Below are 57,671 nucleotides of genomic sequence, written 5' to 3'. Positions count from 1 at the left end.
CTATTGGTGTTGGGAGTCGGGTTTCTTTTACAACTCTATTATAGTGAAAATAGAAAAGTAGAGAAAGAGTGGAAGAGCTTGCTTGTTGAATATCGTCTGTTGAAGCGGCAGGTTATGGAAAGTGAAGAAGGTGCGAGAGTCGAGGAGCGTAATCGGATAGCGAGGGATATCCATGACTCAGTTGGGCATCAGCTGACAGCATTAATGATGCAGTTGGCTATAGCGGAGCAGTCCGTGCAAGAGAAGAAAGTGAAGGCTATTCTTGCACAGTCCAAGCAATTGGCACGCGAGAGTCTGGATGGCATGAGAAAAGCGGTGAAGGCATTGCAGGGAGAAGAGGAAAAGGGAATCTCATCTGTGATTCACTTGATACGGAAGCTGGAAGCAGAAAGCCAGATGCGTGTCCAATTGACAACAAAAACAGGTGTACTGTCTGTTGGGTTAACGAATAAACAAAATATCGCCATCTACCGCTTTGTGCAAGAAGGCTTGACGAATGCGATGAGGCATGGAAGTTCAAGGGAGATTGCGGTAACAGTGGAAATGGTGGGCGAGCATAGTCTACAGATTACCGTAGTGAATAAAATAGAAGGACCGGTAATGACAACAGAAGGGTTTGGAATGGTAAACATGCGAAAAAGGCTAGAGGCATTGCATGGGAGAATGGATAGGATTGTTACGGAAAATCACTTTACAATTAAAGGAGTTTTTCCTCTGAAAGGGGATAGGTAGATGATACATATTTTGCTGGCAGAAGATCAGGCACTTGTCAGGCAGGGAATCAGGATGATGATTGAGCAGAACCCGAATTTCAAGGTGGCAGCTGAGGCAGTGAACGGGAAAGAAGCCATCGATGCCTATGAGAAACACGCGATTGATATTGTGCTCATGGATGTGCGAATGCCCGTGATGACTGGTCTTGAGGCGACAAAAATATTAAAAAGCAGAGATCCGGCAGCAAAGATTCTTATTCTCACCACATTTGCAGACGATGAATATGCAATGGAAGCTTTGAGGCTCGGTGCAGTCGGTTATTTATTAAAGGATGCTGATGCTGCGAGTTTGATTTCCTCTATTGAAAGTGGGATGAACGGAGGAATTTCCATCGATAGCTCTGTAGCAGGAAAAGTGGTTCCAAAGCTCATCAACCCAACTGTCCCGCAAGAACCAATACATAGGTTAACTAGTAGAGAACAGTCCATTTTACAGTTGGTCGCTGACGGTAAGAATAATCAAGAAATGGCGGAGGTTCTTCATTTATCCATCGGTACGGTGAAAAATCATGTAACGGTCATTTTGCAAAAACTTGGCTTGAGAGACCGAACCCAGCTTGCAATATATGCGATTCGAAATGGGATGGTATGAGGGGGGCTGACACAGAAGGCAACTATTTAGAGGCTTTCTGTTTTTTTGTTGGAAAAAATGACTAAAGTAACTCTCTTTCGCTTTAATTGATGACTTTATACAGGTTAGATTACTTAAAAAGGATAGTAAGATAAGAGTAGCAAAGGGGGTCATGGAATGTTAGAAGCAATTAATTTAACAAAAACTTATAAAAGTACACCGGCGGTCAAAGGGGTTAATTTATATTTGGAAAAAGGAGAAACGGTCGGCCTGCTTGGACCAAATGGAGCGGGAAAGTCTACGACAATCTCGATGCTGTCATCTCTGATCCATCCAACAGCAGGAGAGGTGCTATTAAAAGGAGAAAGCATCAAGGGTCAACCGCAGCATCTTCGTGCCATTCTTGGCGTGGTTCCGCAGGATATAGCTGTATTCCCGGACCTAACAGCAAGAGAAAACATGTTGTTTTTTGGAAAAGTCTATAAACTTCCGAAAAAAGACCTCAAGAATCGAATAGAAGAGGTGCTAAAATTAGTCGGTCTAGAACAACAGCACAAAAAGCAAGTAAAGACCTTTTCTGGAGGAATGAAGAGAAGACTGAATATCGCGGTAGCGCTCTTGCATGAGCCGGAGATACTCATTATGGATGAACCAACGGTAGGTATTGACCCCCAATCTCGGAGCTATATTTTAGAAACAGTGAAAAAGCTTAATGAAGAAAAGGGAGTAACAGTTCTTTATACAAGCCACTACATGGAAGAAGTGGAGTTTTTGTGCAAGCGGCTGTATATTATGGACCGCGGGGAAGTGATTGCTTCTGGAACAAAGGAGGAAGTGAAGAATATCCTTTCCTCGGAGCATACAATTGAGGTGGAGATGGAAGTGGCGAAGGATGAATTTCTGCAGCGGCTTCAGACTCACCCAGCAATTTCCACAGCTACTATCCTTGATAAAAAAGTGGTGCTGATGGCCCCAAAAGAGATTAACCTTCTAGAAGATGTTTTTGCAGCAGCAAAGCAAAGTGGCACAGTGCTAAAAGGAATTCAAATTATGGCTCCTTCACTCGAAGATGTGTTTCTCCATTTAACGGGCCGAACTTTAAGAGATTAGGAGGGAGCGGCGATGTTATTAGCTTTTATGAAAAAAGACATTCTCCACCTCCTTCGTGATAAAAAAGAAGTAATCCTTTTAATTGCCATGCCATTTATTTTAATAACCATCCTCGGATTTGCGCTTGGTACAACGATGAAGGAAGAAAGTGGACTCAATATCGCGGTAGGAACTGTAGATCACGGAGACCTTTTTGAGCAGGTAGATTTATTTAAAGAGTGGATGAGAAATCATAATATACCTGAAGCCGTCATCGAGCAAATGGCAGAAGCGGCGGAACAATCTTCTTTGCCTGAAATTTTGGTAGATGAAGTGATGATTGAAGAGCTGCCGGACCTCATAACGGTAACAGAAGAAGAAAATCTATCCGCTTCGCTCGATTCGGATGAATATGCAGCTGTTCTATTCTTTCCGAAAAATTACCGTCTCGAAGCATGGAAGCATCAATTCTTCGAGGAAGAGGAAGGAATAGAAAAATTTGAGATTTACTTAAACGAGGAAAAAGGGTTAGAAGCGAATATCCTATCCGGTATTGTAGAGAATTTCACTGATCAGATGAGGTTGTATACGGTATTAGCAAAGGAATCCCAGATGATGAATCAAAGCACACCTGATTTTGCTTCTTTGTCAGCTATCCAAGGGGAAGTGGCTACAATGGAAGGGGAAGAGCCGATCAATTCCTTTGAATATTTCGCAATTGGAATGAGTGTGATGTTTGCTCTGTATGTTGTTTCCTTTGTGGCAAGCTATGCTTTTCAGGAAAAGTCGACCTTTGTGTATAATCGTATCCTTTTGGCAAACGTGTCTCCTTTTATCTATGGAACGAGTAAATGGATATCAGCGGTGCTTGTTACATTTCTTCAGCTTTGTGCTTTGTTTGGATTATCCAAGCTAATATACAATGTGAGCTGGCCTAACCTTTTTTCCTTTTTAACGATCACCTTGATGTTAAGTCTTGCCGTTGGATCGATAACGGTGCTAATCACCGCCATGAACTACCGCTTGGAAACGGAGCGGGTATCCACGATGTTTTCTGGATTTCTTGTTAGTGTGCTCGCCTTTTTAGGTGGCAGCTTTATTCCTTGGGATGGGCTGTCAGAATCGATGTGGAAGCTTGGAGCCTTTACCCCCAATGGAGCGGCAATGCAAGGGTATCTTCATGTGTTAAAGGGCGGAGCGCTGCATGAGGTATCCCATCATCTTTGGACTTTAGGCGTTATGAGCCTTCTGATTCTTCTTCTGGCTGTTTCTTTGTTTCCCAAAAGGAGGTCGATTTAAATGAGGGCGATTATTTGGAATCATATGCAACAGCTAAGACGTCAACCATTCGCAGTATTAGGCATGATTGTTTTGACCATTGTATTTTCTGTGGCACTTGGTCAAGTGAGCAGAAGTTCTCAAGTGGAAGTGCCAGTTTACTCTGCTGAGCTTTCTTTAGAAGAAATCACTGAAACAATTGAACGGTTAAATAAAGAATCTGACGTCCACTTTATATTAGAAGAAAAGGAAATCATTGATTCTAAATTGTCTCAAAATGCAATCGAGATGGCACTTCAAGTGGAGAAAGATTTTTATAAAATTTTCACCAATGCGAACTCTCCTAATGTCTCCTTTGTTGAGGCACATGTAAACAATGTTCTGAAATCAGAGGCAGTGCTGAATCGAACCGCGGCTCAATTAAATCAAAGTGTGGAAGACTTAAGACAAAATGTTGCAAGTTCTAGTGAGTTATACTCCTTTACTACGAAGTCCTTTAAGGAGGATGACTTTTTATATGATTCTTCCTTGCAAGCATTATTCGGATTCTCGCTGTTCTTTGTTATCTTCACTGTTTCGTTCACAGTGAGTACAATTCTTTATCAAAAAAGGGACGGCATGTGGAATAGGCTAATCCTTTCCCCATTATCAAAGGTGCAGCTTTATTTAGGAAACCTGATATTCAGCTTTCTTTTGGGGTATATCCAGCTATTTCTCATCTTTACTTTATTCCGTTTTGTACTAGGTGTGAATCTATATGGAGGGTTTCCCTTAATCCTGATAGCGATCATACCTTATCTATTCGCACTGGTGTCGCTTGGTGTTCTGATCAGTGCTATTGTCAGTAATCCAAGGCAGCTGGATGCGGTTATACCGATCATTTCTGTGAGCATGGCTATGATTGGGGGAGCCTATTGGCCACTGGAAATTGTACAGTCGGAAATTCTTTTAAAACTTTCTCTTTTTATTCCGATGACTTACGGGATGGAAATGCTGAAGGGGGCTACCATCCTTGATTGGTCCTTGTCCCAATTCTTTTTACCAGCCTCTATTTTGTTTTGTATGGGTGTGCTGTTTATGGGTGTGGGTTTAAATTTGATGGAGCGGAAGGCAACATAATTTTAAGAGGTGGGTGTAAAGATATCTTTACATCCACCTCTTTTTTATTTATACTGTATGTAAAGATATCTTTACGTTTGGAGGTTCTAAATTGAGAGTAGTCAATCACATAAAAGAGGTTAGGCAGGAGCGTGGGATCACACAGGTGAAAATGGCGGAGGATTTGCAGATTACCCGTCAAACAATTAATGCCATCGAAAAGAATAAATACAACCCGAGCCTGGAACTGGCACTAAAGTTGATTGCCTATTTTGATGTACCCATTGGAGATTTATTTTACCTAGAAAAGGAGGAGAATGAACGATGAAAAATGAGAAATTGTTATGGCTAGCCTGGTCTTTTATTATCATCTGTATTATGGCCGGCGGAATTCTAGGGGTGTACTTGATTGGCAGAGAAGAAGGTGTTTTCGACATGGATTTAGTGCTATCCGTAGTTATAGGAACTTTGGGTGGCGCATTCTTTACTATCGTTTTTTCTATATGGAAGAAAAAACGAAAAAGAAATATTCCTGAATTTGATGAGCGAAATCTGTCATTAATGAAAAGATACTTCTTGATTGCGTTGTATTTTATAATATTCGGTAGCGGGGCACTTTTGCTTGTCCTGTTCTTTATGGGAGTGGAAACAATAGATGTCGGCATGCTGATTGTTTATATGATGGTGTTGTATCTAATAGTGGGCTTAGGTGCACTGGTGACAGCTAAGCTGTAGATAAAGGAAATGCAGAAATAGAATTGTCATAAAAAGGTCAATCTCCAAACAAGCGCACCGGTCCCCTTTGCTTTATAATAAAGTTATTATGTGAATTTATTCACGTACTATATCGTCATACAAACTAACACCTAATCTTTATAAGGAGAAGGGACTAATAGATGAACGATCTTAAAACTTATGCCAAAGCACAAAAAGGAACAAGGGCTATTCTAATAATCCTCGCAGTTTTGACAGGTATTACTGTCATTGCTCAGGCTTATTTCTTTGTTACCATCGTGGATCGGGTGTTTCTTCAGGGACATTCGTTTGATGCTATCATGCCGTTTCTTGGAGGCTTGCTTGGTGTCATGGCAGCCAGAGCAACGCTTACCTATTTGAACGGTGTGGCAGGAGTAAAAATGGCAACAAAAGTAAAGCGGGAATTTCGAAGCGCACTTTTAAATAAATTATCAAAAAGTCCTGTTCAAGCTTCTTTAAAAGGGCAGTCGGGACAAAAAGTCAGTGTCATGATGGATGCGGTGGATGAGATTGATCCATACTTTAGCCGCTATATTCCTCAGATGATTCAATCGTCTGTTATTCCGATCATGATTTTGATTGCAATATTCACTCAACACACTCATTCTGGATGGATCATTTTGCTGACAGCACCTTTTATTCCGATTTTTATGATTGTAGTGGGACTTAAGACGAAAAAGAAATCGGAAGAACAGATGGAGAAGCTTGCAGCTTTTTCAGGCAGGTTTCTTGATACGCTGCAGGGATTAACGACACTAAAACTATTCGGAGAATCGAAAAAGCAAAAGGAAATGATTCAGCATAGCAGTCTGTCCTTCCGCGATGCAACGATGGAAGTATTGAAGATTGCTTTTCTTTCCTCGTTAATGCTGGAGTTTATTTCTATGCTTGCGATTGGGTTGATTGCGCTTGAGGTAGGACTGCAGATTGTAGTATTTAAGAATTTGACGTTTTTCCCAGCATTCTTTGTACTGGTGTTGGCACCGGAGTTCTATCTCTATCTAAAAGAGCTTGGAAGTGCTTTTCATACAGGAAGAGGAAGTATGGGAGCTGCGAAGAAGGTAGAAGATGAACTTAACGTCGAGGAACAACCGATAGAATGGGGAGATGGAAGTTTACTAGATAAAAAGAGACCCCCTGTTATCGAACTGAAGAATGTCAGTTTCCAGTACGGTGCGGATACCTTCCAATTAGCAAACATGGAGGCGGTCATTCCGCCCTATAATCAAGTAGCAATTGTCGGACGAAGCGGGTCAGGTAAATCGACACTACTTAATATTATTGCGGGATTGATTCGTCCTAATGAAGGGATGGTAGCGGTTGAGGGCAGATCGTTATTTTCCTATCAGGAAAGAGCTTGGTTCGACCAGTTGAGCTATATTTCCCAGAATCCGTACCTTTTTTCTGGAACGATTGCAGAGAATATCGTGATGGGTGGAAAGATCGATGCTACTCTCCCAGAAATTAAAGCAGCAGCGGAAAAAGCAGGAATCTTCTCCTTAATAGAGTCTCTTGAACATGGCTTTGAGACAAAGATCGGGGAAGCAGGAAGAGGACTTTCCGGGGGAGAAAAGCAGCGACTTGCGCTGGCAAGGGCATTTCTCAAGCAACCAACGGTCATTCTTTTTGATGAGCCAACCACAGGATTGGACCTTCAGACAGAACGTATCCTTCAAACGTCCATAAAAGAGCTCTCGAAAACATCCACGGTTATTACGGTAGCTCACCGGCTGCATACCATTAAGAATGCCGATCAAATCTTCTTTTTGGAGAATGGCAAGCTGATGGGGCAGGGAACGCATGAAAAGTTGGCAGCAACTGTGGAAGAGTATCGCAAGATGGTTATGGTTCAGCAAGGAGGGAGAGCAGAATGAAGGATTTGGCAATGGTAATAAAGTTGATGATGCTTGAGAAAAAGGACATTTTTTATTCCATTCTACTCGGCTTCACTGCAGGACTTGCAGCGGTCGGACTGTTCGCTTCAAGTGGCTATCTGATTTCAAAAGCTGCCCTTGAACCACCAATCTACGCTTTGACTGTGATGATTGCACTTTTAAAGCTATTCGGATTTGCTCGTGCATTTAGCCGTTATGGCGAGCGCTATTTTTCCCACCGGGCTACTTTTACGATATTAAGTAATCTCCGTGTTTCTTTTTATGAAAAGCTTGAGCCATTAGCGCCAGGGATATTTCAAAAATACCGCAGCGGGGATCTTTTATCGAGAATTGTCGGAGATGTGGAAAGTCTTCAAAACTATTTTTTACGTGTCTTCTATCCACCAATTGTTCTTGTTCTTGTTTTTCTTAGTACGATATTCTTCTTATCGTTCTACTCTATCCTGATCGCAATCGTTATGTTTGTCGGGCTTATTTTAACAGCCTTTGTTGTTCCCGCAGTGTTTGCTTGGAGTCAGCGCAGGGTTCAAGGAAAAGTCAGAGAACGGCGTGGGGAGCTTTCAACGGAAGTGACGGAACTATTATATGGATTTCGTGACTTGAAAATCTATCAAAAGCTGGCAGACAAAGAGGACCAGCTCAACCAAGCATCAGATTCTTATTTAAGGGAGCAGGAAAAGGAAGGCATCCAGGCAATGTTCAATCAGTCAGTGAACACCTTTGTCACTCTCGTAGTCTCGTTAGTCGTACTCGGACTTGGGGCCTTTTTAGTAATCGAGGGTGAGTTAAATGGCTTGTTCTTGGCGATGCTTGTGATGATTTCCTTGACTGTATTTGAAAATGCTGCACCAATGGCGGTCTTACCTGGTCATTTAGAGGACAGTCGCAGAGCAGCGAAAAGATTGTATTCGGTGGTTAAGCGTGAAGAGATGAAAGAAGGCGATTCTTCTGAAAAGTTACCTGACACCGGTGCCCTTTCGGTGGAAATGGAGAATGTAACTTTTACCTTTCCAGAAGAAGCACGCGTTGCTCTTGATAGAGTTAATCTTACCCTTCCAGCAGGTTCAAAGACCGCGATTGTCGGACCAAGTGGATCAGGGAAATCTACTCTCTTGCAGCTACTGCTAAAAATCCTCTCGCCAGATTTTGGTTCAATCCTTGTCGGTGGAAGGCCTCTAGCACACGTTTCCCAAGAAAATCTATGGGATAAGGCAAATGTGGTTCTTCAGGAAAATCACTTTTTCTATGGAACCATCAGAGAGAACCTTTTGCTTGCAGGGGATAGTTTAAAAGATGAACAGCTTCAGGAAGCTCTTGCACACGTAAAGCTAGAACGATTTTCTCTAGACGATGCCGTAATGGAAAAAGGAGAAAACCTCTCTGGTGGAGAAAAGCAAAGATTAGCCATTGCCCGTTCATTGTTAAAGGGTGGACGCTTATGGCTACTCGATGAACCAACATCAAGTGTAGACGCGCTAACGGAGCAGAGTATCTTTGAACATCTACTAGAAAAAGCAGAGGCGGATACATTGGTTTTGGTTAGCCATCGCTTAACAGGGTTAGAGAAGATGGATCAAATTATTGTAATGGAGCATGGCCGAGTTGTTGAGTCAGGGACATTTTCCGAGCTAATGAAAAAGCGAGGGTATTTTTATGAAATGAAGCAAATTGAGAAGAGTGTGTTTATGTAGGCTCTTGTTGATAAAGATTATTGCTATAATCGAAGAGGCTGGGACAAAAGTGTTTTAGCCTAAGAAAAACCCGAACTAATTTAGCTCTAATAACAAATTAGTTCGGGTTTTAATGTTTTAAAATATACGTTTAGTATTTAGGTTACTTCAGCGGTTGATTGGAGTGCAAGACGGAGACTCCTGCGGGAGAAGTGGCCAATGTGAGACCCCGCAGGCAAAGCCGAGGAGGCTCACGGGTCACCCGCGGAAAGCGAAGTCTTGCACGGAAATCAATAGCGGTTTTAGAGCAGGTACTTAAATTTTCGTCTTTTGTAAGAGTTTTTTTAATTTCGTCCCAACCTCTTCAACTATTTCAGGATTAGCAAAACATGTGAAATAGTAAACTGCCGCTCTATCCTTCCTGCTTTTTTCCAAAGTGGAAGATTCCCAATAGCAGCCATCCAGTCATAACGACCGCTGCGAGAATGAGAGCAGGAACAGGTCCAAATGCCACAATGAACGGGGTGGAAGCAGCAGTTGCTATTCCGCCACCGACGATTAGATCAAGAAGCAGCTGTTTATAGCTGAACCCTTCTTTTGCAGGACTCTCTTCATTAGGATCCGCAAGATTAATAAGTAACACACCAGCAGCACTCATTCCCATAGCTTGTCCGAGATCCCCGATGCCTCTCTCAAACCAGTAGTCTGGCATAATTCGAGGAGCGATGAAAATAAAAGCAAGAACATTCCATGTGATTGCTGTCACGGACATAAGTAAGAACGGTAACCAATATTCCCCAATCACACCAAGAGACAGGGTAGCAATAGCCGAAGCGATGAGCAGGTCAAGGGCAAACCCTTGAATTCTGTTAACGATTCCACTGTCCAAAATGCTGTGCTTCACAAACTTGGTCATAAAGAGCTGAACAAGAATGGCCCCCACCATTGCAAGTGGGAATAAAGGTAAATGAGTGAACAGTTCGATTTGTTCTATCCATAGTGCTTCCTCGAGCAGAATAAGTCCTTCAAGGATAAGAAACCCTATTGCAATGGCAACACCTATGTAAGCAAAATGCACGGTTAGTGTTTCAATAAACTCAGAGCGAGTTGTTTTTTGACCTACCGGTGCATCATCTTGGTCCTCTTTTGCGATAATTCCTAGCAACTGCTCCTCAGATATATCGTTCGGGCTTGAGAGTATCTCTGTCTTTCCCTTACGTGCCCCCCAGTTAATAAGGGCCATTCCAAGCAGCACCCCTGTTAGTACACCAACGGTCGCTAATCCAACAGCCAGATCTCTGCCTTCCTCAAAGCCAACACTTGAAAAGGTCCCGGATAGACCAGCAGCAGTCCCATGCCCACCAACAAAACTTATTTCAAGCAGTGCACCGACAGCAGGATCCAAATCGAAAAGAGGAGTGAGTACCAGAATGGCCAATGAAATACCTACCACATATTGTCCCCATGAAATAAAGTGGGCGAAAGTAATTTGAGGTCCGGAAATTTTCCAGATTTTCTTTATGTGAGGAATTTTCTTTCCAATAAAAAAGGAAGCAAAAATCACACTAATCAGCAATCCTGGTAGCTCTACCCATACATTTTGCATAGCTTCCGGAAAAAGCCCTCCCGTATCAAACAGCTCTACACCAAACCTGCCGAGTATTTCAGGACCCAAAATAAGTCCAATGAGTCCTGCTAGAATGGAACTTGGTACAAAGAACTTTTGCAAAAATGGGAGCGATACACGCAGCCACTTTCCTATAATCAAAAGGGCTCCTAGAATTATAAAACTAAAACCAATCAATTCTGGAGACATGTTCAAATGAATATCCCCCTTATAATATTTATATAAAAATAAATACCCTTTTAGCGAGAACAATAATCTTAGAAAACTTCCCCTGTAGTGTATTGGGTAAGTCGAAGCAAAAATCTTTAGTGTCCCGAAAAAAAGGATACTAGTCTAGGAGAATAAAAGGTACAATATAGAAAACTAATTACAGAGAGTCAAAGGAAGGTGCAAGTAAGTTGTTGAAACGATTTTTTTCTTACTATAAGCCATATAAATGGTTATTTATTTTGGATTTTTCCTGCGCGGTTTTTGTGGGACTTCTGGAGCTTGCTTTCCCATTAGCGGTCAATCAGGTAATCGATCGCCTGCTTCCGGAGCAGAACTGGACCATTATCCTTTGGGCCTGCTTAGGCTTATTGGTCATCTATCTTATTAATACCGGCTTGCATTATGTTGTAACCTACTGGGGACATATGCTCGGCATTAACATTGAAACCGATATGAGGAGAAAGCTGTTTCAGCACATGCAAAAGCTCTCTTTCGGCTATTATGATAACAATAAAACAGGTCACTCCATCTCAAGGTTGACAAAAGACCTCGAGGAAATCGGCGAGGTGGCACATCATGGTCCTGAGGATGTCTTTGTAGCCTTAATGACCCTGGTTGGTGCGTTTATTTTAATGATGACAATTAATTGGAAACTGGCGATTCTTTCCTTTTTGGTCATTCCGTTATTGATGGTCTTGGCGATCTATTTTAATAAAAAAATGACTAAAACGTTTCGCAGAATGTTTGGGGATGTCGCGGAAATTAATGCACGTGTAGAGGATAGCATCGGTGGAATTCGTGTGGTGCAAGCCTTTGCCAATGAAAAACACGAACAAAAGCAATTTGCAGTAAACAACGAGAGCTACCGGAATACAAAGCTCTCCTCTTATAAAATCATGGCGCAAAACGTGACAGCAAACTACATGCTTATGCGTCTTGTTACACTTTTCACCTTAATGTTTGGGACATTTTTTGTCATCCGCGGCGATCTGACCTATGGAGAATTCGTTGCATTCATCTTGCTAGCCAATATTTTATTAGGACCTATACAAAAAATAAATGCCGTTATCGAAAGTTATCCTAAAGGAATTGCAGGATTCAAACGGTACGTGGAAATTATGGATACAGAGCCTGATATTGCAGACGCGCCAGGAGCGGTGCATGCGGAATTGGACGGAGAAATCCGTTATCAAAATGTTTCCTTCGGCTATGAAGGGTTAGATAGAGTGTTGAATTACATAAATCTGACAGTCCGAGCTGGAGAGACGGTTGCCATTGTGGGACCTTCCGGAGCCGGTAAGACGACATTGTGCAGTCTATTGCCGCGATTTTATGAACTACAGGAAGGCAGTATTCTCATAGATGGCTACGACACGCGGGAACTGACCCTTGAATCTCTACGTAGTCAGATCGGAATTGTACAGCAGGATGTTTTTCTCTTCTCGGGAACCATTCGGGAAAATATTGCCTATGGGAAGTTAGATGCAACGGATGAAGAAATCCTAGATGCCGCTCGCCGTTCGCAGTTGGATGATTTCATTGTCACGCAGCCACATGGCTTGGATACTGTAATTGGGGAGCGTGGCGTCAAACTATCAGGAGGTCAAAAACAGAGATTGGCTATTTCACGAATCTTTTTGAAAAACCCGCCAATTCTTATTCTGGATGAAGCAACATCCGCTCTTGATACTGAAACAGAACGCGCAATCCAGGAATCCTTAACAGAGCTTTCCAAAGACCGTACCACTTTGGTAATCGCCCATCGTCTTGCTACGATTAAAAATGCCGATCGAATCATGGTTGTTACCAAAGAAGGTATTGCAGAACAAGGAAAGCATGAAGAACTGATTGAAGCGGAAGGAATCTACAGCAGGCTCCACTATGCGCAATTTGGGTAAGAGGCAGTTGGGTTTGTTAGATTGTGGAAGTGAGTTTCGATTTTTGCTACCGGGGAATGTATGAAGTAAAGAAAGGCTCTTTTCTAAAAGATTGTTGCTAAAAACCCGTAAAAAATCCTGTTCACTCTAAATCAAGCATAATTTCTTAATTTAACAGGAAAAGAGTACGAGTGGTACCAACTTACGTAAAAGCAACAATCAATGCGAAAACAGCCTAAAGAAAACAACATTCCAAGGAGGCAACATAGATGAGTAAAAATGTATTTGGTGTATACGACTCTGAATTACAGACGAAAAGTGTAGTAGAAGGTTTAATCGTTCAAGGATATAAAGAACATGAAATTTATGTTGTTGCACAAGGAAAGCATATCACCTCGTCGTTTCCAAAAGAAACCCATGTAGAGAAAATCAGCATGAAGGACGACGATTCTGTAGTCGATAAAATCAAGCATTCTCTATTACCGGACGAAGCACTCTCGCCTGAAGGTGTTGGAAATAGACTGCTTGAACTAGGAGTATCTGATAGAGAAGCACCTATGTATGCTACCGATATCGAAAATGGTAGAATCGTCGTTCTAGTAGATGATGTAACACAAAACAATACAACCATCGTCACCACTTCACAAGCAGATGAGGATACCCTCGGAGGCAATTCCTACACTGCAGAGGAAGTGGAATCAACAAAAGAAAGCAACCCATTCACCGGCATTGACGAAGAATCGAAAACTGTCCAATCGGGAAGTAACGTAGAACCTAAAGAAGAACGTAATCAACCTCTTCATAAAGAAACACTGGACCATCTGTCACAACAGAACCAAGATCCATCTGTTAATGTAAACAATGATAGAAACGATACCCACAAAAACGTAATCGACGGAGCGCCATCCTATACAGAAGAGCCGCGAAAAAAAGCAGACCTTCATAAGTTTTAATGAGTGAGTGGGTGGATGGTGGATGAAATTGGTAATTGGGGCCAGGCCCCAAAAGTAAAAAAATGAGAAAAAAGCGTGTCCCCTGGCTGATGGTTGGCCGGTGGGGCATTTTTTGTTGTTAAGAATTGTATGGGGCCATCGAGTTACGGCATGAACGATGGTTACGGGTCATAAAAGCCTCCGCAAATGGAGCAAAATATACGAAAATAGCCTTTTTTTTAATAGGAAATCAGGTTTATTATTGTAATAGGAGGCAAAATAGAGCAGCTTGCCCCTCTCTAGCGATGAAAAGGTGGTAGTTAGGGACCGTTCTACCTGTTTTTTGAGATGCATCTAACAACTTTTCTGGAATCATCTAACAACATAGGGCTGTTCATCTAACACCAATTCGATTTCACCTAACACCTTTCCGAGTTCATCTAACAACCATACGGATTCATCTAACACCTTAGAGTTACCCGTCTTCCAACTGCCAATCTTCATCCATCTCCCTACCTTACTTATAAACCTGCCCCATCCGCGTGCACCGGCACCTCAAGATCCCTATTTCCAAACTTCAAAAAAACCGCCCTATGGTTCCATTACACCTAATGGAACCAAAAAAGCAGCTATATGCAAAAACTATTTTCTATCACTATCCTTCGCAGGCTTTAACGGTTTCACCGCAGGCCCCTCCAACACGTCGCCTTTATACGAGAATCTTGAAGCATGACAAGGGCAATCCCATGTGCGCTCTGCATCATTCCATTCCACGTCGCAACCCATGTGGGTACAGGTAGGATGAACCAGATGGTACCGGCCGCTTTCATCCTTATAGGCACCAACCTTATTTCCGTCCACCTTAACCAGTGCTCCTTAATCGCTGTCCAAGTCTTTTAGTTCTTTTTCCTTCCGCTTGACCTTTCCTTTTACAAACTCTTTGGCAACATCTGCGTTTTCCTTAACAAAGCTTTTTATACCTGAGGTGGTTAGCTCGCTTCTGCTTGGATCGAATAGGTCATGGTACGGATTTTCCTTCTGAAGTATCCGGTCTTTTAAAAGAAGTGCAGCAGTAGTGCCATTTGTCATCCCCCATTTCGCAAAACCGGTTGCAACAAGGACGTTTTCTTCGTCCGAACTTATTGCACCGATGTACGGTATCTTATCCAGTGTGATGATATCCTGGGCAGACCAATGATAGGAGATTTCCTCGAGATTGAAATGTTGCAATCCGAAGTCTGCAAGCTTTTCATAATTTTCTATTGTTTCGCCGTGGCTTTGTCCAGTAGGGTGACCTTCCCCACCAATAAGAAGTAGCTTTTCACCATTAAGTCCCAATGCGGATCGTAAGGAGCGGGAGGGAGAATCTGCGCTCAAATACATTCCATCTGGAATAGGAGACTGTACCCTTGCCGCAATAGAGTAGGACCGCTCGATATGCAGGCGTGAAAAATACAAGCCCTCGAAATCATTAAATGGAAAGTGGGAGCTTACAATCACCTGGTTACATTGAATATGGTGTCCTTCTGTAGTTATAACTTCTTGCATTTCCCCTTTGCGGTTAATATCGCCGGCTCTTGTATCTTCGAAAATTTGGCCACCGTGCTTTTGAATTTCGCTCACAAGACCAGAAAGGTATTTTACAGGATGAAACTGGGCTTGATTTCTCATTACGATGGCATTTTCCCATTCAAAAGGCAGCTGCACTTCTTCGGATGAAGCAAGACCGCCATCTAACCCCAGACTTTTATAAGCATCCGCTTCCTTTTCCACCTTTACTTTTGATGACTTACTCGTGGAGTAGACATAAGAGTCCTGGTTTGTAAGATCGCAGTCGATGCCAAGTTCGTCCACCGTTTGACGGATGAAGGCAAGAGCGTCTTCGTTGGATTCGTAGTATAGTCGGGCTCGCTCCAACCCAATATTTTTAATCAGTTCATCATAGATCAGTCCATGCTGGGAAGAAATTTTTGCCGTGGTGTAACCGGTGGTGCCATCAATAATTTTACCGGCATCAATAAGAACGACTTTAATTCCTTCCTTTGCAAGCAGATAAGCGATAGTGATGCCGGTGATACCAGCACCGACTATTGTGATATCTGTAGCAAGGTTTTCAGAAAGTGGGGAGAAGGATGGAAGGTTATGTTCCTCTCTCCAGAAAGATTTCGTGAATTTCGGTATTTTTCTACGTAATATCGTCATGTTTCTACCTCCTATTAAAGTCACATATCTTTTAAGTACCCCAATAAGGAACAAACAATCTTAATGGTTATTTCAGATTTTTATGGGGAAAGTAGAAAAATAAAGGATGGTCTTGTATGGTTGGTTTTTTTACACCATATTAAGGATGAAAAGGAGTGGAGATAGTGAAGGATAAACTGATTCCTGTAACCTCTGTGAGGGCTGGAAAAGGAGAAGAACTTTCAGCAGACGTTTTTATGTACACCAATCAGGTGGTTAATCTGTTTTTTGTGGAAATTCCTGGACCCGAGAAAAAATGGGTGATGGTGGATACGGGGATGCCAAAATCTGCAGAAACCTTAAGAGATCTAGTGGAGTTGCGATATGGTGAAGGTAGCAAGCCAGAGGCAATCATTCTGACACATGGACATTTCGACCATGTCGGGGCAGTGGAAGAGCTTGTGGAACTTTGGAATGTGCCAGTTTATGCACATCCGCTTGAGCTGCCGTATTTAACAGGCAAACAGAATTACCCTGAACCTGATTCCACTGTGGAGGGTGGCATGGTAGCCAAATTATCTTCCATGATGTTTCCTAATGAAGCGATAAATTTGGGAAATAAGGTTACTGTACTTCCTGAAGATCACAGTGTTCCTTTTTTACCTGAATGGAAATGGATTCATACTCCAGGACATGCACCAGGGCATATCTCCCTTTTCCGAGAAACAGATGGCATGCTTCTTGTGGGGGATGCCTTTGTTACGGTAAAACAAGAATCACTGTACAAGGTCCTCGTGCAGGAACAGGAAATAAGCGGCCCACCAAGGTACCTGACAACGGACTGGAGGCAAGCATGGGAATCGGTTAAGAAACTTCAGGCACTCAATCCATCTGTTGCGGCAACCGGTCATGGTGCCCCAATGGCAGGGGAATTACTAAAAACCTCCTTGGACAAGCTTGTACAGGAGTTTGAAACGATTGCCATTCCTGACCATGGCCGATATGTGGACGGGAACTAGACATTATAAAATTATTTTAAAAATAGCAGGCTAATCCCAGAACGGGTAGTAGCCTGCTATTCTTGTTGGAATGGTAAGATTTAATCAGTAATCACTAAGCCAATTAAAGAAGCAAATTGAATCGCCTGAAAAGTAGATACCTTACATCCGTTAAGGTCTTCCAAAGATACAGTAAGGGAGTCAAAAGTAGAGCTACTAATATCAATTCCTTTGAGGGAGGTATTCTCAAAGTTAGCTCTGTCTAAGTTGCATTTTTGAAATTCTAAATTTTTAAATGTGCAATCAAAAAAATCTGAACTAGCTAATGAAGTTTCTTGAAATATTACTTTTTCTAGTTTGGAATTACCGAATGTAGCTAAGTTCAGTACAGAATTATCAAATTCAATATTTTTAAAGCGGGATTCCGTAAAGTCCACACCTAATAGTTTACAATTTTTAAAAACGGTCCTGTGTATAGAAGAACTACTCATATTGACATTGGAGAAATCGCAATTCTCAAATAGGACATCTGTAATGTCTATCTTACTAAAATTTGTATTGTTAAACTTACTATTTTTAACCTCCATTTGAGATAACCGCGCTCTAACCAGCTCTTCATTGGCAAAGTGGGAATCATTAATTACACAAATTTCAAGTTCTGGGTCTTCTTCGTAAAGAATATCTTGAAAGTTTTTTGAGGGTAAATCGTATGGTATTTTCGGTAAATCTAGCTTCATGGTAATACCTCTCTCATTTATAGGAGTATTGGTTCTATCGTCATTTTAAAAAAATAGTAGCAATAATAATAGACTATATTTTATGGAAGAACTGTGTGCAATGAAGATGCTCTTAATGATAGCAGGAAATTCCTTTCTAATCCAAAGATAGTATTTTGAAAACAGGAGACATTTAAGGTAAAATTTAAAGTGGAAAAGCTATCTAGTGAAAGTGTCGGTAGCTTATGAAAAATGATTAACGATACAAGGAGAATACAAATGTCAAAAGTATTGGTTTTAGGACATAAAAACCCGGACACGGATTCCATCTGTTCGGCCATCGCGTATGCAGAATTGAAAAAGCAATTAGGAATGGATGCAGAGCCGGTTCGTTTAGGAGAATTGAATGGAGAAACAGAATACGCTCTGAAACATTTCAATGCAGAAGTGCCTCGTCTAGTAGAGACAGCAGCGAATGAAGTGAAAGAAGTAATTCTTGTGGACCACAACGAACGTCAGCAAAGCATAGGTGACATTGATCAGGTTCGTGTGCTTGAAGTAATTGACCACCACCGTATCGCCAACTTTGAAACAAGTGATCCTTTGTACTATCGTGCAGAGCCAGTGGGTTGCACGGCAACGATCTTGAATAAATTATACAAGGAAAACGGAGTAGAGATTGCCAAGCCTGTTGCTGGTTTAATGTTATCCGCTATTATTTCCGATTCTTTATTATTCAAGTCCCCTACATGCACCGAGCAGGATGTACAAGCGGCAAAAGAACTGGCTGAAATCGCTGGTGTGGATGCACAAAGCTATGGTCTGGACATGCTGAAGGCTGGTGCGGATTTAAGCGACAAATCAGTGGAGCAGTTAATAAGTTTAGATGCGAAAGAATTCCAAATGGGTGAATACAAAGTGGAAATTGCCCAGGTTAATACAGTGGATACAGCAGAGGTACTTAAGCTGCAAGATGATCTTGAGTCTGCGATTTCCAATGTTATTGACATAAAAAGCTTAGACCTGTTCGTATTTGTTGTAACAGACATTTTAACGAACGATTCCGTTGCACTAGCACTTGGCAAAGAAGCTGCAGCAGTAGAAAAAGCATATAATGTATCACTTGAAAATAACACTGCCCTATTAAAGGGTGTGGTTTCCCGTAAAAAGCAGGTTGTGCCTGTACTTACGAATGTGTTAACTAAATAAGGGGAACAAACCTTATCTACTTCGACCGCATATGTTACCAAAAAAAGCTAGCAAGCATCAGATTATCTGAAGCTTGCTAGCTTTTTATTAGTGATGGCCGTCTACCTTCGACGACCGGCAAATAAGTTGAAGACTAAAGCAATCAGTGCCAATACCAGGATGATATGAATTAGGTTCCCTGCGATATCAAATGAAAATCCAAGTAACCATAATATTAGAAGTACGGCGAATATTGTCCATAACATAGCGGGTTCCCTCCATTCATCATTTTCTATTGGTTATGCTTTCAATTTTTCTTTTTGAAAGGTTAGGCTCGTCCTCTTCCTTTAACAAAGTTAAACACGATAGCAATAAGAGCAAGAACTAGCAGGATATGAATAAGTCCTCCTCCGATTTCCATTAGGAAACCTAATAACCAAAGAACAATAAGTACTGCAAATATGGTCCATAACATAATAATTTCCTCCTTCGCATCATAATAATATTTTCAACGTCTACACCAAAGGTTATTCCCCACGCTGGGAAATACTAAACAAAAATTTTAAAAAAGATAATGGAATTTTAAAATACAATAAAATTACAGGAGATTACAAATCTATTATAATAGTCCCTTTTTCTATAAAAGAAGTTTCAAATCTGGTGGAGGTGGAATTGAATAATTAGTGACAAGCCATAGTGAAAGTCACAATAGATTGTGGGAGGTGATTTTGCATGAATCAAACGTCCATGAAAGGTAAGTGGAACCAAATGAAAGGCGACGCTAAACAGAAATGGGGAAATCTCACAGACGATGATCTTCAAGAAGTAGAAGGAGATCGTGACAAGCTAGTTGGTAAAATTCAAGAGCGATATGGAAAATCAAAAGAAGAAGCAGAACGAGAAGTTGATGGCTGGAACTAAAACCTTATAGGAACTAAAACATTCTAAAAGAGGAGTGGTTATCATGGCAAACAACAATAATAGTAGCAATAACAACAGCAACAACAGCAGTAACAACAATGGAACAATGAGCCGTGAAGAAGCAGGAAGAAGAGGCGGAGAAGCGGTTAAAGATAAGTATGGAAGCGATCATTTTGAGGAAATTGGGGCAAAAGGTGGAAGAAACTCGAGCAACGGTTCGAATTCCAACAGCTCAAACAACTCAGGGAACAATTCGAATTCCAATAGCTCAAATAACAATTCGAACAGTTCCAACTCCAACAACAACTAGAATAGGCAAACGACTAGTAACTTCCCTTTTTTTAATGAAGCAGCCAATCCTTAAGGTGGCTGCTTCTTCCTATCTATCAACTAAGGGGAAACATAAAATTTAAAGGAGTGATTTCGGGTATGTCAGATGATAAAATTACGCAAAGACAAACAGAGGGACAACCAGCCCAGGAGCAAGAGAAGCAACCAGGAATCGAGAACAAGATGAACCCAGAACCAATATTTGAAGACCCTTCATACAAAGGAAGCGGCAAACTAGAAGGAAAAAATGCCATCATCACAGGGGGAGACAGTGGTATTGGACGAGCCGTTGCCATTTCTTTTGCGAAAGAAGGGGCAAACGTTAGTATAGTATATCTAGATGAGCATGAAGATGCAAAGGAGACTAAGAGATTAGTAGAAAAGTATGGAGCAAAATGCTTGCTTTACCCAGGTGATGTTGGGGAAAAGAGCTTTTGTACAGATGTAGTGAAACAAACCGTGGAAGAATTCGGGGAGCTACATATTCTCGTTAATAATGCAGCAGAACAGCACTATCAGGAAAAAATTGAGAACATCTCAGAGGAACAGCTTCACCGCACATTCCAGACCAATATCTTCTCTTACTTTTATTTTATTCAAGCGGCCATGCCATACCTGAAAGAAGGCAGCTCAATCATTAATACTGCTTCAATTGTCGCATATAAGGGGCAACCGGTATTGATGGATTATGCTGCTACAAAAGGAGCGATTGTAGCGTTAACCCGTTCCCTATCAGTGAATATGGCAGGCAGTGGAATTCGCATAAATGGAGTAGCACCTGGTCCAATCTGGACACCGCTAATTCCTAGCTCCTTCCCTGAGGAAAGTGTGGAAGAGTTCGGTACCGATTCGCCAATGGGCCGTCCTGGTCAACCGGCAGAACTGGCACCAGCCTATGTTTACTTGGCATCAAATGATTCTTCCTATGTTTCAGGACAAATGATTCACGTAAATGGCGGTACAGTTGTAAACGGATAGTGAAAATACAAAAGGCCTTCTCAAATTGAGAGGGCCTTTTTGTACATATGCTAAGGGTGAAATATACGTCTATTCGCTTGCTTTATAGGAGAAGTTGTACTGTCTCCGGGCAGTATTAAAATTAGAAAATTCTGCTTGGAACTTACGATCCCTTACAAAGGTTACTTCGTTTCCATCTTTAAAATAAAATTCCATTGTATGTTTTTCTTCTTCTGTAGGTGGAGAAACAACGATGACTTCTTCTACTTCCTCCCAAGAATACTTATGGCTTTCGAAGGAAAAAGGATCACTCCAAGCAATCTGCTCAGTGCTCAAAGATTTAAAAGTAAAAGTACCCATCGTAAATAGAACCCCAGATAGGATAACCCCAAACACAGTAATCCAAATAGCAAAACGTGTGAAAAAATAGGCAATAAACAAAAATAACGCTAGGACGGTGGCGGAAGCAGCAAACAACCAATAGGCTTGAGCTGGTGTCTGGAGCAGCCATACATTTACACTATCAAACAAAATCCCCTGAAAAATAAAAGGTCCAGTGAAGATAAAGATCGGTGCTAATATTAATACTCCTATTGCACTCATGATAAAAAGATGTTTTTTTTCGTAGTTAACCAAGCGTGATGCCCCCTATAGTTCTTTGAATCGAATTATATTTCTAAATATTCCAATATGATTATACACTTTTTGGAATGAAAGGAGAAATAGTTTGTCGAAAAAAGGTGACGAAATACTTCACTGAAAAAAGGCAGGTTACTTCTTAAACTGTCTGCTCCTTTCCGTTCTAGGTGTTCGCTTTCCGCGGGGCGGTGCGGGAGCCTCCTCGGCTGCGCTTGTGGGGTCTCCCGTCTACCGCTATCGCCCGCAGGGGTCGAGCACCTGCTACTCCAATCCGCAGGGGGTGGCGCTTTAGATATAGGTGACGAATCTACATTTTTCATGTTGAAATGGCACTGCATGCTACTCTGAGAAAAAGCATACTGGTTGAACTCCCTGCTCCTTTTCGTTCCAGGTGCTCGCTTTCCGCGGGGCGGTGCGGGAGCCTCCTCGGCTGCGCCTGTGGGGTCTCCCGTCTACCGCTATCGCCCGCAGGAGTCGAGCACCTGCCACTCCAATCCGCAGGGGGAAGCACTTTAGATATAGGTGACGGATCTCCATTCTCCATAGAGTGCAGGCTTTACATTAGGAACTACCCTGAGTATAGGTACCACCAATTTAAAAAATATAAAGAACCCCACTTAATATTCGGCCCTACCCAGCTGTGGATCGGAACGAAAGGCGGAGACTCCTGCGGGAGGTAGCGTTTAGGGAAGACCCCGCAGGCGTAAGCCGAGGAGGCTTCCCAAGCGCCCCGCGGACGCGAAGCCTTTCGTGTAGAGTAACAGCGGTCTATTGAACCCTCTAAATCAATAATTCAACTATTGATAGTTTCTCTATAAGAAAGAAAATTGCAAATTTAATTGTAAGCGTTTATAATTATCTTTCCGGTTTTAAAAGAACATAAAGAGCGTTGCGTACTTTGAAAACATGTAACCCAAGGTTTGTACCATGAATTTAGCTTTCTCTAGTTCATGGTTTTTTGCGTCCCCAAAACATGCAAGGGAGTGAAGAGATTGGGAGAAACGAAGAAGCATCCTGATTTTGATCAGGAAGTAGAGCGGCTGACTTTTACAAAAAAATACATGGATATTGTTATCAAGGCCTCAGAAATGGATGAAGAGTCATTCCGATCAAGCTTTAAGGAAGCTTTGGATGGAATGGACTTCAAGGATAGCAGCTTTAGTTATATGAATATGTTAACGAACGCAAATCTTCTGCAGCGAACAACAGAAGAATTACGCAACCTTAAGAAAATCTACCATAAACCTTATTTTGCTAGAGTGGATTATAAAAGAAAAGATCACCATGAAGAAGAAAAGTTTTATTTCGGAAAGGCGTCCTTGTTTGATAGAGAAACCCAGGATCCTATTATCGTGGACTGGCGCTCTCCTATTGCCAACCTCTATTATGATGGAAGGTTAGGGGAGGTTTCGTATGAAGCGGAAGGCGAAGTCTATGAAGGTAATCTTTCTTTAAAGCGTCAATATATTATGGAGGATGGAACCTTAAAGGAAATAAGAGACGTTGATTTAACAACAACGGATGAACTTCTTCAGGAGTCTCTTTCAGGAAGTTCAAGCAATCGGTTAACAGATATTGTTTCCACCATCCAAGAAGAGCAGAATCGCATCATTCGTGCGGATTTGAATAAGCCGATTATTGTACAAGGAGCTGCAGGAAGTGGAAAAACGACGATCGCCTTGCATCGTATTTCTTATTTTATCTATACCTACCAGGAACATTTCCGTGCAGAGCAGCTGATGATATTAGCGCCAAATAATCTGTTTATTGATTATATCTCAGAGGTTTTGCCTGAGCTTGGTGTGGATCGAATATTGCAGACAACTTTTATTGATTTCGTAAAGAGCTGCATTAAAAAGAGAATTAAATTACGCCCACCTTCTGAAAAATTGATGGGTTTCATTAATAGGGAATACGAAGATCCGGAAATGGTTCAGTGGCTTGCGAGCTTTAAGGGGTCGCTAGAGTACAAAGAGATTATGGACAACTATTTACGAGATGTTTTAGAAACACTACTGCCTAAAGAGGACTTTTATTTAACGTCTCGATTTAAGTTGTATGATGCAAAAAGAATGGAACAGCTTATTAAGCAGGAATATACCTACCTCCCGTATTATCGGCGAATTGAAAAGGTAAAGGAAGTTTTGCAAAATTATGTGAGAACCGAGAAGAAAGTGTTAATAGAAAAAGTAGCAAGATTTTATGATAGTAAGCTAGATAAAGCGCTTTTTAATTACAATTTGGATCCTGATAAAAGAAAAAGCTATGTAACTAAGGCAATGGATAAGAAGGAAGAGCTAACGCAAGAGATTATGAAGGAGTCACGTACTGCTGTAAATGCCTTCATCCGAAAGATACCTAAGCATACCCTTTTCTACTATTATGAGCAGCTAGTGACGGACAGGGCGCTTTTTACAAAATATGCCCGTGAATATTTAGATGACTATCAGATTAGTTATTTTGTTAACGCCCAGAAGAATTTACATAAACAGAAAAATTATGAGGTAGAGGATCTTGGCGCCCTTCTTTACCTGCAGCATCATTTATTTGGAGTGGATAAGGATCTGCGGGCGCGGAATGTAGTAATAGACGAAGCCCAAGATTATAGCTATTTTCAGTTAGCTGCACTTAAGAGTGCTTTAGAGACGGACATGTTTACGATTGTAGGGGACTTAGCCCAAGGCATTCATTCCTATCGGGGGATTCAAGATTGGAATAAAGTGAAAGAAGAGATATTCCCGAGAGCTGCCTATACCACTTTACAGAAAAGCTATCGAACAACAATTGAGATTATGCTAGCGGCAAATGACATCCTGGCATTGCTTCCGTTTGAACTTCCAAGAGTGCAGCCGGTGGTGAGGCATGGAGAAAAACCGGCCTTTTACGAATGGGGCAATAGCGATAAGGAATCAGTAAAAAAGATAGAGCGAGATATTCTTTCCCTATATAATCAAGGCCGGAAAACCATCGCTGTTATAGGGAAAACAGAAAACGAGTGCAGGAAGTTAGAAAAACTTTTTTCGAAGCATACAAACTTGCAAGCGCAGCTATTAGAGGAAAACCAGGAAATTAATCAAGAAGATGTTGTGATTGTGCATGCCCAGCTTGCGAAGGGGCTAGAGTTCGATGCGGTTCTAATCTGTGCGTTGGATGAAGTGTTCACCGAGTCGGAAATTGATGTGAAACTACTCTATGTAGCGATGACAAGACCATTGCACCATCTTAGTTTCTATGGAAAAGAACGTTCCACCTTTCTGCTTGAACACGTTGAAACGGGATTGGTTGAATAAAGCAGTCTTAGTGATAAGGAAGAAAAAGGTAAAAGGGGCCAGGCCCCTTTTACCTTTTTCTAACAAATACCATTACGATCAAGGTTAGCGAGAAGAGGGTGAGGATGATTTTTCCTGTGAGGTTCCACTCGAGAACTTGGTAGACGGAGTAGGATTCGATTAGGAGAGCAGGGACCTTTCCAAGGGTGCTGGCCAGGGCGAAGTGAATCCAGCTGATTTTGCTCGTGGCTCCTGCTAGTGTAACAAGACCAGATGGCGCGAAAGGAAACAGACGAAGGGCGAGAACAAGGAGAAAAGCTTCTCTCCCTTTTGTCTGTTGAAGCCGCTGTAACCACTTGTACCGGTTGAGAATGTTCGGAGAGAAGGACTTAATCCCCTTTCGATAAAGAAAGAAGCTGACAATTGCCCCAATCGATTCTCCTAAAAATGATACAAGCGTCCCAAGCCAAAAACCGAAAAAGATAATATTAGCACCCGTAATAAAAAAGCTAGGAATAAAACCTAGAATGCTTATGAAAGTATTGAAGATAATACTAAGGAAAATGGCGAATGGACCAGAAGCGATAAGCCACTCCAATACAAAATTTTTCAACATGCTTACATCCCTCGCAAGAATTATTTTAAATAAAGGCTTTGGTTAAAGGTAAGTATTGATAATAGTTCCTCTCAAGCTGTGTTTGGAGTAAAAAGGCGTAGACTCCAGCGGGAGGTAGCGCTTAGGGAAGACCCTGCAGGCGTAAGCCGAGGAGGCTTCCCGAGCGCCTCGCGGACGCGAAGCCTTTCGTGGAGATCAACAGCGGTATTAAACATGAACCCTATATGCCTAGCCAAGGACTCCCCAGCACCGGCCCGCAGAAAGTGTAGCCTTTTTATGAATTTCAAATCAAAAGGTTTACATACCATATAGGGGTATGTTACTTTATAAAAGAGAGGAGGTCAACAAGATGGAAAACCTTCCGAAACAAATGCAAGAACCAGTACAGCTAGTAGTCGGTGATGCATGCTGCCATACAGATCCTAACGAGCGCAAAAGCCATCATTCTGAAGTAATTAAAAAAGGGCTCATTTCTCGCTTAAACCGTGTAGAGGGCCAGGTTCGTGGAGTCAAACGGTTAATCGAAGAGGATACCTATTGCGATGATGTCCTGACTCAAATAGCAGCAATACAATCTGCGTTAAATAGCGTTGGAAAGTTACTTCTTGAAGGACACATGAAATCCTGTGTGGTGGAAAGAATACAAGACGGAGATACAGAAGTTATTGAAGAGCTGTTAGTAACAGTAAAAAGATTAATGAAATAAAACATACCTAGAGGAGTGGTCGGAGATGGAACAAGTAGTGTTAAGTGTGACAGGGATGTCTTGTGGACATTGTGTAAAAGCGGTAGAAGGCAGCGTTGGAGAACTTGAAGGTGTGAACTCTGTGAAAGTAAATCTTGAAGCGGGAACAGTAGCGGTAGAATACAAAAGTGAAAATGTTACTGTCGATCAAATCAAAGAAAAGATTGATGAAGAAGGTTACGAAGTAGTATAATCTGTTCTTAATATGCGATATTTATCTAATACATCTTAACGTGCTTGTTCAAGCGCGTTTTCTTACAAATAAAATATACCCCCTGTAGGTATAAAGGAGGTCAATAATATGAGTCAAAAGTCAAAAGAAACACAGCTCCAAATTGTTGGAATGACTTGTGCGGCTTGTTCGACGAGAATAGAGCGTGGCTTAAACAAGCTTCAGGGCATAAGTGAAGCAAATGTGAACCTTGCGCTAGAGAACGCATCGGTATCTTATAACCCCGATGAGATCTCGCAACAAGATATAGAGAAAAAAATTCAAGACCTTGGATATGATGTGGTAAAAGAAAAGGCAGAGTTTCTCATTACAGGAATGACATGTGCAGCCTGCTCAAGCAGGGTAGAGCGTGTACTTAATAAATTGGATGGAATTGACGAGGCAACGGTAAATTTGACCTTGGAGACGGGAACGGTGAAATACAATCCTTCCAAGGTTACCCCAACTGATATAATCGCCCGGATAGAAAAAGCGGGATATGGAGCAACAGTCAAAGTCGAAAAAAACGAGAACGCTGAAAACTTCCGTCAAAAGGAGCTGGAAAAACAACAGGGCAAGTTCCTCTTTTCCCTTATCCTGACTCTTCCTTTATTATGGGCGATGGTTAGTCATTTTACCTTTACATCGTTCATCTATTTACCGGATATGCTGATGAATCCATGGGTTCAGATGGCACTGGCCACTCCAGTCCAATTTTTTATAGGATGGCAATTTTATAAAGGTGCCTATAAAGCATTGAAAAATAAAAGTGCCAACATGGATGTCCTTGTAGCACTCGGTACAAGTGCAGCTTATATTTACAGCCTCTATCTTTCCATTGAAGCAATCGGTTCCGGTGCGCATATGGTTGAGCTGTATTTTGAAACAAGTGCAGTAATCATTACACTAATTATCTTAGGAAAACTTTTTGAGGTAAAAGCAAAAGGGCGTTCCTCTGAAGCAATTAAAAAGCTGATGGGCTTACAGGCGAAAACTGCGCGAGTAATACGTGACGGTGAAGAAATAGATGTTCTGCTGGAAAATGTTGTCGTTGGTGACGTGCTTGCCGTTAAACCTGGCGAGAAGATCCCTGTGGATGGAGAGATTATCGAAGGACAATCAGCTGTGGACGAATCGATGCTAACAGGGGAAAGTCTCCCAATTGATAAAGAAACTGGAGACGCCGTCTATGGTTCCACCATCAATAAAAACGGTTTTTTAAAAATGAAGGCTACCAAGGTCGGTCGTGAAACCGCTCTGGCACAAATTATAAAAGTAGTAGAGCAGGCTCAGGGCTCCAAAGCACCAATTCAACGTCTTGCCGATAAAATATCAGGAATCTTTGTCCCGATTGTGGTGGCAATCGCCATCCTGACCTTTCTTGTTTGGTATTTCCTTGTGGATCCAGGGAATTTTGCAGGAGCATTAGTGAACCTTATCGCTGTCCTGGTTATCGCTTGTCCATGTGCACTAGGCCTTGCAACTCCTACCTCTATTATGGCAGGATCCGGTCGTTCTGCTGAGCTTGGAATTCTATTCAAGGGCGGTGAGCATTTAGAGCAGACTCACCGGATAACAACTGTCGTGCTTGATAAAACAGGTACTGTCACCAACGGAAAACCTGTACTTACAGATGTGTTACTGCTAGATGAAGCGGAAGAACAGGATGTGCTGCTTTTAGTAGGAATTGCGGAAAAACCTTCCGAACATCCACTTGCCCAAGCCATTGTTGATGGGATAAAAGAAAGAGGATTAGAGCTACTAGATCCCACAAGCTTTGAAGCAATCCCGGGTTATGGAATTGAAGCAGTCGTACACGAGAAAAAGGTAATAATAGGTACGCGCAGGCTAATGAAAAAGCATCAAATTGATTTAGGTCAAGCGGAAGTGACGATGCAAAGCCTCGAATCTGCCGGGAAGACTGCTATGATGATTGCAATTGATGGAGAGTACAAAGGGATTATCGCCGTAGCAGATACAATTAAGGATACTTCTGCCAAAGCTATTCAACGCTTAAAAGATATGGGACTTGAAGTAGTAATGATGACAGGGGATAACCAGCGAACTGCCGAAGCGATTGCTGACTTAGCGGGGGTAGATCGTGTCATTGCGGAAGTTCTTCCTGAACAAAAAGCAAAAGAAATAAGCAAGCTTCAAGAGGAAGGTAAAAAGGTTGCCATGGTTGGCGATGGAATAAATGACGCACCTGCTTTGGTCACAGCAGATATCGGGATGGCAATTGGTACTGGAACAGATGTAGCGATGGAAGCGGCTGATATCACTCTGATGCGTGGCGACCTTAACAGCATTGCGGATGCCATCATGATGAGTAAAAAGACAATAAAAAATATTAAGCAAAATCTTTTTTGGGCATTTGCCTACAATACCGTCGGAATACCGATTGCTGCGCTAGGATTTCTTGCGCCATGGGTAGCAGGAGCAGCAATGGCATTCAGTTCGGTATCCGTCGTCCTAAACGCCTTACGATTACAAAAAGTTAAATTATAAAATTCATGTCGTATGTTATGGGTTCGAACATTTCACGCAAAAGAAACAAAGTTAGGGAAGACAATAATTATTAAGCAGGTGACATAGAATGAAAAAATGGGTATTTAGCGCTCTAATTTATTTGCTAGTCGTTGTGGGAGGATATACTGCATATTCCTATTTCACAGAAGGCAACCGGGCATCCGATAATCATGCGGAACATGAGCCTCAAGCAGAAGAAGAAGAAGATGGCTCTGGCGAGGAACATGCCGAACATGGATCCAGCGAGGAGCATGCCGAACATGGCTCGGACGATGAACATGACGATCATGGTGACCATGCGCATGAATCGGAAAGTGAAGTTATAACCAATGTAGAATTGGAAAACGAGGAGATTACCATAACATTAGAGGACCAGCAGGGTAATCCGATGGATGAGTTGGAAATCAATCATGAAAGGCTAATGCACCTTATTGTCATAAGTGAAGATTTTGAAAGCTATCGACACCTTCACCCTGAAAAAGCAGAACCGGGTAAATATGTGGTGAAAACCGACCTTGGAGACGGAATGTATCAGGCGTTTGTTGATATCAAACCAAGCAATCTAGAATATCAAATTCAAGCTCATTCTTTGATGGTAGGAGAGCATGCCGAACACGGTGATGAACATGTACATTTAGAAAAAGATTCGAACTTTACCAAAACATTGGATGGATACGAAGTAACACTAAATGCTGAAAGTTTTTCTGTGAAAGATAGTGTTGTCCTTTCTTTTAACATTGAAGGAGGCACACCAGAAAACTATTTAGGAGCCTTAGGACACGTCGTGGTAGTGGATGAAAAGCTAGAACAATTTATTCACGTTCACCCCTCAAGTAAAAAGGAACCAGTGTTTGAAGCGCATTTTTCAAATCCTGGACTGTACAAATTATGGGCAGAATTTAAGCTGGATGGAACAGTTTACGCCTTTCCATATGTAATAGAGATAACAGAGTAAAGGGGGAAGAGGATGACTACGGAGAAAACGGTAAAACTAGCTGTCAACGGTGGTATCGCATTTGGCTCAAAGCTCAATAGCAAACAACTACTTACCCTTGCGCAATATATGAATGATGAGGAAGAAATGGAACTCACCACTTTTCAGCAACTCTACGTGAACATTCCAGAAAGCAAACTGGAAGAAGCTAAGAACGCGTTCGAACAGGTAGGATTAGTGCACTACCCTGTAGGGAATTTTGTGAAAAGCTTGCGCACCTGCAACTTTTGTAAAGGGGAAATAGAAGAAGGAATGCCAATAGCCAAGGAGCTTAATCGCCGAATTGCAGGAAAGCCTGTCCCCTTCACCTTACGTCCTGCATACACCGGTTGTCCAACGGCATGTGGAGAACCCTTGGTGAATGATATCGGAGTGATCAAGCGGCATAATGAGCGCTATGATCTCTATGTAGGTGGAAGAGCAAAGGGGCTCGATGCAAGAACAGCCGAGCTATTCGCTGGAGAACTTACAGAAGACGCTCTGTATAAATCAGTAGATTACTTAATTGATACCTATTCTGCGAACGGGAAAAAACGCGAGCAATTCTGGAAATTTATCAATCGCTACGGAAAAGTAGAATTGCAGGAAGAAGTGAAAGCTGTTTTATAGGATAGGTAGGAAGAGTTGCGTTTTCAAAGCTGAGGCTGCGAAGAAAACGCAGCTTTTTTTTGTGGATTTTCAAGGGGATATCTAAGGGGGGGCTGGTTTAACTCTCTGTTGCCTGTTTTAGGTGCGCATTTCGTAGGTGTGCGGCAGCCCGCAGTATTCTAGCTTCTGCCACTCCAATCCATAGGCTGGACCACTTTACTTGGTAACGTGACTAGCCAGGGATTAAATTCATAGAGGGTACTTGGGGATTTCTGATAAACGCTGAGAGTCTTTCGTGCGCAAATCATGACTTGCGTGCGCAAATCTCGAGAAGTGGTGCACAAAATAGAGCTTCCGTGCGCAAATCACCCGAAGTGTTACATAAAAATGAGTTTCCGTGCGAATTCCCACAAATGCCATAACACAGATTGTATTAACCCATTAAAATTAGTTTCATAACCACTTAATGCTGCCCTCATTTTCGGTATTTAAGTGAAAAGGTATCATTATTTCACTTGTATAGGTCTGTGAAAAGCGAAATTACCGTTTTATTTACTAACCCTTACTAACCCTACTACCGAAAAGAGTCTCACATGATTGGCTACCGCGAAATAGTTGGTCGTGTTCTTTCCGTTTCAGGTTGTCCCCTCCCTCTCCTATAAAAAAGAATAATATTCCATAAAACATTGCAACTTTTTACAAATATCCTCGTCTAACGGTTTAAAGGAGGCGGAGTATGAAGCAGCGAGCAATTATCTTTTTTCTATTAATAGCAAGCTTAGCAACAGTATGTGGAATCATCTATTTGAAACAAGATCCTTTTATCGTGAACAGCACGGTTGATACCTCGAAAACTGCCACGGTACTAGCCAATAAAAAATGGATACTTTCCTTTTCAAGAGAATTTAAAGAGGAGAGTGTTACGGAAGAAACTATTTATGTAACAAATAAGGATGGAAAAAGAGTAGATGTTTCCTTAGCCTTTGCCGTGGGAACCGTCACGGTTGTTCCTCCAAAGAACGGGTACATTTCCGAGGAAGGACCATTTGATCTCCATATCGCTTCTAATATTGAATCGGTAGATGGAGAACTTCTAAAGGAAGGTGAAACTATTTCCTTTTTGACTAAAGATGAACTCCCAACGTTTGGTTCAAAAAAAGAGCTGAACAGTGTATTCAAGTCTCGACTTGAGAGAGAAGAGAAGGAAATGGGGGGGAGAGGGTTCTTCAGCTCGGATGAGTCTACATCTTCGGACGACAGCGATTCAGGAAGCTTCGCGGCAGCTGAAAATGCAAGCAACGGTGATAGCTCGAGTTTTTCCGAGACCAATGTTCAGGTTCAAGGTGTCGACGAAGCAGATATTGTGAAAACTGATGGTGAATATATATTTCAAGCAGTTGACCAAAAGTTGAAGATTACAAAGGCTGTTCCATCGGATGAGATGGAAACTGTATCTGAAATTCGCTACCAGGATTTTTCCCCTTTTCAGATGTTCGTTGATGGAGACCAACTCGTATTGATAGGTCATTATTGGGATCATTCTTATGGTTCTCATTATAAAGAGGAAGAAAGCGACAGGATATTGCCAATGAATGAGTCAACGAGAGTGATGGTTTACAATATTTCCGACCGTAGTGATCCCACCATTGTAAAAACTCTTACCTTAGAGGGTAATTATATTTCGAGCCGAAAAATAGAGGGGCATGTTTATATTATTTCCAACCATTATCCTAACTTTTGGATGCTGCAGGAGAATCCGGAAGTGGATGTTCGCCCTCGAATGGCAGAGACATTTGGGGATGCGGAGGAGGAAATCGCTTCAATAGAGGATATGAAGCGTATGGATTACTCGGATATCCGTTATTTTCCTGACTCATCCGAAGAAAATTTCATGACTATTGCATCCTTTGATCTAAAGAGTCCCGAAGAAGAGGCAACGATTTTGACCTACCTTGGCAGTGGACAGCAAATCTACATGTCCAAAGAGAATCTCTACGTGGCAGTTCCGACCTATTCCCAAAGCGGTGGTCGAAATGCGCCTTTCAATCAAACTACGGATCTTTATAAGTTCTCAGTGGATGGACTGCAGGTAGAATATAACAGCACAGGATCGATTCCTGGTTATCTGCTAAACCAGTTTTCGATGGATGAATATAACGGTTATTTCCGTGTCGCTGCTACAGATGGGCACGCGTGGGATGAAACCTCGCCTTCTCGAAATAACCTATTTATAATGGATGAACAATTAAATTTAATTGGCAGTGTGGAAGATCTCGCACGAGGAGAAAGAATCTATTCTGTTCGCTTTATGCAAGAAAAGGCCTATGTGGTTACTTTTAAGGAAGTTGATCCGCTCTTTGTCTTTGATCTAAGCAATCCCGAAGATCCTAAGGTGTTAGGAGAACTAAAAATACCAGGGTTCAGTAGCTATTTACATCCATATGATGAGAACTATTTGATTGGGTTTGGTCAGGACACCAAGATAGAAAAAGATCAGTTTGGAACAAGGGTTGTAACCAATGGGGTGAAAATATCTTTATTTGATGTCAGTGATCCTGCTAATCCGCTTGAAAAGCATACGGAAATTATTGGGGGGCAAGCTACCCATTCACCGCTAAATTATGATCATAAGGCACTCCTGTTTAATAAAGAGAAAGATATCTTTGCGTTTCCAATTACCGTCTATCAGGAAAAAGATAAGCACGATTACCGCTTTGAGTTTGAAGGCGCCCTTGTATATGGAATTGATCCAGAGAAGGGCTTTACATTGCATACTTCCATGACCCATCAAAAAGAAAATACACCCTATGAGGATTGGGAGAATATGATTCAGCGGGTAGTTCAAATAAATGATCATCTTTATGCAGTTTCACCCAAAAAGATTACTGCAACAAAAATCACGTGGTAGGGAGCGATTCATAGCTCTCTTTTTTTATAGGTGAAATATCGACGAAATCTACCAAATTTATTTCCCAGGGAAGTTTTTTGTCGAATCTTCTCTTTCAAAATAGGTTTGTCTTTAACATGCTAGTGGAATGATATTCATATATTTAAGAAAAGAATTTGTAATCTAACGTACGTATAAAGGAGTTCTGCTATCGAATTATGATAAGGAAGTGCTATAATATAGCCTATATGAAATACAAAACAACTAGTAAATATATTGAATGACTCTTGTAAGGGGGAGCAACATGAAAACAAAATTACATTTATTATATGGTGGAAAATCAGCGGAACATCAAGTCTCATTGCAAACTGCATTAGCAGTATCTAATGCACTTGATATGGGGAAATTTGATGTTTATCCGATATACATAACTGAAGAAGGTGCTTGGAGAAGTGGTACCATGCTTGAAGGGCCTGCGGAAAATGTGCAGCAATTAAAATTAGAAGACGGTGGAACTACTACTGCCCCATTTGCTTTACCTTCTGTAGAAGATGCAGGACAACAGGAGACTGTCGTATTTCCTCTTTTACATGGGCCGAATGGAGAAGATGGCACCGTGCAAGGGATGCTGGAGCTCTTAAATCTTCCGTATGTAGGAAATGGTGTGTTGGCATCATCAGCAGGCATGGATAAGGTGATTATGAAAAACCTTTTCGCACAAGCAGGCCTTCCACAAGTAGGTTATGTGCATTTTCTGCGTTCTGAATGGGAGAAAAGTACAGAAGCTGCTTACGATAAGGTGGAAACTGAACTCGGTTTCCCTTGTTTTGTGAAGCCAGCTAATCTAGGATCAAGTGTAGGGATCAGCAAGGCGAAGAATCGTGAAGAGCTAGGGAATGCGTTCCGTGAAGCTTTCGAATTTGATCGTAAAATCATTGTAGAGCAAGGGCTTGAAGGTGCAAGGGAAATTGAAGTAGGTGTACTAGGCAATGATCATCCAGAATGCTCCGTACTTGGTGAAATTGCTCCTAAGAAAGAGTTCTATGACTATAAAGCGAAATACGAAGACGGCGATACGGCTATGATGATACCTGCCGAAATAGAGGCAAATATAGATGAACAAGTAAAAGAGATGGCAATAACAGCATTTAAGGCAATTGATAGTTCAGGTTTGGTACGTGCAGATTTTTTCTTAACAAAAGAAGGAAAGATATACATCAATGAAGTCAATACCATGCCTGGTTTTACCCCATACAGTATGTTTCCGCTTTTATGGAAGCACACAGGGGTATCCTATCCAGAATTAATCGAGAAACTTGTACAATATGCAAAAGAACGACATACCGACAAACAAAAAATCAAACATACTTTCTAAAAAGCTCTTCATATAGGATTGTTACTGCCCTATCTACACAAAACTAAGATTAGTTTTAAATTTCAACAAAAAATGAACGCCAGCAACGATTGGTAGAGGGGACAACTTATTCGAGTAGCAATCAATGTGAAAATAGCTTTGAAGAACAGACAGGGGATGACATTTCAGGGAGCTAACACCGGGAATGTCAGCCCCTTCTCTTTGGAAAAGTAGGCCAATAAGATCTAGGAGAGTGGATAGTAATGATTAGAAGAACGTTAAAAGAGATACAAGAGATGGCAAAAGGAGAAAGTATATTGCCCACGTATAATGATTTGATGGTGGAAGGTGTTTCCCGAGACACAAGGGAAGATATGAAGGGAAAGCTTTATATTCCAATAGTAGGTGAGAACTTTAACGGCCATCAATTTGTTAGACAGGCAGTTTTGGAAAAAGGCGCAGTTGCTTCACTATGGCAAAAGGATCAGCCGGAACCACCATCTGATGTAGCGCTGGTTTTTGTAGATGATACGTTGGAAGCACTTCAAGATTTAGCAAGCAGCTATCGTATGGAAATCGGAATGAAGGTAATAGGAATAACAGGGAGCAACGGCAAGACAACAACCAAAGATATGATGACCTCTCTTTTGGAAACTACGTTCAAGGTACATAAAACAGCGGGGAATTATAACAACCATATTGGTCTGCCATTAACCATCCTTTCGATGACTGAAGATACGGAAGTGGCTGTTCTGGAGATGGGGATGAGTGGAAGAGGAGAAATTGAATTGTTATCCCATATAGCAAAACCGGATGCAGCGATTATTACCAACATAGGAGAATCGCATTTGCAGGAACTGGGTTCAAGACAAGGGATTGCAGAAGCAAAACTGGAAATTGCAGCCGGGTTAAAGACCGGAGGAAAGTTGATTATCAATGGAGATGAACCGCTGCTTTTGAACAACCTCAAAGATATAGCATGTGAGGTCATTACTTTTGGATTAAACACCGATAATGATTATGTAGCGAAAGAAGTAAATTTAAAAGGAACAGGAACACAATTTTTAATAGAAGAAACGGTATACACGATTCCCGTTCTTGGTGCACATAATGTAACAAATGCCTTAGCATCCATTGTGGTCGGAGAGTTACTTGGAGTGAATGAGGAAAACAGAAAAAAAGGCTTGGAAAAGGTAAGCATTACGGCGATGAGAAATGAAGTGGTGGAAGCTGCTGGAGGGTGGACAATTATTAATGATGCCTACAATGCTAGTCCGACATCCATGCGAGCAGCAATCGATTTACTAAGTGGATTAACAGGTTATGGGAAAAAAATAGCGGTGCTTGGTGATATGTTAGAACTTGGCGACCAGGAAAGGGTATTTCATCATGATGTCGGAAAATATATTCAAAATAAAGGGATTGACTATGTTTTCACATACGGAAAATTAGGGAAAGATATAGCTAAGGGTGCTAAAGAAATTCTTGATTCATCAAACGTGAAATCCTATATGGATAAGGAAGAATTAGTGAAAGATCTACTTGGTATCATTAAGAAAGATGATGTCCTCATCGTAAAAGGTTCCCGCGGGATGAAACTTGAACAGGTTGTTCAAGGATTAAGTTAAAGGCTCTGTTAAAGTTGAGTGTTGATAATTACGCTATTCTAGCGATGATTGGAGCAAAAGGCGGAGACTCCACGTCCGGCCGCGGTAGGCTGGAGACCCCGCAGGCACAGCCGAGGAGGCTCCAGCACCGCCCCGTGGAACGCGTAGTCTTTTGCGGAAATCAACAGCGGCGTTTAACACAGCCAAGTTAAAAGAAAGGGGGGCAGGTTTAGAAGCACTGCTAATAAGACTATGTCATAAGAGTTGTTGCAATAAACCTCAAAAATCAATAATGGATTTTAACCCCTAATATAGTAGGTTTTAGAGAAAAACAGGATTTTGATGGGGTAGCACAAAAATCCATCAATAAAACTTGTCATAGAAATGCTTTCGTCCCGGAAGTAAAATAAAAGTTAAGACAGACTAAAGGAATACAAAAGGAAACAAAAGAGAAAAGTAGTACTACACGGACCAAAACCTGTGGGAACAGCAAGCTTTAGGCACACTATACAACAAGAGCACCCAGAAGAAAAAACTGCGAGGGCATTTTGCCTTCCTATAATCACTACTATATTGAGTTTCATGAAATGCGCTGTTAAAGAAGAGTGTAAATACCAGCGATCTTTAACAAGGCCTAAAAAAAATGATCAAAATGCTTGAGAAAGGAAAAAAAGGACCGTATGCTTAGTAGTAAGCAAAAATAATTTGTATTAGTATGTTACACGTTCTTTTGGAAAGAGAACGAAAAAAAGGCACCCTCCTATAAGTTGACATTAACGATTATTGCTATTTACTAGCAAAAGTGTTATGATAACAGTTAATGTGTTTAATAATGTCTACTTATAAGGATTAGGCAAGCGCTTTGACGCGTGCCTAATTTATTAATTTGTATAGATAAAGGAGTAGGAATAATTTGGCGTTTTTTAAAGATTTAGGTTTATCAGATGAGATTATGCAGTCAATCAACAGAATGGGGTTTGAAGAAGCTACCCCAATCCAATCGGAAACGATTCCTGTTGCATTAGAAGGTAAAGATGTAATTGGTCAAGCACAAACGGGAACAGGAAAAACTATTGCGTTTGGGTTACCATTACTAGAAAATGTGGATGTGAAAAACGATTCAATTCAAGGGATTGTTATCGCACCAACTCGTGAATTAGCTATCCAAGTTGCTGAAGAAATTTACAGAGCTGCTTATCATAAACGTGTACGCGTATTATCTGTTTTCGGTGGCCAAGACATCAGCAGACAAATTCGTTCATTGAAAAAGAATCCTCACATCGTGGTTGGAACACCTGGTCGTTTGTTAGACCACATCAACAGAAAGACTTTACGTCTTCAAGGTGTAAATACGGTTGTTCTTGACGAAGCGGATGAAATGTTAAACATGGGCTTCATTGAGGATATTGAAAAAATCCTTGCTGAAACTCCGGAAAAGAAACAAACCTTGCTTTTCTCTGCTACAATGCCGGCACCAATTCGCGCGATTGCAGAGCGTTTCATGAGCGAGCCTGTTAGTGTAAAAGTGAAAACGAAAGAAGTTACAGTTTCAAATATCCAACAATTTTATGTAGAAGTTCCAGAGAAAAAGAAATTCGATACGTTAACGCGTCTTTTGGATATTCAATCTCCTGAGCTTGCAATTATCTTTGGCCGTACAAAAAGAAGAGTAGATGAATTATCTGATGCTCTGAATGTACGTGGATATTCTGCAGAAGGAATCCATGGTGATCTTTCTCAGGCGAAGCGTATGTCTGTTCTTCGTAAGTTCAAAGAGGGTGCAATTGAAGTTCTAGTTGCAACAGATGTTGCTGCTCGTGGATTAGATATCTCTGGAGTAACACATGTGTATAACTTTGATATTCCTCAGGATCCTGAAAGCTATGTTCACCGTATTGGACGTACAGGTCGTGCAGGTAAAAGTGGTTTAGCGATTACATTCGTAAGCCCGCGTGAAGTAAGTTACCTACACCATGTGGAAAAAGTAACAAAACGTAAAATGGACCGTATGAAGGCTCCAACTCTAGATGAAGCGCTAGAAGGCCAACAAAAAATGTCCATGGAAAAACTAACATCGGCTGTAGAAGCGGAAAACCTTGGGTTCTACCGCAGTGCAGCAGAACAATTACTTGAAGACCATGATGCAATCACTCTTGTATCTGCAGCTTTAAAATTGTTCACAAAAGAGCCAGACGAAACACCGATTCGTCTTTCTGACGAAGCTCCTGCTGGAAACAGAAGAGGAGATCGCGGTGGAAACCGTGGTGGAGGCGACCGCAATCGTGGGAAACAAGGCGGCGGCCAAGGTAAAGGTAATTGGTCGAAGCGTCCTAGCAATTCAGGATCAGGATCAGGTTCTGGGTCTAGCGCTAAACGTCAAGGCATGAAACGTTCTTCTCGTAAAGAACGCGTATAATTTAACTGTCACTAGCAAAAGGGATAATTTCTCTTTTGCTTTTTTTTATTCAGCTTATTCTCTTAAATGGGCATACTACCTCCAACTGAGACATTAAGGAGGTCTGTAAGATGACACTAGTAAAGCTTGGATATGTGGCAATGAGTATGCAACTTACTAATGCCTCACCATCTAAAACCATGACATATGCTCAATTTAGTAAAATTAAGGATAAAGAAGCAGCGATTGAGAAATTAGAACGTATCTCTGTAACCAATTTAGAAAATTGTTTGCGTCTGCTCCGACATAATGTTGCAAATGACATTCGATTTTTTCGGTTTAGTTCCAAGTTAATTCCACTGGCAAACCATGAAGAGTTGAAGGATTGGAAATTTATGCGGCCACTAAAAGGGATTTTGCAAGAAATTGATGAATTTATTAAAGAGAACCCAATGAGAGTGGATTTTCACCCTGATCATTTTGTATTATTGAACTCAAAAAAGACAGAAATTTTAAATCAAACGATAAAAACACTTAGTATGCATCGTTCCCTTTTACGAGGGATGGGGGTGGATCCGACGCACCGTTGTGTGTTACATATTGGCGGTGGGTATGATGACAGGGAGTTAGCGTTAGAACAGTTTATTCACAATTTTGCTCTTGTTCCGCAAACGCTACAAGAAATGATTATTTTAGAAAATGATGACACAACATTTCACCTACGTGATTCGTTATATGTTTGTGAAAAGCTTAATGTCCCGCTTGTGTTCGATTATCATCATCATTTAGCTCATTTTGAAACGGAGGAATGGGAGGATGATTGGGACAGGGTTATCAATACCTGGAAGTTCTCTCCCTTGCCTGTAAAAATGCACATCTCAAGTCCAAGGGATGAAAAGAATTTCAGAGCACATGCAGATTATATTGATCCAAAGATGTTCTTTAATTTTCTATCGACTATCAAGGGAAGTGTCGAGGAAATTCATTGTATGATTGAGGCAAAAAAGAAAGATGAAGCATTGTTTCGCCTGATGGATGATCTGAAGCATTACGAAGAAATTGAACAAATAGATGGAGCATCTTTTAAAATTACTTAACTTTTCCATATTTTTAAGCTACATAGTATACTTAGAAAAGTGTAAGCGTCTTTATTTAGGGAGAAGAGGTTTGGTATATATAGAGAGAGAAGGAGGGGGAAAAGTGAGACCAGAACCTAAGCAACGTATTGACAAAAAGGCACTTTCCGTTTGGAGAATATCAGCAAGCTTAAATGCTCTATTCTACTTGGTTCTGTTAGGTGCTTTCTGGTTTTTGCAACGATTTTTCGCTACACCACCATGGGCTTTTGTTGTAGCGGTGATATTATTTATTATTATTGTTTTCGTATCGGTTTTTCTTTTACCTGTTTTACAGTGGAGGCGTTGGAGATTTGAAGTTCATGAACATGAAATTGACTTGCAACGGGGGATATTCATTAAAAAACGCACACTAGTCCCAATGGTCCGAGTTCAGCATGTAGATACAAAACAAGGACCTATTCTGCAACGCTATTCTTTATCGACAGTAATTATCTCAACTGCAGCCACTGTGCATGAAATTCCGGCATTAGATGCAGAACAAGCGGATCAATTAAGAGATTACATATCCAAGTTGGCAAGGGTATCTGATGATGATGTCTGAGCGAAAACGGCTGCATCCAGCTTCAATTATAGATACGGTATTTATGAACTTAAAGGGAATCGCCCTCCCAGCAATCGTTTTCCTGTTCTTTGGCAGTAGAGGAGATGGTTTTTTCGGATTCCTTTATTTTGGAGCCATATTAGTTCTATTAACTGCCTACATCGGGTACGGTGTGGCAGTGTGGTATCGCTTTTATTATTGGATTGAAGATAGTGAATTAAGGATAGAAAGTGGAGTATTTATTAAAAATAGACGCTTTATACCACGTGAAAGAATTCAGACGATTGATACATCAGAGGGAATTATTCAGCGAATTTTTGGCCTTGTGAAGGTGCAAGTGGAGACGGCTGGTGGTGGAGCGGAAGCAGAAGCGGTATTAACTGCTGTAACAAAAGAGGAAGCACAAAATTTAAGGGGTGCTTTACTGTATAAAGAAAGACCTCTACAGGAAGGGGAAGAGCATGATCTGGGCAACTTGGAAGAAGATGCTTTTCCAAAGGAGGATATAAAGAAGCCAACCTATAAAGTTTCTTGGAGTACCTTATTTCTTGTAGGAACAACCTCTGGAGGTATTGGAGTTGTTTTATCTGCAGTGATTGCTTTCGCCTCTCAGTTCGATCAGTTTATACCTTACGATGATATAGTGGATCGTTTTGATCTGGTGCTGCAAACAAGTGTCTATTTTATTGCCTCGGTGGTCTTTCTGATACTCCTGGTCTCCTGGCTGATTTCCATAGCAATGACGATGTTCAAATACGGAAATTTTACAGTGGTAAAACAGGGAGATGAGCTCTTGATTTCTCGTGGAATCATTGAGAAAAAGCAACTAACAATTCCGCTTTCGAGAATTCAGGCAGTTCGTGTTTCGCAAAATATTATAAGACAGCCCTTTGGGTTGGCTACCGTATTTGTTGAAAGTGCAGGTAGCGCAGGAGACAAAGAAGCAGGTTTTTCCACTCTTCTCTTTCCATTAGTGAAATTAAAAGAGGTGGAGGCGCTAGTACAAGAATTCACTCCTGCTTATCAATTGCAAGCTGAAACACATGGTTTACCGAAACGAGCTTTGCCGCGCTTTATAATCAAACTTGTGGTGCCAGCAATAATTATTGCTTCGGCAGTTGCCTACCTCTTCCAACCGTATGGCTTTATAGCCTATATTCTGGTGTTGTTTGCCGCCTCTTTAGCGTACGGACAATTCACGGCAGGAGGATGGAATGTCCAAGGAAACCAGCTCCAGTTGTCGTATCGGACGGTAAGTAAGACGATTGTTATGGTTCACAAAAAGAGGGTACAGTCTTTTGAATGGAAAGAATCGAAGTTTCAAAGCCGTAAAGAGTTACAAACAATAAATGCAGCAATTAAAACGAGTATAGGTTTTAAAAATTTCAGGGTAGTGGATGTGGAAAAAGAGGATGGGTCCGCTATTTTCGATTGGTATACTTATGAAGAAAAGCAAGGATAGAGGATGAATCAAATTTATATAGCTGTACTGTTGGAGGTTCAATTTAATTATAAATTGAACTTCCTTTTTTTATGGCGGTGCTAAATGCAGCTGCTGATACCCTCAAAATATTACGTTTATCCGAGGGGAGTGCAGGCATTCGAGGGTCTTGGTGAAGCTGGAATAACCTTTTCTAGAAAATTATACCATTACACCTGTATTTATATTATACTTTTAGAAATATTTAAAAAAGGAGACAATTTCTATGAATGATTGTTTTATTTGTAATAAGCACTCTGGAAATATTCAAACTTCGGGAGTAATGATTTACGAGGACGATTTTGTTTATGTTGGTCATATTGATAGCAATGGAGATTCAACCTATTTAGGTCATATTATGATTGACTTAAAGAGGCATGCTCCAACCCTTGGTGATATGAATATGGAAGAAGCGAAATCGTTTGGAATGATTATTGCAAGAGTTAGCAAAGCACTTTTAGAAACCGAAAATGCTGAACATATCTATTCATATGTTATGGGTGATGCTGTTCCTCATCTTCATATGCACTTAGTACCACGTTATCCGCGTACACCTAGAGAATATTGGGGACCAACCGCTGTTAAAGACTGGAAAGATGCTCCTATGGGTGACAATAAAGATGTCAGGGACCTTTGTATGCGTATAAAAATATATCTAGAGGAAAATAGAAATGAGTAACCGTATGAAAGATTTTAGCTGGGTAGGGAGCCAAGCAAATTTTATTGATAAACCAAATATTCTTCAACTCAATCAAATTGTGGTAGGGCGTTATGGTGGTAATTCGGACGCAGGACAATATAAGAATGAAGACGGATGCTTGGTATGGGTAAATGAAAAGGAAGATTGGGAATTCACCATCCTTCTTGATGCGCATAGTAGTTCTGAGAGTGCTGAAATTATTTTAGAGCTATTTGCTAAGGAAAGCTCTCAATTAAGGCATTTATTTTCTTTGCAGACAACTCAGCAAACTTTTAAAAGGGTCGAAGAGAAGATATTAACTATGTTTCAATCTAAAGAATTTATAAGAGATTGCCAAAATTGCAAAGGTGAAACCGCTTGTTTAATTGTGTTAAGGAAAGATAAATATGTGTGGTGGTTTTCGGTCGGGGATTGTGTTATATATTTGTTTCATGAAGAACTAGCCACCCTAGGTCAGTATCAGCTAAATCAAAGACAATTTTATCAATGGATAGGAAAAGTTAATACTTTTGAAAAGGATGTGCCTTGTTATAGTGTGGGTATCAAGGAATTAAGAAAAGGGGAAAACCGAATCTTTTTAACTACTGATGGTTTAATTGAATGCCCAAATGAACCATATTCAAATCCAATAAACATTTACAAATCTTTCATTACCTCTCAAAAAGATGATAGCATCATTAAGTTAATGCTAAAAAATATTATCCATAATAATGTTAGAGATAGCACTACCATAGTTTCCTGGAAAGTTAATATATTGAAGGAAGCCACTAGACCGAGCGATTAGTAGTAAAAAAAGAGGTGCAACCTGCACCTCTTTTTTACTGCGTTTATAATTTCCAAATTATGTTTTTAGGTCGCGTTTTTTTAAGAGTGTGAATTGGTCTATCGTAGGTAAAGCAAACCCTGCAAATCTTACAAGAACCTAGACATTACGCCAAGTACTACAAGCACAATCAGGATTGCCCAAAAAATTGACTGTCCTCTGGTTCTTCGGTTAGAAGAACGATTGATATTGGGGAATATCTGGCGGAAGGAACGGCCATAGAATCCTCTTCCAAGGAAGAATGGTGCCAAGATGGTACCAGCCAGAAATCCAAATAGATGTGCATAGATATTCACGTTTTCTGTAAAAAAGGTCATAACAAGAGAGATGGCAAGTATGACAAGGATAATCTGAGAGTTTGCTGTATCAAGCAGGTCAGGTCGAAAGAAAACCATATACAGATAGACGCCAAATAACGCAAATATTGCTCCGGATGCTCCGAGGTGGGAATAGTGAAGTGGTGCCAAATAAAGTGTGGCGATATTAGCTAATACTCCCCCCAGAAGGTAGATGAGTATAAACTTCCACTTTCCTAGCATTCTTTCAAGACCTGGGCCGAAAAGAACAAGCGACAGTGAGTTGAAAAGTAAATGAGTGATAGAGGAATGTAAGAAAATTGGTGTCACAAGCCTCCAAAGCTCTCCTTGAAATATAGAAAAGTTATAGCCTATTGTAAGATTTAGAACATAGGAAGAGAACTGGACAATCAACCATAACAGTAGATGAATAGCCACAATTGTGGTAATAATAGGATATAAATTTGTAAAAGTACGAAAATTTTCCGTTCGAACAAACATGGTTCTTCACTCCTTCTTATCTAAGAGTACCACGAGGTGTTTTAAAAGTCTTTTACAGTGCTTTCTAGCCTGTAAATCATCATGATACATTTGATTATATGTGAAAGGCAGGGTGTTATATGATTATAGGTACTGGCATTGATATTGTGGAAATAGAGCGAATCGAAGCGTTAATGAATCGTCAGCATAACTTTGTGGATCGAGTGTTGACCCCTGAAGAAAAAGTGCTATTCATCTCCCTAAGTGAGAAAAGAAAAGCTGAATATCTTGCTGGAAGATTTTCTGCCAAAGAGGCCTTTTCCAAAGCCTATGGCACAGGGATTGGCAAAGAATTAAGTTTTCAAGATATGAATATTGCAACTACAGAAAAAGGAAAGCCGTATTTCACCAAGCCATTATCCAATAATGTTCACTTATCCATTTCTCATAGCGAGCATTATGCAATTGCTCAAGTAATTATTGAAAGCAAGGAAAGCTAGTCTGCATATTCCCTAGGCTTGCCTCATATACATAATTCAGAAAGGAGACAAGGTGTACAAGTAAAAGGTGTTATTTCACTTTATTATCTTCTCACTTTTTCTCTAAGGTAATCATGTAATTAAGGCAAAGGGGATGAAAAAATTGAGAAAAGCATGGCTTTTGTTAATGGTGGGTATTGTGAGTATCCTAGTTCTAGCAGGGTGCGGCACTAAATCCCAGGAAGATGTAACGGCAGCATTAGGCAAAAAAGTGGAAGAAATGAAAAGCTATGAATCTAATGCGAAAATGACGCTGCAAACAGGTGCGGAGCCACAGGTGTATGAAGTGCAAATTGGTCATAAAAAGCCAACGTATTATCGTGTTAATCTGAAAAATGCTCAAAAAGATCAAAGTCAAATTATCATCCGTAACGATGAAGGAGTATTCGTATTAACGCCGGCTCTAAATAAAAGCTTCCGCTTTCATAGCGAATGGCCACAGAACAGCAGCCAAGCTTATCTTTATGAGTCTCTAGTTAACGATATCAAAAATGATCCCGACGCAACCTTCAAGGCTACGGAAGAGCATTATGTATATGAAACGAAAACAAATTATCAAAACAATAAGCTTTTGCCTACACAAGAAATTACTTTAAATAAAAGTGACCTAACACCAGTGAGTGTGAAGGTAATGGATCCTGATAAAAAGCCTCTAGTGTTAGTGGAGTTTTCCGATTTCAAGTTTGATGCAAGCTTCGATGAAGATGCATTTGATGTAAAGAAAAACATGGCAGGTGCTCAAATGGGACTTCCTACTTCTGGTCAAGTGAGTGAGGAAGATGAGATGGTGTTCAATGTACTAGTCCCTAATGATATTCCAGCAGGTAGTGAAATTAAAGAGCAGAAGGAAGTAACTACGGAGAATGGAAAACGCGTCGTCACCACTTTTGTTGGGGAGCGATCTTTTACTCTAGTTCAAGAAAAGGCCCGCTATTCTGATGTTGCTACATCTTCCTTTGTAAGTGGTGAGCCGGTAGATCTAGGCTTCACGGTAGGTGCGTTAACGGAAAATACTCTTACTTGGAATTATGAAGGCATGGATTTTACAATAGCTTCAGAGGATCTGTCTCAAGATGAGATGATGATGGTTGCTCGTTCGGTGCAAGGTGCAGCGGTTAAATAAGATAAGAAGGTGGCAGGCTCTGATGAGGGGCCTGTATTTTTTTGGTTTTTTTGTGGTTGGTGGTTGGGATGAATGGTGGAGGTGGTAGCGCTCAAGACCGGGGCCTGACCCCTTTTTGGTTGGTGCATGGAAGGTATGGTGGGGGTTGGTAGCGCTCAAGACCGGGGCCTGACCCCTTTTTTGGTTGGTGGGGGATTTTGTGGTGGGGCGCTTAGGTTGGGTTGGGGTAGGTGGTTTGGTGGGTAGTTGAAGTTTGGGTTTTGAGGGGGGATCGTTGGTTTTGGCTTTAGTTTTTTTGGGTTTTTGGGTATGATAGGGGGATGATGATTGAGAAGGAAGTGCTTGGGGAAATGTCGAGTTTTCATCGCGATACGTGGGTAGAGGTAGATCTTGATGGTATATATGAAAATGTTCAGGCGTTACAAAGGTATGTGACCGAGGATGTTTCCATTATTGCTGTGGTTAAAGCGAATGCGTATGGGCATGGCGATGCACAGGTTGCGAAAGTGGCGCTTGAAGCGGGTGCAAAGTATCTGGCAGTATCTTTTCTAGATGAAGCGATTGCCTTAAGGGAGCAGGGGATAAAAGCGCCAATTTTAGTTTTGGGTGCTTCGAGAGTGAGTGATATCGGTCTTGCTGCCAAAGAAAATATCACATTAACGGTTTTCCAAAAAGAATGGTTGGAAGAAGCGGAAAGTGTTTATAAAGAAAATCAACCTATTAGGTTGCATCTGAAATTAGATACGGGAATGGGACGAATTGGAGCGAGAACGAAAAAGGAGGCTGTAGAAATAGTCTCTTATATCAAATCGTGCGATCGGTTCAGTTTGGAAGGTGTCTATACACACTTTGCGACCGCGGATGAATTGCAATCAACTTATATCGAAACACAGTTTGAACGTTTTTCCGGGCTGCTGAAAGAAATTAAACAGCTACATCCTATTTCAATGATTCATTGCGGAAATAGTGCTACTGCCTTAAGGTTTCCTGGGAGAGTTTTTAATGCGGTTCGAGTGGGGATTGCCATGTACGGTCTAACACCATCACCAGAAATGACACCGATCTTACCGTTTCCCCTCAGTGAAGCTTTTTCCCTTTGTACAAAATTAGTACATGTGAAAAAACTTGATTTAGGAGAAAGCGTAAGCTATGGTGCGACCTATACTACGAAAAAAGAAGAGTGGATTGGGACTGTTCCGGTCGGATATGCAGATGGATGGACCCGGAAGCTTCAAGGAATGAATGTGCTGGTGGATGGGAAACTTGCTCCGATTGTTGGTCGTGTTTGCATGGATCAATTCATGATAAAACTTCCTTATGAGTTACCCCTCGGTACCGTGGTTACTTTAATCGGCAAGCAAGGGGATTTGCAGATAAGCTCGAATGATATTGCTGAGAAATTGGAAACCATCAACTATGAAATCCCCTGTATGATAAGTTACAGGGTACCACGCATGTTTTTGCGAAATAAGAGTATAATGGAAGTGAGAAATTATTTGCAAGACAAACCAATATTGGAATAAAAGGTAAGACTTTGCATAAAAAAGGTTTCTTGTTGCGATAATAGATAGGAATTCACCAAATATCTCTTTGCAATTTCATGTAATGATGGTAATATGTAATATGGAATAGTAATATACGTGTCTGTAGTTCTTGGAGGTGTATGCTGTGTCTGAATCCAGCGCAACAACTGAAATCTTAATTCGATTACCTCAAAACTTAGTATCGGAGTTAGATGGTTTGGTAAAACAAGAAAACGGCAATCGAAACGAATTAATTTATCAAGCAACAAAAATGTATCTTCGTGAAAGAAAAAAGCGTCAAATTCGCGAATCTATGAGACGTGGCTACATGGAGATGTCTAAAATTAATTTAAACATTGCATCTGAAGCTTTTCTTGCAGAATATGAGGCGGAGCATACGGTTGAACGCTTAGTTAGCGGGGGGTAATCATTTGATTGTCAAACGCGGTGACGTTTATTTTGCTGATTTATCCCCGGTAGTTGGGTCTGAGCAAGGAGGCGTTCGACCAGTTCTTGTCATCCAAAATGATATAGGAAATCGCTTTAGCCCGACCGTTATTGTAGCTGCAATTACTGCTCAAATTCAGAAAGCAAAACTTCCTACACATGTAGAGATCGATGCGAAGCGTTATGGTTTTGAACGTGACTCCGTTATATTGCTCGAACAAATTCGAACAATAGATAAACAGAGACTGACCGACAAAATAACTCATCTAGATGAGGAAATGATGGACAAAGTGGATGAGGCGCTTCAAATAAGTTTAGGACTTATTGACTTCTGATATTTTGGATCCGTTAGTAAGAGCTATTCACAGTAGAAAGTGAGTAGCTTTTTTTAATTTAATACCCGATTGGTGCACATACAAGCACAAGCGCTAGTCTAAAACACAAGTGCTTGTGCTTTTCTTTTAATTTCCACAATTTATAGGATAATAAACCTATATATACCAAGATTGTAATAGAACATATTTGACAGATAAAATGATTAAAATTTATAGTATATATAGCGGAAAATTAATTTTAATGTCGAATTCATAATATATACATCAAAAAAAGGGGACGGTAGAATGAATCAAGGGATAATAAATTTCATTGAGGAAAACCGTGAAACAATCTTCACTCAATGGATTGAAGGAATAGATGAAATAGGAGAGAAGAAGGAACTAAAGGCAATTTCAGAAAAGGTTTATTTAAGCACGAGTCGTGAATATATCAACCTTCTTCTTAACAACATCAGCATGGATATAGATAACCTTTCTACCAAGCTTACCGATTTTGCTGAGAAAATAGTCCGTTTCGGCTGGCCTCTTTTATATGTTACAGAAGGTCTTTCGTTGTTCGGCAAAATAGTGTTTGAGGGAATGACGGATGAAACGGAAGATTCCAAGAAGGTCTCACTAATGTACGATTTTGATCAGTGGCTTCGACCGGTTTATAACGAAATTGTAAAAACTTATACAGGTACATGGGAGCATACGGTTTCCATGCAAAAAATAGCGCTACAGGAATTGGCTGCACCTTTGATTCCTGTTTTCGATAGAATATCTGTTATGCCACTGGTTGGGACAATTGATACCGAACGTGCTAGACAGATTATGGAAAATCTACTTCAAGGGGTTGTTAAACACCGTGCAGAAGTAGTTCTTATTGATATTACAGGTGTACCTGTAGTGGATACGATGGTAGCGCATCACATCATTCAAGCGGCAGAAGCCGTCCGTTTAGTAGGTGCTAAGTGTCTGTTGGTAGGGATACGTCCAGAGATTGCTCAGACCATCGTAAACTTAGGAATCAACCTTGACCAGATTATTACGAAAAACTCCTTGAAAAAAGGAATTGAAACTGCTTTGGAAATAACGAATAGAAAAATTGTGACTGCGGGGGATTCTGTATGAGAATACCAATTTTAAAGCTTCATAACTGCCTGCTCATCTCTATCCAATGGGAATTGGATGATAACACAGCATTGCAATTTCAAGAAGATCTTCTAAATCGAATCCATGAAACAGGTGCAAATGGAGTAGTGATCGATTTGACGTCTGTTGATATGATCGACTCTTTTATAGCAAAAGTACTTGGTGATGTAATTAGCATGTCAAAACTGATGGGTGCAAAAGTGGTGTTAACCGGAATTCAGCCAGCTGTAGCAATTACACTAGTTGAACTAGGAATTCATCTGGATGAAGTTTTTACAGCGCTTGATTTAGAAAAAGGTCTGGAGAAATTACAACAGGAACTGGGGGAGTAAAAAGATGACTGTCCAATCCTGTGTGAAAATAAAGAATGAGTGGGACATCGTGGCTGCTCGACAAATGGGCAGAAACGTTGCCAAAGATCTTGGGTTCGGTATTGTCGACCAAGCGAGGATAACAACTGCGATATCTGAATTGGCAAGAAATATATATTTATATGCAGGTACAGGTCAAATTTGTATCGAAGAATTAAGCGAATATGGAAAAACAGGATTAAGAGTAATATCTACGGATGATGGTCCTGGAATCACGGACGTTAGACAAGTGATGCAGGATGGTTTTTCCACATCGGGTGGTTTGGGTGCAGGATTACCTGGAGTGAAACGATTAATGGATTCGTTTCATCTAGACTCGGAATCTGGACAAGGCACGACAATCACAGCTGTAAAGTGGGTTCGCTAAAGGGAGGATAGCCCATGAATTATGAGGAGTTAGAGGGGCAGTATAGAGAGATATTATCAGCCTATTTAAACCACCAGTCGGAGGAAGCTTTATATAAAGGACAAGAATTCAGCAGAAGGTTATTAGCTGAAAAAGTTTCTCCTGAGGAGATTATTAGTGTCCATAAAGGAATGCTTCAAGATCTTTCCCCTGAGATACCTCCCGATATTTTACATTCACTTGATATTTTATTAGAAGTGATGATAGGGTATGGTATAGCCTACCGTGAGCACCAAAGCTTGCGGCATCGTCAACAGGAGATTCAGACGGAAATTGAAATTGCTGCAAATGTACAACAGACGCTATTGGAGACTAAGGTGCCAGAAACGGATTCTGTTGAAATAGGAGCAATAAGTGTGCCTGCTAGACACATGAACGGGGATTATTACCATTTTGTTCACAATGAAAATGATTCGTTCAGTTTAGCGATTGCGGATGTAATTGGAAAAGGTATTCCCGCTGCGATGTGTATGTCGATGATTAAATATGCGATGGATAGTTTACCTGACACAAGAGTAGCACCGAGCTACGTATTGGGTAACTTAAATAGAGTGGTAGAACAGAATGTGGATGACAGTATGTTCATCACCATGTTCTATGGAATGTATGATCTAACGAAACAACTATTTTCTTTTGCATCAGCCGGACATGAGCCGCCGCTTTATTATGATGCAAAGACAGATGAATTCTATGAACTTGATGCAAGAGGGCTTGTGCTCGGAATTGATCGCCACGCTACGTATGAGCAATATGAGAAGCAGATTGAACTTAATGACATGGTCATCCTATTCAGTGATGGAGTCACAGAGTGCAGAACCGAGGAAGGATTTATTGAAGTCGATAAGATTATAGACTTAATTAGATCTTATATACATTTACCGCCTCAGGCTATTGTGGAACTTGTGTTTCGAGATTTGGATAAGATACAGGATTTTCAATTAAGAGATGACTTCACATTAATTATTTTGAAAAGAAGTGTTTAATAGTTTGAAAAGAGGGTATTAAGTATTAGGATGACCGAAAATGGAATTCTAATTCATGGTTGAGGTGAAAAGCAAATGAATATGGAAATTCAAATAAAGGAAGAAGTAAATGAGAAGCTCGTGACATTAGAGGGTGAAATTGATGCCTATACAACTCCTAACATTAAGGAAAGTGTAGTACCTTTATTAGAGGGGTTCAGTGGAGAGATTGTTTTCGATCTATCCAATGTTAATTATATGGACAGCACCGGATTAGGGATGTTTGTAGGTTTCTTTAAAACCGTCAAGGCAAACAATGGTGCGTTTCGACTAATAGGACTTTCGGATCGACTTAAAAGATTATTTGATATAACTGGGTTAGCAGGAATAATGGAAATTAAATAAGTTCACTAAAGGTGGGGGAACAATGAACCGGGCTTATGATTATATAGAAATGGCTTTTCCGGCTAAGGCTGAATATGTAAGTATTATTCGACTTACTTTATCCGGAGTGGCAAATCGTATCGGATTTTCTTATGATGAAATAGAAGATATGAAGATAGCTTTAAGTGAAGCATGCACGAACGCTGTTGAACATGCTTATAAGCAGGATGAAGAAGGAAATATTAGGATTGGTTTCGGAATCTATCAAGATCGTCTTGAGTTGGTTGTAGCGGATAATGGGAAAAGCTTTGACTTTGAAAAGGTGAAAGAGGACCTTGGTCCATACACCGAAACACAACCAGTGGAAACTTTGCCAGAAGGAGGGCTCGGATTATTCTTAATCCAAACGCTGATGGATGATGTTAAAGTTCATAGCAATCAAGGCGTTACCGTCTTCATGACAAAGTATGTACAAGGAGAGCAGGTGGAAAGGGATGCAGAATCAATCTCCGTCCAGTAAACCGGACGTAAATTTGCTATTAGAACGATATCAGCAGGAAAACTGTGAGACATCGCAAGCGCAATTAGTCGAGCATTATACTGCACTGGTCGAATCCATCGCTCGTAAGTACTCGAGAGGGAAATCCTTCCATGAAGACCTATCTCAAGTCGGGATGATTGGATTGCTTGGTGCAATGAAACGTTTTGATGCAAGTTTTGGCAGGAGCTTTGAGGCTTTTGCTGTGCCGACTATTATAGGGGAAATTAAAAGATTTTTAAGGGACAAGACATGGAGTGTTCATGTGCCTCGAAGAATCAAAGAAATTGGACCTAAAATAAAATCGGCGGTTGAAGAGCTTACCAATGAACTTCAGCGTTCACCGAAAGTATATGAAATTGCTGACTTTCTAGAAGTGACGGAAGAGGAAGTATTGGAAGCGATGGAAATGAGTCAGAATTACCAAGCTTTATCGGTGGATAATGCAATCGAAGCTGATTCGGATGGAAGCACTGTAACGATTTTAGATATCGTTGGAAGTAAAGATGCAGGCTTTGAACAAGTCGATCAACAACAACTTCTGCAAAAAGTGTTGCATGTACTTTCAGAGAGAGAAAAACAGATTATTGAATGTACTTTCTTTCATAATATGAGCCAGAAAGAAACTGGTGAAAAGTTGGGGATTTCCCAGATGCATGTGTCAAGGCTTCAAAGAAAAGCCTTAACGAAATTGAAGAAAGCATTTTTGGCTGATAACTCGAGTGCGGAGATTTTTTCATGATTGAAAAATTTCAACATGTTAAGGCAACCGTAAATGCTTTCCAAGCTTCCAAAAACAATAAATATTTCTGTGGGGATAGCTATTATGTTAGTGCGACAGATGATTATTTTTTATGCGTCTTAGCAGATGGCTTAGGCAGTGGAGAGTTTGCAAATGAGGCATCTCAAGCAGCGATTTCTGCTGCCAAGCATCATGAAAAAGCAGATGTTTCAGAGATTATGAATGCATGTAACGATGCGATGAAGAATAAGCGTGGAGCTGCTGTATCTGTGTTTAAGGTAAGTTACGACCTACAAGAGGTTGTATACAGTTGTGTAGGGAATATCCGTTTCTTTCTTTATCCTCCGTCTGAAAAGCTAATCTATCCTCTCCCGGTCAAAGGCTATTTATCAGGGAAACCTCAAAAAATAAAAACTCATCGTTTTCCTTTTACTCCAAATATGAAGTTTTTTGTTTACTCTGATGGATTGAATATTCCTTCTGTTAGAAAGTACATTAAGGATATTCCTTCCGCATCATCCTTGCAAGAAATTGCATCCACCTATACATCAGAAGGTTTGGATGACGTAACAATCATTTCAGGCGAAATAAAATAGTCATTATTGGGACGAACAACAATTGTTGTTGGTCTTTTTCTTTTTTATCGTAAACTTTGATAAAATGGAAGAGGGAATATATGTTGGGAGGCAAAGAATGTGGAATGGACTGAAAAAAATTTAGAATTAGTTAATCTGCTCACAAGAGAGGTAGAAGTGACAAAAGCACAGGCGAAAAAGGTGATCTCGCTGTTAGAAGAGGGGAATACTGTTCCTTTTATCGCCAGGTACCGTAAAGAACAAACTGGTTCCTTGGATGAAGTGCAAATCAGAGCAATTATGGAAAAGTGGCAATACATACAGAACCTCGAAAATAGAAAAGAAGAAGTTATTCGATTAATAGAAGAACAAGGAAAGTTGACAGAGGAGCTTCGAGCAAGCCTTATTAAATCAACGAAACTTCAGCAAGTTGAAGACATCTATCGTCCGTATAAGCAAAAGAGAAGGACCAAAGCGACAGTAGCGAAAGAAAAAGGACTAGAACCGATGGCGACCTGGCTTATGAGTTTCCCTGCTGCTCCCTCTCTAGAGCAAAAGGCACAGGAGTTTCTATCAGAAGAGAAGGAAGTCGCTACAATAGAGGAAGTATTGGAGGGAGCCAAGGACATTATCGCGGAAACGATCTCGGACGAGGCAACCTTTCGCCAATATATTAGAACCCTTACCTTCAAGCATGGGCGTGTCGTATCAATTGTAAAAGATGAAGAAAAAGACGAAAAACAGGTATTTGCGATGTACTATGAGTATGAGGAGCCGGTCAATAAAATATTGCCGCACAGAATACTTGCAGTTAATCGTGGAGAAAAAGAAGGCATTCTCCGAGTCGCAATTAAGGCTCCTATAGAACAAGTGGTATCATACCTTAATAGACAATTAATAAAAAAAGAGCAGTCACAATCCACTCCCTTAGTAAAAGAATCGATAGAGGATAGTTATAAACGCCTTATCGAACCGGCCATTGAGCGTGAAGTCCGAAAAGAGTTAACGGAAAAAGCGGAAGAACAAGCTATTCATATTTTCTCAGAGAATTTACGTAATCTTCTTCTTCAGCCGCCACTTAAAGGGAAAATAGTTCTTGGGGTAGATCCCGCCTATCGCACGGGATGTAAGCTTTCTGTTGTTGATGAAACCGGCAAGGTTCTCTATATAGGAGTAATCTATCCGCACGCCCCTGTGAATAAGCGAGCAGAAGCCATAAAGACTTTACTTGACGTTCTTAAAACACACAAGATTGAAGTAGTGGCTGTCGGTAATGGGACAGCTTCAAGAGAAACAGAACAACTAATTGCAGAAGTGATTCAGCAATCAGGAGAAGCTATTTCATACTTAATTGTCAATGAAGCTGGCGCAAGTGTTTATTCTGCATCAGATCTAGCTAGAGAAGAGTTTCCGACACTCCAGGTAGAGGAAAGAAGTGCCGTTTCCATCGCACGACGATTGCAAGATCCTTTAGCGGAACTTGTAAAAATAGACCCAAAATCAGTAGGAGTTGGACAGTATCAGCATGATGTAGCCCAAAAAAGGTTAGCGGAATCGTTAAACTTTGTAGTAGAAACGGTAGTAAACCAAGTAGGGGTGAATGTAAACACAGCCTCCACTTCACTTCTTCAATATGTTGCTGGTTTATCAAAAACTGTCGCAACGAATATCGTAAAAAAACGGGACGAACAAGGTAAATTCACCAGTCGCTCCGAGTTAAAAGGTATTCCAAGATTAGGGGCGAAAACGTACGAACAGTGCATTGGTTTTCTACGTATCAATGATGGAAAACAACCGCTAGATCGTACAGACATTCACCCAGAAACATATCCAGATGTAAAAAAGTTACTTAAGCAACTAGGCTCCTCCGAGAAAGAAATAGGATCCGAAAGGCTACAACAGCTATTAAAAGATGTTAACGTAGAAGAAGTTTCCGAGAATCTAAGTATTGGAAACATCACCTTGCAAGATATTATCCAATCACTGATCCGTCCTGAACGTGACCCGCGCGATAATATGCCATCACCATTGCTAAAGCAAGATGTCCTGCGAATGGAGGATTTAAAAAAGGGAATGGAACTAGAGGGTACAGTACGAAATGTTGTGGACTTTGGAGCTTTTGTTGATATCGGAGTTAAACAAGATGGCTTAGTCCATATTTCTAAACTTAGCAACCGCTTTGTAAAACACCCCCTTGACGTTGTTTCAGTAGGAGACATCGTAACAGTTTGGGTGGAAGGTATCGAAGTAAACAAAGGACGAGTGTCCCTAACAATGCTAACACCAGAAAAGCAGGAAGTTTAACATCACCACCTTAACATTAAGTATGCATGAACCGGACTCTTATAATAGAGTCCGGTTTTTATCTAAGTGTAAGAAAAAAACCTTTAAGTTACCCGTTCTTTTTATTATAAAAAAACCAACATTGATTTAACATCTTAATTTGATACCTGTCTTTCTCAAGATAGGCTCGTTGTATTTGCTTTTTAAACCAAGAGGGCATACGGCTTACCTCCTTTTGTTCTTAGATAGGCGAAGTTTTCATTTATTAATACCTAGTTTATGCATTATAATTGGGAAGGTTCGACCTGAAAGGACGTGGCAATAATGGATGATTATCAACTGCAAAGATTAATAGAAGAGACCTCCTTGACCTATTTTCAGCTCCCTTTTACACATAAAAGTACATTTAACCCACGCCTGAAAACGACTGGTGGCAGATATCTAACCTCTTCAGGCAATATAGAGATAAACAAAAAATACTTTGATGCTTTCGGAATGGACGAACTTGTAGGAATTATTAAGCATGAGCTTTGTCATTATCATCTCCATCAACAGGGGAGAGGATATAAGCATGGAGATCAAGAGTTTAGGGTTCTCTTAAAACAGGTGGGTGCCCCTAGATTTTGTTCTTCGTTAGATAATACAAGAAGCGCTCCTCGTAAATATCGTTACTATATATGTGTTGACTGTCATTTTTTATATAAAAGAGTAAGAAAGGTGAATACAACGAAGTATCGCTGCGGAAAATGTAGAGGGAAACTAAAAGAAACAACTGCTCGTATTGACAGCTAAGTTATTTTTATGATATTTTATTTAAGCCGTTGTTTTACACAGAGCAAAAAACAAAATATTATCTTGTGCATTTTTAAAAACACTTGACTTTTTGACACAAGCTTATTAATATTAAAGCAGTCGGTATTGCTATTTCACGATAGCTCAGTTTTAAAAAACCGCTAATATTTTATGTTTTATTAATCCACCATAGCTCAGCGGTAGAGCATTCGGCTGTTAACCGAAGGGTCGTAGGTTCGAATCCTACTGGTGGAGCCAATTATGGGGAAGTACTCAAGTGGCTGAAGAGGCGCCCCTGCTAAGGGTGTAGGTCGCGCAAGCGGCGCGAGGGTTCAAATCCCTCCTTCTCCGCCATAATTTACGGCCCGTTGGTCAAGCGGTTAAGACACCGCCCTTTCACGGCGGTAACACGGGTTCGAATCCCGTACGGGTCACTACTAAGTGGGAAGCAGAACGATTAAGTTCTGCCTCCCATTTCTATCCCTGGAGGATTAGCTCAGCTGGGAGAGCACCTGCCTTACAAGCAGGGGGTCGGCGGTTCGATCCCGTCATCCTCCACCAGAGTGGCTTTGATTCCAGAAATTCTCTCTGGGGAGTAAGCTTATGCGGCATACTCAAAAGAAGCTATATAGATGAAGTATATTTAATGGGCTATAGCCAAGCGGTAAGGCAACGGACTTTGACTCCGTCATGCGTTGGTTCGAATCCAGCTAGCCCAGCCATTTTTATTTTCCTTTATATGCGGGTGTGGCGGGATTGGCAGACGCGCTAGACTTAGGATCTAGTGTCTTTGACGTGGGGGTTCGAGTCCCTTCACCCGCACCATATTTCCAGCCTTTTATTTGCGGTCGTGGCGGAATGGCAGACGCGCTAGGTTGAGGGCCTAGTGGGGGCAACCCCGTGGAAGTTCGACTCTTCTCGGCCGCATCGATAAAAATTACTTAAATAAAGTATTGACATTAAGTTCTCTACCTGGTATTATAGTTAAGTCGCCAAGAAACGGCGCATTGAATAAAAACTTAATTTAGCGCCCGTAGCTCAATTGGATAGAGCGTTTGACTACGGATCAAAAGGTTAGGGGTTCGAGTCCTCTCGGGCGCGCCACTATATAGATTGAACGGGGAGTAGCTCAGCTTGGTAGAGCACTTGGTTTGGGA

Annotated in this window: 57 protein-coding genes and 8 tRNA genes (1 of these 65 running past the window's edge); 54 read left to right on the top strand and 11 right to left on the bottom strand. The window is 40.9% G+C overall.

Translation table 11 applies throughout. The features are described from left to right. The 9 genes from K9B36_RS14950 to cydC form a co-directional block, all read left to right on the top strand. A protein-coding gene (locus tag K9B36_RS14950; RefSeq protein WP_223703129.1) for a sensor histidine kinase crosses the window boundary here: on the top strand, positions 1–732 show its 3' portion. Its footprint begins 393 nt before the window's first position; 732 of the gene's 1,125 nt are visible here — the last part of the coding sequence; its start codon lies off the left edge, out of view; the stop codon is at positions 730–732. Beyond that, positions 733–1,365, top strand: coding sequence for a response regulator transcription factor (locus tag K9B36_RS14945; protein WP_223703127.1), 633 nt, complete (start codon positions 733–735; stop codon positions 1,363–1,365). A gap of 156 nt (positions 1,366–1,521) precedes the next feature. Continuing rightward, a complete protein-coding gene (locus K9B36_RS14940; protein WP_223703125.1) occupies positions 1,522–2,454 on the top strand; it encodes an ABC transporter ATP-binding protein in 933 nt (310 codons plus the stop codon). Between the two features lie 12 nt (positions 2,455–2,466). After that, entirely contained in the window at positions 2,467–3,732 is a 1,266-nt protein-coding gene (locus tag K9B36_RS14935) for an ABC transporter permease (protein ID WP_223703123.1), read from the top strand. Next, complete coding sequence (locus K9B36_RS14930; RefSeq protein WP_223703121.1) at positions 3,733–4,830, top strand: ABC transporter permease; 1,098 nt, start codon at positions 3,733–3,735, stop codon at positions 4,828–4,830. It begins immediately after the preceding gene. A 91-nt stretch (positions 4,831–4,921) separates the two neighbouring features. Next, positions 4,922–5,137, top strand: coding sequence for a helix-turn-helix transcriptional regulator (locus K9B36_RS14925; RefSeq protein ID WP_223703119.1), 216 nt, complete (start codon positions 4,922–4,924; stop codon positions 5,135–5,137). After that, entirely contained in the window at positions 5,134–5,544 is a 411-nt protein-coding gene (locus K9B36_RS14920; protein ID WP_223703118.1) for a hypothetical protein, read from the top strand. Before K9B36_RS14925 ends, K9B36_RS14920 begins: the two co-directional genes overlap by 4 nt. A 161-nt stretch (positions 5,545–5,705) precedes the next feature. Next, positions 5,706–7,439, top strand: a complete 1,734-nt coding sequence (gene cydD, locus K9B36_RS14915; RefSeq protein WP_223703117.1) for a thiol reductant ABC exporter subunit CydD — start codon at positions 5,706–5,708, stop codon at positions 7,437–7,439. Beyond that, on the top strand, positions 7,436–9,151 hold the full coding sequence (gene cydC, locus K9B36_RS14910) for a thiol reductant ABC exporter subunit CydC (RefSeq protein WP_223703116.1): 1,716 nt from the start codon (positions 7,436–7,438) through the stop codon (positions 9,149–9,151). Before cydD ends, cydC begins: the two co-directional genes overlap by 4 nt. Before the next feature lie 391 nt (positions 9,152–9,542). Here cydC and K9B36_RS14900 read toward each other — a convergent pair whose 3' ends face one another. Beyond that, positions 9,543–10,946, bottom strand: a complete 1,404-nt coding sequence (locus K9B36_RS14900) for a sodium/glutamate symporter (RefSeq protein ID WP_223703161.1) — start codon at positions 10,944–10,946, stop codon at positions 9,543–9,545. Positions 10,947–11,155: 209 nt separating this feature from the next. On the opposite strand from K9B36_RS14900, the gene K9B36_RS14895 reads away from it, so the two are divergent. Continuing rightward, positions 11,156–12,865: an ABC transporter ATP-binding protein gene (locus tag K9B36_RS14895; RefSeq protein ID WP_223703115.1), complete on the top strand. Its 1,710-nt coding sequence runs from the start codon at positions 11,156–11,158 to the stop codon at positions 12,863–12,865. 248 nt (positions 12,866–13,113) lie between these two features. After that, positions 13,114–13,797, top strand: a complete 684-nt coding sequence (locus K9B36_RS14890) for a general stress protein (protein ID WP_223703114.1) — start codon at positions 13,114–13,116, stop codon at positions 13,795–13,797. Positions 13,798–14,148: 351 nt separating this feature from the next. Here the strand turns inward: K9B36_RS14890 and K9B36_RS16925 are convergent, their stop codons facing one another. From K9B36_RS16925 to K9B36_RS14885, 3 genes are all read right to left on the bottom strand, one after another. Next, positions 14,149–14,280 carry a hypothetical protein gene (locus tag K9B36_RS16925; RefSeq protein ID WP_263399392.1) on the bottom strand — a complete coding sequence of 44 codons (132 nt, stop codon included), beginning with the start codon at positions 14,278–14,280 and terminating at the stop codon, positions 14,149–14,151. A 138-nt stretch (positions 14,281–14,418) separates the two neighbouring features. Further along, positions 14,419–14,637 carry a Rieske 2Fe-2S domain-containing protein gene (locus K9B36_RS17000; RefSeq protein ID WP_317889883.1) on the bottom strand — a complete coding sequence of 73 codons (219 nt, stop codon included), beginning with the start codon at positions 14,635–14,637 and terminating at the stop codon, positions 14,419–14,421. 15 nt (positions 14,638–14,652) lie between these two features. Then, positions 14,653–15,978 carry an NAD(P)/FAD-dependent oxidoreductase gene (locus K9B36_RS14885; protein WP_317889882.1) on the bottom strand — a complete coding sequence of 442 codons (1,326 nt, stop codon included), beginning with the start codon at positions 15,976–15,978 and terminating at the stop codon, positions 14,653–14,655. A gap of 155 nt (positions 15,979–16,133) precedes the next feature. Between K9B36_RS14885 and K9B36_RS14880 the strand changes: the two genes are divergently transcribed. Then, on the top strand, positions 16,134–16,976 hold the full coding sequence (locus tag K9B36_RS14880; protein ID WP_223703113.1) for an MBL fold metallo-hydrolase: 843 nt from the start codon (positions 16,134–16,136) through the stop codon (positions 16,974–16,976). A gap of 80 nt (positions 16,977–17,056) precedes the next feature. Here the strand turns inward: K9B36_RS14880 and K9B36_RS14875 are convergent, their stop codons facing one another. Further along, positions 17,057–17,692 carry a pentapeptide repeat-containing protein gene (locus K9B36_RS14875; RefSeq protein ID WP_223703112.1) on the bottom strand — a complete coding sequence of 212 codons (636 nt, stop codon included), beginning with the start codon at positions 17,690–17,692 and terminating at the stop codon, positions 17,057–17,059. A gap of 258 nt (positions 17,693–17,950) precedes the next feature. Here K9B36_RS14875 and K9B36_RS14870 point away from each other — a divergent pair, with 258 nt between their 5' ends. Next, positions 17,951–18,880 carry a manganese-dependent inorganic pyrophosphatase gene (locus K9B36_RS14870; protein ID WP_223703110.1) on the top strand — a complete coding sequence of 310 codons (930 nt, stop codon included), beginning with the start codon at positions 17,951–17,953 and terminating at the stop codon, positions 18,878–18,880. Positions 18,881–18,981: 101 nt separating this feature from the next. Here K9B36_RS14870 and K9B36_RS14865 read toward each other — a convergent pair whose 3' ends face one another. Together K9B36_RS14865 and K9B36_RS14860 are read right to left on the bottom strand one after the other, a co-directional pair. Beyond that, on the bottom strand, positions 18,982–19,125 hold the full coding sequence (locus K9B36_RS14865) for a lmo0937 family membrane protein (RefSeq protein ID WP_223703108.1): 144 nt from the start codon (positions 19,123–19,125) through the stop codon (positions 18,982–18,984). Between the two features lie 62 nt (positions 19,126–19,187). Beyond that, entirely contained in the window at positions 19,188–19,334 is a 147-nt protein-coding gene (locus K9B36_RS14860; protein ID WP_223703105.1) for a lmo0937 family membrane protein, read from the bottom strand. A gap of 257 nt (positions 19,335–19,591) precedes the next feature. Between K9B36_RS14860 and K9B36_RS14855 the strand changes: the two genes are divergently transcribed. From K9B36_RS14855 to K9B36_RS14845, 3 genes are all read left to right on the top strand, one after another. Next, a complete protein-coding gene (locus K9B36_RS14855; RefSeq protein WP_223703103.1) occupies positions 19,592–19,780 on the top strand; it encodes a CsbD family protein in 189 nt (62 codons plus the stop codon). Positions 19,781–19,823: 43 nt separating this feature from the next. Beyond that, on the top strand, positions 19,824–20,090 hold the full coding sequence (locus tag K9B36_RS14850) for a hypothetical protein (RefSeq protein ID WP_223703101.1): 267 nt from the start codon (positions 19,824–19,826) through the stop codon (positions 20,088–20,090). Positions 20,091–20,209: 119 nt separating this feature from the next. After that, positions 20,210–21,088, top strand: a complete 879-nt coding sequence (locus tag K9B36_RS14845; RefSeq protein WP_223703099.1) for an SDR family oxidoreductase — start codon at positions 20,210–20,212, stop codon at positions 21,086–21,088. Between the two features lie 69 nt (positions 21,089–21,157). On the opposite strand, the gene K9B36_RS14840 is transcribed toward K9B36_RS14845, so the two are convergent. Next, positions 21,158–21,703 (bottom strand): hypothetical protein, encoded by a 546-nt coding sequence (locus tag K9B36_RS14840; protein ID WP_223703097.1) that lies wholly within the window; start codon positions 21,701–21,703, stop codon positions 21,158–21,160. Positions 21,704–22,689: 986 nt separating this feature from the next. Here K9B36_RS14840 and helD point away from each other — a divergent pair. Then, on the top strand, positions 22,690–24,996 hold the full coding sequence (helD, locus tag K9B36_RS14835) for an RNA polymerase recycling motor HelD (RefSeq protein WP_451923552.1): 2,307 nt from the start codon (positions 22,690–22,692) through the stop codon (positions 24,994–24,996). A gap of 49 nt (positions 24,997–25,045) precedes the next feature. On the opposite strand, the gene K9B36_RS14830 is transcribed toward helD, so the two are convergent. After that, entirely contained in the window at positions 25,046–25,591 is a 546-nt protein-coding gene (locus K9B36_RS14830; protein ID WP_223703095.1) for a TVP38/TMEM64 family protein, read from the bottom strand. A 349-nt stretch (positions 25,592–25,940) separates the two neighbouring features. Here K9B36_RS14830 and K9B36_RS14825 point away from each other — a divergent pair, with 349 nt between their 5' ends. The 14 genes from K9B36_RS14825 (at position 25,941) to K9B36_RS14760 (ending at position 43,545) form a co-directional block, all read left to right on the top strand. Next, the gene (locus K9B36_RS14825) at positions 25,941–26,297 is read left to right on the top strand and encodes a metal-sensitive transcriptional regulator (protein ID WP_223703094.1); all 357 of its coding nucleotides are present in this window, start codon (positions 25,941–25,943) and stop codon (positions 26,295–26,297) included. A gap of 25 nt (positions 26,298–26,322) precedes the next feature. After that, the gene (copZ, locus tag K9B36_RS14820) at positions 26,323–26,529 is read left to right on the top strand and encodes a copper chaperone CopZ (RefSeq protein WP_223703093.1); all 207 of its coding nucleotides are present in this window, start codon (positions 26,323–26,325) and stop codon (positions 26,527–26,529) included. Between the two features lie 108 nt (positions 26,530–26,637). Next, complete coding sequence (locus K9B36_RS14815) at positions 26,638–29,055, top strand: heavy metal translocating P-type ATPase (RefSeq protein ID WP_223703092.1); 2,418 nt, start codon at positions 26,638–26,640, stop codon at positions 29,053–29,055. Positions 29,056–29,143: 88 nt separating this feature from the next. Continuing rightward, positions 29,144–30,031, top strand: coding sequence for a hypothetical protein (locus tag K9B36_RS14810; protein WP_223703090.1), 888 nt, complete (start codon positions 29,144–29,146; stop codon positions 30,029–30,031). A gap of 12 nt (positions 30,032–30,043) precedes the next feature. Next, on the top strand, positions 30,044–30,679 hold the full coding sequence (locus K9B36_RS14805) for an NAD(P)/FAD-dependent oxidoreductase (protein WP_223703088.1): 636 nt from the start codon (positions 30,044–30,046) through the stop codon (positions 30,677–30,679). Positions 30,680–31,394: 715 nt separating this feature from the next. Next, positions 31,395–33,566, top strand: a complete 2,172-nt coding sequence (locus K9B36_RS14800) for a beta-propeller domain-containing protein (RefSeq protein ID WP_223703086.1) — start codon at positions 31,395–31,397, stop codon at positions 33,564–33,566. 283 nt (positions 33,567–33,849) lie between these two features. Beyond that, a complete protein-coding gene (locus K9B36_RS14795; RefSeq protein ID WP_223703084.1) occupies positions 33,850–34,920 on the top strand; it encodes a D-alanine--D-alanine ligase in 1,071 nt (356 codons plus the stop codon). A 242-nt stretch (positions 34,921–35,162) separates the two neighbouring features. Beyond that, a complete protein-coding gene (locus tag K9B36_RS14790; RefSeq protein WP_223703083.1) occupies positions 35,163–36,527 on the top strand; it encodes a UDP-N-acetylmuramoyl-tripeptide--D-alanyl-D-alanine ligase in 1,365 nt (454 codons plus the stop codon). Positions 36,528–37,419: 892 nt separating this feature from the next. Further along, positions 37,420–38,922 carry a DEAD/DEAH box helicase gene (locus tag K9B36_RS14785; protein ID WP_317889881.1) on the top strand — a complete coding sequence of 501 codons (1,503 nt, stop codon included), beginning with the start codon at positions 37,420–37,422 and terminating at the stop codon, positions 38,920–38,922. A 110-nt stretch (positions 38,923–39,032) separates the two neighbouring features. Next, positions 39,033–39,998 (top strand): UV DNA damage repair endonuclease UvsE, encoded by a 966-nt coding sequence (uvsE, locus tag K9B36_RS14780; RefSeq protein WP_223703082.1) that lies wholly within the window; start codon positions 39,033–39,035, stop codon positions 39,996–39,998. 103 nt (positions 39,999–40,101) lie between these two features. Continuing rightward, positions 40,102–40,581, top strand: coding sequence for a PH domain-containing protein (locus K9B36_RS14775; protein ID WP_223703081.1), 480 nt, complete (start codon positions 40,102–40,104; stop codon positions 40,579–40,581). Further along, positions 40,568–42,043, top strand: coding sequence for a PH domain-containing protein (locus K9B36_RS14770; protein ID WP_223703080.1), 1,476 nt, complete (start codon positions 40,568–40,570; stop codon positions 42,041–42,043). The genes K9B36_RS14775 and K9B36_RS14770 overlap by 14 nt, the downstream gene beginning before the upstream one ends. A 244-nt stretch (positions 42,044–42,287) precedes the next feature. Further along, a complete protein-coding gene (locus K9B36_RS14765) occupies positions 42,288–42,740 on the top strand; it encodes an HIT family protein (RefSeq protein WP_223703079.1) in 453 nt (150 codons plus the stop codon). Then, positions 42,733–43,545: a protein phosphatase 2C domain-containing protein gene (locus K9B36_RS14760; RefSeq protein ID WP_223703078.1), complete on the top strand. Its 813-nt coding sequence runs from the start codon at positions 42,733–42,735 to the stop codon at positions 43,543–43,545. Before K9B36_RS14765 ends, K9B36_RS14760 begins: the two co-directional genes overlap by 8 nt. Before the next feature lie 128 nt (positions 43,546–43,673). Here K9B36_RS14760 and K9B36_RS14755 read toward each other — a convergent pair whose 3' ends face one another. Next, positions 43,674–44,381 carry a rhomboid family intramembrane serine protease gene (locus K9B36_RS14755; RefSeq protein WP_223703077.1) on the bottom strand — a complete coding sequence of 236 codons (708 nt, stop codon included), beginning with the start codon at positions 44,379–44,381 and terminating at the stop codon, positions 43,674–43,676. A 119-nt stretch (positions 44,382–44,500) separates the two neighbouring features. On the opposite strand from K9B36_RS14755, the gene acpS reads away from it, so the two are divergent. The 14 genes from acpS to K9B36_RS14685 all read left to right on the top strand — a co-directional run bounded on the left by acpS (position 44,501) and on the right by K9B36_RS14685 (position 55,743). After that, entirely contained in the window at positions 44,501–44,860 is a 360-nt protein-coding gene (gene acpS / locus K9B36_RS14750; protein ID WP_223703075.1) for a holo-ACP synthase, read from the top strand. 142 nt (positions 44,861–45,002) lie between these two features. Beyond that, entirely contained in the window at positions 45,003–46,022 is a 1,020-nt protein-coding gene (locus K9B36_RS14745) for an outer membrane lipoprotein-sorting protein (RefSeq protein ID WP_223703073.1), read from the top strand. A 350-nt stretch (positions 46,023–46,372) separates the two neighbouring features. After that, positions 46,373–47,545 carry an alanine racemase gene (alr, locus tag K9B36_RS14740; protein ID WP_223703157.1) on the top strand — a complete coding sequence of 391 codons (1,173 nt, stop codon included), beginning with the start codon at positions 46,373–46,375 and terminating at the stop codon, positions 47,543–47,545. Positions 47,546–47,690: 145 nt separating this feature from the next. Further along, on the top strand, positions 47,691–47,972 hold the full coding sequence (locus K9B36_RS14735; RefSeq protein WP_078382395.1) for a CopG family ribbon-helix-helix protein: 282 nt from the start codon (positions 47,691–47,693) through the stop codon (positions 47,970–47,972). Between the two features lie 4 nt (positions 47,973–47,976). Beyond that, the gene (gene ndoA / locus K9B36_RS14730) at positions 47,977–48,327 is read left to right on the top strand and encodes a type II toxin-antitoxin system endoribonuclease NdoA (protein ID WP_010195163.1); all 351 of its coding nucleotides are present in this window, start codon (positions 47,977–47,979) and stop codon (positions 48,325–48,327) included. A gap of 285 nt (positions 48,328–48,612) precedes the next feature. Further along, entirely contained in the window at positions 48,613–49,440 is an 828-nt protein-coding gene (locus tag K9B36_RS14725) for an RsbT co-antagonist protein RsbRA (protein ID WP_223703072.1), read from the top strand. Beyond that, on the top strand, positions 49,437–49,793 hold the full coding sequence (locus K9B36_RS14720) for an STAS domain-containing protein (RefSeq protein WP_223703071.1): 357 nt from the start codon (positions 49,437–49,439) through the stop codon (positions 49,791–49,793). Before K9B36_RS14725 ends, K9B36_RS14720 begins: the two co-directional genes overlap by 4 nt. A gap of 4 nt (positions 49,794–49,797) precedes the next feature. Continuing rightward, on the top strand, positions 49,798–50,199 hold the full coding sequence (locus K9B36_RS14715; protein ID WP_223703070.1) for an anti-sigma regulatory factor: 402 nt from the start codon (positions 49,798–49,800) through the stop codon (positions 50,197–50,199). A 14-nt stretch (positions 50,200–50,213) separates the two neighbouring features. Next, positions 50,214–51,221, top strand: a complete 1,008-nt coding sequence (locus K9B36_RS14710) for a PP2C family protein-serine/threonine phosphatase (RefSeq protein WP_223703069.1) — start codon at positions 50,214–50,216, stop codon at positions 51,219–51,221. A 75-nt stretch (positions 51,222–51,296) separates the two neighbouring features. Further along, positions 51,297–51,605, top strand: coding sequence for an STAS domain-containing protein (locus tag K9B36_RS14705; RefSeq protein WP_223703068.1), 309 nt, complete (start codon positions 51,297–51,299; stop codon positions 51,603–51,605). A gap of 22 nt (positions 51,606–51,627) precedes the next feature. Then, positions 51,628–52,104, top strand: a complete 477-nt coding sequence (rsbW, locus tag K9B36_RS14700) for an anti-sigma B factor RsbW (RefSeq protein WP_223703067.1) — start codon at positions 51,628–51,630, stop codon at positions 52,102–52,104. After that, positions 52,079–52,864 carry an RNA polymerase sigma factor SigB gene (sigB, locus tag K9B36_RS14695; RefSeq protein WP_223703066.1) on the top strand — a complete coding sequence of 262 codons (786 nt, stop codon included), beginning with the start codon at positions 52,079–52,081 and terminating at the stop codon, positions 52,862–52,864. Before rsbW ends, sigB begins: the two co-directional genes overlap by 26 nt. Continuing rightward, positions 52,861–53,460, top strand: coding sequence for a PP2C family serine/threonine-protein phosphatase (locus K9B36_RS14690; RefSeq protein ID WP_223703065.1), 600 nt, complete (start codon positions 52,861–52,863; stop codon positions 53,458–53,460). The genes sigB and K9B36_RS14690 overlap by 4 nt, the downstream gene beginning before the upstream one ends. Before the next feature lie 99 nt (positions 53,461–53,559). After that, the gene (locus K9B36_RS14685; RefSeq protein WP_223703064.1) at positions 53,560–55,743 is read left to right on the top strand and encodes a Tex family protein; all 2,184 of its coding nucleotides are present in this window, start codon (positions 53,560–53,562) and stop codon (positions 55,741–55,743) included. Positions 55,744–55,831: 88 nt separating this feature from the next. On the opposite strand, the gene cmpA is transcribed toward K9B36_RS14685, so the two are convergent. Further along, positions 55,832–55,942, bottom strand: a complete 111-nt coding sequence (cmpA, locus tag K9B36_RS14680; RefSeq protein WP_223703063.1) for a cortex morphogenetic protein CmpA — start codon at positions 55,940–55,942, stop codon at positions 55,832–55,834. A 104-nt stretch (positions 55,943–56,046) separates the two neighbouring features. Here cmpA and K9B36_RS14675 point away from each other — a divergent pair, with 104 nt between their 5' ends. The 9 genes from K9B36_RS14675 to K9B36_RS14635 all read left to right on the top strand — a co-directional run bounded on the left by K9B36_RS14675 (position 56,047) and on the right by K9B36_RS14635 (position 57,618). After that, positions 56,047–56,514 carry a SprT family protein gene (locus K9B36_RS14675; protein WP_223703062.1) on the top strand — a complete coding sequence of 156 codons (468 nt, stop codon included), beginning with the start codon at positions 56,047–56,049 and terminating at the stop codon, positions 56,512–56,514. A 183-nt stretch (positions 56,515–56,697) separates the two neighbouring features. Beyond that, positions 56,698–56,772 (top strand) — tRNA-Asn (locus K9B36_RS14670). A gap of 5 nt (positions 56,773–56,777) precedes the next feature. After that, a tRNA-Ser gene (locus K9B36_RS14665) sits at positions 56,778–56,868 on the top strand. A gap of 8 nt (positions 56,869–56,876) precedes the next feature. Further along, a tRNA-Glu gene (locus K9B36_RS14660) sits at positions 56,877–56,948 on the top strand. Positions 56,949–56,999: 51 nt separating this feature from the next. Then, a tRNA-Val gene (locus tag K9B36_RS14655) sits at positions 57,000–57,075 on the top strand. 86 nt (positions 57,076–57,161) lie between these two features. Next, positions 57,162–57,236: transfer RNA gene (locus K9B36_RS14650), tRNA-Gln, on the top strand. A gap of 19 nt (positions 57,237–57,255) precedes the next feature. Next, positions 57,256–57,339, top strand: a tRNA-Leu gene (locus K9B36_RS14645). A 19-nt stretch (positions 57,340–57,358) separates the two neighbouring features. Next, positions 57,359–57,441: transfer RNA gene (locus tag K9B36_RS14640), tRNA-Leu, on the top strand. A 100-nt stretch (positions 57,442–57,541) separates the two neighbouring features. Further along, a tRNA-Arg gene (locus K9B36_RS14635) sits at positions 57,542–57,618 on the top strand. Positions 57,619–57,671: the final 53 nt, after the last annotated feature.

This window comes from Sutcliffiella deserti (genome assembly GCF_020037475.1).
GTDB lineage: Bacteria > Bacillota > Bacilli > Bacillales > Bacillaceae_I > Sutcliffiella_A > Sutcliffiella_A deserti.
This window is presented reverse-complemented; position numbering and strand designations above follow the sequence as displayed.

What these genes read in the sequence shown, in the direction of transcription:
- K9B36_RS14800 (WP_223703086.1), top strand. Translation starts at nt 31,395, where the DNA reads ATGAAGCAGCGAGCAATTATCTTTTTTCTATTAATAGCAAGCTTAGCA.
- K9B36_RS14690 (WP_223703065.1), top strand. Translation starts at nt 52,861, where the DNA reads ATGATTGAAAAATTTCAACATGTTAAGGCAACCGTAAATGCTTTCCAA.
- cmpA (WP_223703063.1), bottom strand. Translation starts at nt 55,942, where the DNA reads ATGCCCTCTTGGTTTAAAAAGCAAATACAACGAGCCTATCTTGAGAAA.
- K9B36_RS14805 (WP_223703088.1), top strand. Translation starts at nt 30,044, where the DNA reads ATGACTACGGAGAAAACGGTAAAACTAGCTGTCAACGGTGGTATCGCA.
- K9B36_RS14825 (WP_223703094.1), top strand. Translation starts at nt 25,941, where the DNA reads ATGGAAAACCTTCCGAAACAAATGCAAGAACCAGTACAGCTAGTAGTC.
- K9B36_RS14860 (WP_223703105.1), bottom strand. Translation starts at nt 19,334, where the DNA reads ATGTTATGGACCATATTTGCAGTACTTATTGTTCTTTGGTTATTAGGT.
- K9B36_RS14815 (WP_223703092.1), top strand. Translation starts at nt 26,638, where the DNA reads ATGAGTCAAAAGTCAAAAGAAACACAGCTCCAAATTGTTGGAATGACT.
- K9B36_RS14945 (WP_223703127.1), top strand. Translation starts at nt 733, where the DNA reads ATGATACATATTTTGCTGGCAGAAGATCAGGCACTTGTCAGGCAGGGA.
- rsbW (WP_223703067.1), top strand. Translation starts at nt 51,628, where the DNA reads ATGAACCGGGCTTATGATTATATAGAAATGGCTTTTCCGGCTAAGGCT.
- acpS (WP_223703075.1), top strand. Translation starts at nt 44,501, where the DNA reads ATGATTATAGGTACTGGCATTGATATTGTGGAAATAGAGCGAATCGAA.
- K9B36_RS14890 (WP_223703114.1), top strand. Translation starts at nt 13,114, where the DNA reads ATGAGTAAAAATGTATTTGGTGTATACGACTCTGAATTACAGACGAAA.
- K9B36_RS14720 (WP_223703071.1), top strand. Translation starts at nt 49,437, where the DNA reads ATGAGAATACCAATTTTAAAGCTTCATAACTGCCTGCTCATCTCTATC.
- K9B36_RS14760 (WP_223703078.1), top strand. Translation starts at nt 42,733, where the DNA reads ATGAGTAACCGTATGAAAGATTTTAGCTGGGTAGGGAGCCAAGCAAAT.
- K9B36_RS14810 (WP_223703090.1), top strand. Translation starts at nt 29,144, where the DNA reads ATGAAAAAATGGGTATTTAGCGCTCTAATTTATTTGCTAGTCGTTGTG.
- K9B36_RS14870 (WP_223703110.1), top strand. Translation starts at nt 17,951, where the DNA reads ATGTCAAAAGTATTGGTTTTAGGACATAAAAACCCGGACACGGATTCC.
- K9B36_RS14935 (WP_223703123.1), top strand. Translation starts at nt 2,467, where the DNA reads ATGTTATTAGCTTTTATGAAAAAAGACATTCTCCACCTCCTTCGTGAT.
- K9B36_RS14940 (WP_223703125.1), top strand. Translation starts at nt 1,522, where the DNA reads ATGTTAGAAGCAATTAATTTAACAAAAACTTATAAAAGTACACCGGCG.
- K9B36_RS14795 (WP_223703084.1), top strand. Translation starts at nt 33,850, where the DNA reads ATGAAAACAAAATTACATTTATTATATGGTGGAAAATCAGCGGAACAT.
- copZ (WP_223703093.1), top strand. Translation starts at nt 26,323, where the DNA reads ATGGAACAAGTAGTGTTAAGTGTGACAGGGATGTCTTGTGGACATTGT.
- K9B36_RS14790 (WP_223703083.1), top strand. Translation starts at nt 35,163, where the DNA reads ATGATTAGAAGAACGTTAAAAGAGATACAAGAGATGGCAAAAGGAGAA.
- cydC (WP_223703116.1), top strand. Translation starts at nt 7,436, where the DNA reads ATGAAGGATTTGGCAATGGTAATAAAGTTGATGATGCTTGAGAAAAAG.
- K9B36_RS14850 (WP_223703101.1), top strand. Translation starts at nt 19,824, where the DNA reads ATGGCAAACAACAATAATAGTAGCAATAACAACAGCAACAACAGCAGT.
- K9B36_RS14705 (WP_223703068.1), top strand. Translation starts at nt 51,297, where the DNA reads ATGAATATGGAAATTCAAATAAAGGAAGAAGTAAATGAGAAGCTCGTG.
- K9B36_RS14930 (WP_223703121.1), top strand. Translation starts at nt 3,733, where the DNA reads ATGAGGGCGATTATTTGGAATCATATGCAACAGCTAAGACGTCAACCA.
- K9B36_RS14765 (WP_223703079.1), top strand. Translation starts at nt 42,288, where the DNA reads ATGAATGATTGTTTTATTTGTAATAAGCACTCTGGAAATATTCAAACT.
- K9B36_RS14675 (WP_223703062.1), top strand. Translation starts at nt 56,047, where the DNA reads ATGGATGATTATCAACTGCAAAGATTAATAGAAGAGACCTCCTTGACC.
- K9B36_RS14770 (WP_223703080.1), top strand. Translation starts at nt 40,568, where the DNA reads ATGATGATGTCTGAGCGAAAACGGCTGCATCCAGCTTCAATTATAGAT.
- K9B36_RS14875 (WP_223703112.1), bottom strand. Translation starts at nt 17,692, where the DNA reads ATGAAGCTAGATTTACCGAAAATACCATACGATTTACCCTCAAAAAAC.
- K9B36_RS14900 (WP_223703161.1), bottom strand. Translation starts at nt 10,946, where the DNA reads ATGTCTCCAGAATTGATTGGTTTTAGTTTTATAATTCTAGGAGCCCTT.
- K9B36_RS14830 (WP_223703095.1), bottom strand. Translation starts at nt 25,591, where the DNA reads ATGTTGAAAAATTTTGTATTGGAGTGGCTTATCGCTTCTGGTCCATTC.
- K9B36_RS14710 (WP_223703069.1), top strand. Translation starts at nt 50,214, where the DNA reads ATGAATTATGAGGAGTTAGAGGGGCAGTATAGAGAGATATTATCAGCC.
- K9B36_RS14920 (WP_223703118.1), top strand. Translation starts at nt 5,134, where the DNA reads ATGAAAAATGAGAAATTGTTATGGCTAGCCTGGTCTTTTATTATCATC.
- sigB (WP_223703066.1), top strand. Translation starts at nt 52,079, where the DNA reads ATGCAGAATCAATCTCCGTCCAGTAAACCGGACGTAAATTTGCTATTA.
- K9B36_RS14855 (WP_223703103.1), top strand. Translation starts at nt 19,592, where the DNA reads ATGAATCAAACGTCCATGAAAGGTAAGTGGAACCAAATGAAAGGCGAC.
- K9B36_RS14845 (WP_223703099.1), top strand. Translation starts at nt 20,210, where the DNA reads ATGTCAGATGATAAAATTACGCAAAGACAAACAGAGGGACAACCAGCC.
- alr (WP_223703157.1), top strand. Translation starts at nt 46,373, where the DNA reads ATGTCGAGTTTTCATCGCGATACGTGGGTAGAGGTAGATCTTGATGGT.
- uvsE (WP_223703082.1), top strand. Translation starts at nt 39,033, where the DNA reads ATGACACTAGTAAAGCTTGGATATGTGGCAATGAGTATGCAACTTACT.
- K9B36_RS14725 (WP_223703072.1), top strand. Translation starts at nt 48,613, where the DNA reads ATGAATCAAGGGATAATAAATTTCATTGAGGAAAACCGTGAAACAATC.
- K9B36_RS14865 (WP_223703108.1), bottom strand. Translation starts at nt 19,125, where the DNA reads ATGTTATGGACAATATTCGCCGTACTTCTAATATTATGGTTACTTGGA.
- K9B36_RS14885 (WP_317889882.1), bottom strand. Translation starts at nt 15,978, where the DNA reads ATGACGATATTACGTAGAAAAATACCGAAATTCACGAAATCTTTCTGG.
- K9B36_RS14755 (WP_223703077.1), bottom strand. Translation starts at nt 44,381, where the DNA reads ATGTTTGTTCGAACGGAAAATTTTCGTACTTTTACAAATTTATATCCT.
- K9B36_RS16925 (WP_263399392.1), bottom strand. Translation starts at nt 14,280, where the DNA reads ATGAAGATTGGCAGTTGGAAGACGGGTAACTCTAAGGTGTTAGATGAA.
- K9B36_RS14715 (WP_223703070.1), top strand. Translation starts at nt 49,798, where the DNA reads ATGACTGTCCAATCCTGTGTGAAAATAAAGAATGAGTGGGACATCGTG.
- cydD (WP_223703117.1), top strand. Translation starts at nt 5,706, where the DNA reads ATGAACGATCTTAAAACTTATGCCAAAGCACAAAAAGGAACAAGGGCT.